The sequence below is a fragment of the Bacillus sp. 22483 genome (assembly GCF_052044605.1).
Lineage (GTDB): Bacteria > Bacillota > Bacilli > Bacillales > Bacillaceae > Bacillus > Bacillus altitudinis.
Map to the genome: position 1 here is coordinate 266,047 of NZ_JBQENU010000001.1, position 56,209 is coordinate 322,255.

Here is a 56,209-nt window from a genome sequence, read left to right on the forward strand (position 1 = left end):
TTCGAGTGCTGGAACGTTTAGACATGAGACGCGAAGGACATTTGCTACAAAATTATATGTCAAAAGGACATTGGGTCGATGAGTATCAATATGCTATTCTTCAATCCGAGTGGGCCGCGAAGCGTCATTAATCATTTATTTCCTATTTAAAATCCCTAAATAGGCGCTCCACGGTCCTACATCGGTTCGATATCGTTCCGCCATGACCCGAACAATTTGGGAGATATGGGTGAAATCATGGACAACCCACGTAGAAAGTAATTCGCTCACTTGCACGACGCCGAATTCTGGATGGACGCCCTTTTTCTCTAGATCAAGACTTGAATGTGTCATACGCTGAATGTATGCCACATTCTCCATCCGCACATGATGAAACTCTGCTAGTGCTTGTTCTATCTGTCTTTCAGTTTGATTCAAATGGGCGTAGCGGTCAAATGCAGGAAATGGGGTATTCTCTCCATCAGCAAGAATGACATTTAATCGTGGAATCCAGTTGAATTTCTCTGCTTCAATCAAATGTTCAATGACTTCAACGGGATTCCACGTTCCCTCCCCTTCACGACTGTGAAGCCAATCCTTCGATAAACCTGACAAAAGACTTTCTAATGTACGAGGAGTTCGACTCAACATATCTAAAGCTTCATCCAAATTGAAATTCATATGGTAGCTCCTTTATCAATTTTTCTTTATTCTAATGTTTTTTGATTAGATTGCAACTCATACTGCAAAACAGATAAAGAAGAAAATAAAAGGTGCTTTTGATCAACCTTCTATATACAAATAGAACTTTTCTATAACACTCACCATCCTTTCTTTTTTTATAATAGAAAAAAATGAAATGTGGTGATATTGATGTCTACAACGATTGGGATTATGGGTGGTATGGGCCCTTTAGCGACGATTGATCTGATGAAAAAAATCATTTCTCATACACCAGCGATAAAAGATCAGGATCATCTCCATGTGATTGCTGATAATGATCCGCAAATCCCTGATAGAACCAATGCCATATTTGGGAAAGGCGAAGATCCTACAGAATATATGATTGCATCAGCTAAAAGATTAGAACGCGCAGGAGCGGACTTTATTCTGATTGCATGCAATACCGCTCACTTCTTTTTAGAAAACGTACAACAATCCACTCATATCCCTATCATGAATATGCCATTAGAAACCGCAAAGCACCTGAACAAACATCACTATACGTCTGTGGGCTTACTATGTACTGATGGCACATTAAAAACCCAGCTCTATCAAAAAGCTTGTGCCCATCACAAGATTGATGTCATGACTCCTAGTGAAAATCTTCAGAAAAGTGTGATGAATGGGATTTATGCCGTGAAAGCAGGGAAATTGAGTAAAGGCGAAAGTGAACTGGCGTTAGCTGCAGAAATTTTAATCAATCAAGGAGCAGAAGCCATCATTGCCGGCTGTACAGAAATTCCTTTAGTTCTAAGGTCAACCAAAGCTGTGAAAGTGATTGACCCTACTGTCATTTTGGCGAAAGAAGCTGTAAAATTAGTGTATGAGCTTGAAAAACTAAACATTTAAAGAAAGTCATATAAGGGGATAACATGAATATTGAGAATATAGAAGCGTTTATTTATGTATGCCAGCTAGGCAGTATCAATAAAGCTGCAGAAGCATTGTATTTAACCCAGCCTTCTGTATCGGCACGTATTCAATCGTTAGAAAAAGAATTAGACCTGAAATTATTTGATAGACAGAGAAATAAACTATCTCTGACGGAAAAAGGTGAACAGTTTTACCCGCATGCCAAAAAGATTCTCCATTCTTATCAAGAAGCAAAGCATAGTCTCAAACAAACGATGCTCCCTTATGAATTGACGATTGGATGCGCATCCTCTATTTCCAATAATCTATTGCCTAACATATTGCCCGCCCTAAAAGAAAAATACGAAAATCTGAAAGTGAAAATTGTAACAGGACATTCAAAGGATGTTGTCCAAAAAGTGATTAACAACCAAGTAGACTTTGGCATTGTCAGGACTGAAACACATCCTCAAATTGAATCAATCCCGATTTTCAGCGATCCAATCGGGCTGTTCGTCCCAACTCATCACCCGCTTGCCAGCCTAGGCAACATCAATATGAATGAACTAGAAGAACAACCTTTTATTTTCTTTGACTATGGGTCATTTGATTGGTTGATGCTCCACCGATTATTTCAAAAAAACAACATCACACCGAACATTTCCATTGAGGTTGATCATATGGAAACTGCAAAAAATTTAGTGCTACAAGGAATGGGACTATCGTTTCTTCCTCATCATTGTGTTAGAAATGAAGTAGAACAAGGAACACTAAAACAAATTTCAATTGAGCCATCTATCAATTTCAACATCAATATTGAGTTCATTTATAAAAAAGGAAAATCCAAATCCGTTTTCATTGATCAACTCAAACAGTTTTTTCATGAATTAGATTAAAAAAAGCCCTTTTTAGGGGCTTTTTTTGGATTTGTTCTGATTGATTAGCTTTCGTTTGCCAACATGTATGCTGCCGTTTCATACATATCTTTCAATCCTGATCTCTGTGCGTACTCGGCCACAGTGATCGCACTTGTCGTCAGAAGTTCTATTATATGTTCATCCATTCCTGACCAAGTTCTCCCGCCTGCTTTTTCATACGCATGGATAAGTTTCGTTAATCCTTCTTTCCCAAAGAGAAGTTGATGCGACAAAAAGTCTGCAGATACATCACCAACCCCCACTTCAGACCAATCAATCACACCGGTAACACATTGATTTTCATCAATCAGAATGTGACCAGGATGCAAATCTCCATGCTTCACTCCCACAAAAGGCGGCCATAAAGAATCTTTAGCTAGCCATTCTTGCCAGCGCTCCCATAAACCGCTGTTAATGGTGTATTGCGATTTGACACGTTCCATTCGCTGTTTCATTGATCCTCTTAATTCATGAGCACTGAGCATGTCCACACCGATCGTTTTAAAAGGCTGTTGATCTAAGGAATGTACATTCGCTAAAACTCTTCCTAATGATTCATAATAAGCTTGCGGTACATTCGTTTGGTCAAATCTCCACTCATAAGATTGCTGTTCCACATCAATACTAGCCGCCGGTACCCCCTCTAATTGTTTATAAGCAATCAGACTTTCTGTAAAGATAGACCACTTAGGAACCTGAAAGTGAACCTGATTACTAATGTAATCTAATGTCTTTTTTTCTTGTAAGGTATGTTTCATTGATTCAGGTCTGCGAGGCATTCTTATTATCCATTGATCACCATGTAAATCTTCGACGTGAGCGACACGGAAATCCACACCTGATTCATTTATTTTGATGGTATTCTCTAAAATCTCTAATCCGTGATGTTTGACTAACTGCTTTAATTCCAGTCTATTCATATCCAATCCTCCAATTGTTCATTTAGTCATGATCAATAGGCATCAAGAATATCATCACAAAACCCACAAACAGGCTACTTTATGTGGTCAGAGTAAACAAAGCTAGACATATGCCTTTCTTTGCATCATAAAAAACATACAAAAAAAGACAGACCGATTAGCTGCCTCTTTTCTAGTGAAATTGCATACTTTCCCGCTGAAGATCATTAAAAATGTGCAGACTACCCCGTTTACTCCGTTTGATGAAAACAGAGCCTTTGAACATATGAAATTACTGATTCAAAGTTTTCTGGCGTAATCTTCCTGCATGCATCATTTTTAACCATCCTCCTCTATATCATATAAATTTACTATACTTTATTTAAATATGACTTTCAATAAGATGACAAAAAGAAAGATTTAAAATCATCAAAAACCCTTTAAATTACATAAAATGAAATAATTTCATTTTTATGTGTTATGATATGGTTATTGATTCTTCTGTCTAATATAATTTATTAAACTCAAAAACCCGATGTACTATGAATTTTGAGTGTAAGAGAGACAATGAGAACAAATCAAATGTAGCTAAGTCATTTAAAAGGAGAATGGATATGACTCATTTAGAATTCGCATTCGGCTTGCTTCCAGTCAGTATGATCATCGCTTCTTTTATCGTCACATTGTTTGTACAAAAGGTTTATTTCATGCCAATTGTGAGCTTTATCATTTTGCTCATTCTGACATTTACACTTTTCAATGTCTCTTTCTTTGGCTGGGCTGTTGTTTACACTTTAGGCTCATTCATTGCTTCATATATAGCATTATTCATTATGAAAATTTTAAATAAAAAGAGATCATAAACTACATTCGAAAAGCCCTAGAAAGGGCTTTTCATCTTTCACTATCGTTTTTTCACTGGATGAATGTCCTCTCCCAAAAAGGCGGTATTCGGATCTTCACTATTTTCTAGAAATTCAGCAATTTCTTGCAGCTCTTGATTAATACGGTCATTCCTTGGCATATCTGGGTTTAACAGAAGGTTGGAGTGAATAGCAGTAGCTGTTTCATACAAGACATGTTGATCTTTTATCTGTTTGATGCACTGTTTCATGCGCAAGAAAAACCATGCGATCTCTTCAATGTCTTCCATCGGATAATGTGCCATTTTGAAGAGATTCTGCTGACGAAGGTCTCCTCTCTCAAAAATGTGTTCAAGCTCTTCTTTACTGATATATAAATCCGAAGCTTCCTCCTCAATCTCTATTACTTCAACCATGGCGTCGTCAGCTGTATATAACCGCTTAACAAATTCATCGAAACTATCTGCCAGCTTAAAATCTACTTCCAGCTCTAAATCGAAATAGTGAATAGGAGGATGTTCCTTCGTTTCTCGATAATCCATGGCAATCCATGTATCTTCTTCCCCGCTGATGAAAACAAATCCCTCTGGTAGCTCCAATTCATCACTTAACTGAACACTATTCATAATTCAATCATCTTTAGCGATTCCTCTTAGATGATCGAATTGAACATGATCCTCTGCCCATGAATTCGGCCGTTCGGTTGGAAAAGCATTACGAACTGTAAAACCACCATTCCATTCTAAAATGAGTTTTTTGTATGTATCGGGTAAAGTGACTCCAAGTGTTCCCTCTGCTTCACGAATTTGTTCCTCATCTATCTTTTCTAACGTAAAAGGACTCTCTTCATCTTTCTCCCAGAATGATTTCAAATTCAAAATGGATGCCTCCCAGTATTTATTGAGATAAGTATATCATTCATATTTTTAAAATGACCACCAGATCCTCCGGCCATTGGCGGTCAAAGTATTAAACACCTTTTTTGTACTCTTAAAGCGTTTCATGGTCATAAATTCGACCATTAAAACAAATGATAAAACATCTTCATATTCCCCTTTACAGTTGACCGTCAGTCATTTATAATTGACCCTAAGTCATATATAATTGACCAAAGGTCATTAAAAGGAGGAAGAACGAATGAGTAAAAAAGTTGCTCTTATCACAGGTGCATCAGCAGGTATTGGAAAGTCCACAGCAATTGAATTAAATAAGAAAGGTTTTATTGTTTATGGTGCTGCTCGTCGAAAAGAAATGATGGAGGATCTCATCTCTCAAGGAATTCACACCATTTCACTTGATGTCACTGATGAAGAGTCTATGGTAAACTGTGTACGTGAGATTTTGGACAAAGAAGGAAGAATCGACGTGCTTGTCAATAATGCCGGCTATGGCTCATATGGTGCGGTGGAGGATGTATCTATGGAAGAAGCTCGAAGACAAGTAGAAGTCAACCTGTTTGGACTGGCCAGAATGACGCAGCTTGTTCTGCCTAATATGAGACAAAACAACTATGGAAAGATCGTCAATATTTCTTCTATGGGTGGTAAAGTGTGGACATCATTTGGCGCATGGTATCACGCTACAAAATTTGCAGTAGAAGGTTTTTCTGATTGCTTACGGTTAGAAGTTGAACCATTTGGTATTGATGTGATTGTTGTGGAACCTGGCGGGATCGCAACCGATTGGGGCGTCATTGCAGCAGAAAAACTTAAAACTGCTTCAGCAAAAGGAGCTTATAAAGAAGCTGCCAACAAATCAGCAGATAATATGGTAAAAACGTATTCAGGAAGTAATTTAACAAAACCAGATGTCATTGCAAATACAATTGTGAAAGCTGTCACTGTAACGAAACCTAAAACGCGCTATTTGGTTGGGTTTGGTGCTAAACCTATGGTGTTTATGAAAAATCTCCTGGGTGATCGTACGTTTGACAAAATCATTAAAAGATTCAGCTAATCACTTGCTCCCCTAAATATCTCTTTGTCTGACTCCAAATCAAAATTACCTTTGAAATGGAGGTTGAAAATAATGAAACGAGCGATGACAGATGAAGCGAAGGCTCTAAGAGCTCAAGCGATTTTAGATAAAGCAGCAGCGCTTTTTGAGACACATGAATATAACCAAATCAAAATGTCAGATATCGCCAAAGAAACGAAGCTATCAAAGGGCATACTATTTGTTTATTTCAAAACAAAAGAAGCTCTTTTCTTCCAACTATTATGCCGGGAATATGTAAAGAGACTAGAACGCTTCATTGAAATTATTTCTGAAACACAGATCAAAAACCTTCAGGATATCAAACAACTTTTTCTGAAAGAATTGGAAGAAATCATTGATAAAAATCCTATGTACATTAGATTAGAAGCCATTCGCACGTCTGTTTTGGAAAGAAACATCGACTCTGATACCATGCTTCAATCAAAACTGTTATTATTTCAAAAGCTAACGGAAATGACAGACTTACTTTGTTCAAATGATGTGATCAATGAGGCGCAAGTGATGGATATTTTTCAAGCTGAAGCAGCGATTATCACTGGATGCAAACTCACTGCCACTTTACCAGATGAAGTCATTACTATTATTGAAAATCATAATTTGCATGAATTTAAACGAGATTTTAAAACAGATGTGATGAATACAATGTCTTTTTATCTTGATGGTTATTTACACAACCTTGAGGCTTGACATAAAATGTTGTGCACAACAAAAGTGCATACAACACTTACATCTTCCTCATGTTCATGATGATTTTGACTGAAGCCAATATGAAAACAGACCTCCTTAAGGTCTGTTTTCATATGTTTTATACATTTTGAGATGCTGTGCGTCGAGCAATCATCGTCGTGTTTCGACATGTTTTTTGTTGTTCTTTGATTGTTGTATTCCGCATTGATTTTGTTTTAATAATTTCAAAATTTTATTTAACCTTTTGTTGGGCTGTTATTTAATTTGTTAATCTTTTTTACGTTGTCATAAACCATAACTTGTTTAATATTTATCAAAATCGAAACCATATTTCCTGTAAACCCTAGCAGCATAATGAATTGCTATGGTTGAATTAACGTTCTATATTCCATTACTACGTAGTTTATCACCTATCTTTAATTGACTTAGAAGCTTAAATATACTCAGAATCATCACAAATCACTTTTCAGGCCTACTCTTGAAAACAGTTTCAAGCTGAAATTTTCTACATCCCCTACTCACAATTCATTAAGTTCCCTTATATTCCATTTATTATCACATGATAGAATTTACAAAACACCGAAAAGAAACCGCAAAAATAAATGAGAAACAAATCTTTATTGCCATTAATAGCTACTTGTCACGTTTAAATTTTCATCAAAAAACAAAAAAGCAGACTCATTTAAGTCTGCTTTAAGCTATCTTTTAAATTCCACGGGAACACCTCTTGCAAATCACTCCTGACATTCAGGACATATCCAATGAATCTAACCACTCTTCACAATGTTCTATAAGCCATCTCAAATATTCAACATATTGACCGACATGATAGCCATCACAAACAGCATGATGTACTTGAATCGCAACGGGCAGAATGATTTTTCCTTCTTCCACCTTAAACTTGCCTATCGTAAATATTGGCAGTAAATAAGTTATATCTGTAGATACATTAAGGTTAAAAGAAGTAAAATCAATCCACGGCAGGCTTGAAATATTGAACATGTTTTCTGGCATATGAGGTTTCGGAAATAGGCTGCTGCTTTTGCTGTAAGTGTCCATGTCCGCTACACAGCTTTTATAAAACCGAGCAAAGTTTTCATCATAAGGCGTCCAAATACTTGAAAACGTCTTTGTTTCTTTATTTAAAATCGTATAACTAGGATGGAGAATCTCCCAGTAACCAAGTTCATCGTTCACTTGATCCATCCGAAATTCCGGTAATTTTTGCACAGCTCTTGCTAACAAATAAATTTGCACAGGATATACTTTTAGCCTTTTTTCTTTTAATATTGCATACAATTTTGTGATGTCTAGATCGATCACCAGACTATATGTGCATCGGGTTACCGTCATATAATGATGAAAGTGCTCTTTTCTCGGATAATTTTCATCTATTTGTTTAAACATTTTTTATCTCCTCCTGAATGTAATTGCTTGTATTCAGGAGGAAGCTTTATCTGTTTTTACCACCACAATCATCCTTTCAAGAGTTATGTCATGTTTCTGTCCATTCAAAGTCTACCATGAGCTTTGTTTATGATAAAGCCTCCAGCAACTCTTCGTAAGTAATCTTCCCTAACGTGAACTGTTCTAGTGATATATATATTTCTCCCCTGCCAATATAGAATTTGTAATTATCAGCGCTATCCTCTATTCACTTCTACCTTTACTATAGAAGCTTTTTAATTGATTTATCGTACCCAGCCAAATCATCAATTTGATAATAACCGACGGTTAACAATAGGCATGAAAAAGTGAAGAATGATGCCTCCGAAACAAATCGTTAATATGGTTCCAACACCGATAGGTCCTTTGCATATAAAAGCTAATATGAAGAAAAATGCATATAATATTGTTCTCGAAAATGCGATCGTTCTTTTTGAAATATCTCGAAGAATGAGTGTTAAATGATCAATTGGTGTTGATGCGAATTTTGTTTGAAGATATACGGCTGTTCCAAGACCAATGAATATCAAACCAGCTCCAAAGCAAGTCAGTTTGCTAAACCACATACTTGTATCAATGACATATTTGATGAGGAGTAACCACAGATCAATACCGATTCCAGTCACGAACGCTGTAATCAAACCTAAAAAAACAGGTTTTTTTCTCACTAATATAGAATTGCAAATTAAGATGATGATAGAAATCAAGACCTCCCAGCTCCCTACGGTAAGACCAAATTCTTTGGAAAGGCCAACTAAAAGGGCATCAAATGGGGAAGCACCTAGTCCTGATTGTATTGTTAATGAAATTCCTAAACTTAATACGAGTACACCTAAACCGTAAGAAACATACTTTTTTTTATTAGACATGATCTCTACTTAAAGATAATTCTTTTATCATTAAAACGTGCAGAATCCCGTCTTCCATAAATTCATCTGAAGCAGTTTGAAAACCAAGTTTTTTATAAAAACCTTCTGCTTGTGTTTGTCCATGCAGCTTTATCTTTGTAATTCCTTTTTCTTGCATGATTTTTTCCAGTTCTCTGATAATCACTTTGCCTAAACCGTACTTACGATAAGGTTTTAGGATGCAAATTCGTTCCAATTTACCTGTACCATCCACAATACGCACCCGACCTGTGCCGACAGGTTCATTCTCATGGCATACCAAGACATGCTGACATTGTTCCTGAAGAGTGTCAAATTGATCAAATTCTTCAGACTCAGGTACTTGCTGTTCATCAATAAAGACCGACTTTCTAATATTAAGAGCAACTTGTAAGTCATTTTCAGTTGTTATTTTTTTTATATGCATTGTTTATCAATCCTTTTCTGATATTAGTCTGAACCAGGTGAAGCATTTATATGGTCTTATACTAGTAAGAATAAAATATTTTTATTGCAATTACAACAAAAATGCAGGTTTTTTTAAGATAGTGGGCATTTTGCAAGAGAAAGAAATTGAGAAAGCTGGTTTTAGTAGTGAATGTCGAAGCGGAATTAATGCGAACTATTACGCCACTTATCAGTTTGGTATCTCTTGGCGTTACACTTCTCACTTTTGGTGCCTTTGTTTTTTTGTGATTAACATTTGAAGAAAGTTCTCAGAAAAAATCCCCTAGCCATAAAAGTCAGGGGTTTTACTTTGTTCTTCCCTGAAAAAGACTGATTTAATAAGGTTCTATGATTAGCCTTTCTGATAAAAAATGTGCATTTCTGAAGAAAACTGAAAAGGTTCGTCCCCAATCTGTCCCAATAAAAAAACAGACCGTGGAGGGTCTGTTTTCATTTTGCCTATACGTTTTCAAATATTGAGTTTGGATCGATCATCGTCGTGTTTCGATCAGTTTTTTGAGGAAATACAGTGGTATTTCGATCAGTTGATTCTTTTGAGTAATTAAGAGAGCCCAGACAAGCAGCACCTACCAATAAAGCGGCGCTAATCAATATCTTCATTTTAATATTCATATAAACACTCCCCTTTTTGGATTTCGGTTTGAGCTTCTATGGCGGTTCTATAATAATCTGCTACCCTCTCCGAATCATTTCTTTTCTCATAGAGATTTGCAAGGCTTAAAGCAAACTCTTCAATATAAGGATACAACTTCTTTTCTTCTAATCCTTTAAACATTTTTCGTACATTTTCAATACCTTCATCGACATAAATTGTCTTTAATGAATTGAGCAATGTTTTATAAAACAGATTGTTTTCTGCTGTTGCACTTTTTATTCCTTTAGCGATATAATCAAGTGCTTCTCTTGTGTTATCACTTTTAAACAAGGTCCAACTTAAACTAAAAAATAATCTTGGTTTAATATCTTCATTGTTTTCACTCATCTTATCTAGTCCTTTTTTATAGAAGGACGCAGCTTTAATATAATCCTGTTGCCTGTCATACGTATTTCCAAGATTCAAATAAGTTTTAGCAATTAATCTTTGATCATTTACTTCTTCAGCAAGATTTAGTGCTTTATGTAAGTGGGGGAGCGACTTCTCATATCGTTTAAAATCATCATAATTTCCTGCGATCACAAATAGACTTTGAATTTTTCTCACCTTATAAAGATCATAACGATCATAAATCTCTAGCGCTTTTATAATATGGTGCATAGAAACATGGGTTTGTTTCATGATGTAATATGCTTCTGCTACTTTAAAATGGAATTCTGCTTGTTCAATTTCATCTACAACAAGCGCCAGCTGTCTCTCAGCAATCTTATAATATTGAATGGCCTGTACATACTCTTTCTGACTGAATTCATGCATACCTCTAAAAAAGGCATTATAGTATTGCAACATTCCAGACAGTTGATGGTTAGCATTCTCTATTTTATCGACTAGAGCGGAAATAGATTGATCGAATGAAGGTTTTATATAATCAAGCATAAGTTGATGTCGAAAACACATTAATTGATAATAGATAAGAAGATCCTGATCTTCTTCCATCCTATCTATTTCCCATTCAACCTCAGCTTTTAAAATCTCTGCATCCGGCACACTAAATTGCCGAATCATTTTATACCATTCATTTATTTTCACACCAACATGTGAAGAAAGAACTTTCTCCATCCCCTTACTCCCCTTCCACAAAATTCCCTTATATTACATTTATTATGACATACAGAAATTTACAAGGCACCGAAAAGAAACCGCAAAAAGAACCAGTGTACATCAATAAACCTTTGGCACATGTCTTTATCCTCACAAAACAAAAAGGCAGACTCATTTCAGTCTGCCTTCATCTTCTAGATTTCCATGAGAATACCTTTTGTCTTCAGGTAATTTGCATTGAATCTAGCCTTTTTTCTTTTAATATTGCATACAATTTCGTGATGTCTAGATCGATCACCTAGCTATATGAGCATCAGGCTACCGTCATATAATGATGAAAGTACTCTTTTCATGGATAACTTTCGACTATTTGTTTAAACATTTTATATCTCCTCCTGAATGTGATTTACTGTATTCAGGAGGAAGCTTTATCTGTTTTTACCACCACAATCATCCTTTCACAAGATATATCATTTTTCTGTTTATTCAAAGACTACCATGACCTTTACCTAAGTTAAAGCCTCCAGCAACTCTTCATAAGTCATCTTGCCCAACGTGAATTTTTCTAGTGCTATATATGTATTCTCCGCTGAGGTATTCATTCTATTATGACAGTCATTCACTAGCTCATGTTCATTTGGTAATGGTTCATGTATATGTTCTGTTTTTCGAAATGCTTCATAGTATCTTATACCAAATATTCTTTGGGACATCGCATTGATGTGAATTCCGTCCGGATTAGGTATAAGGCTTTTCGCAGTAACATAATAACAATTTTCATGATCATGTGCATATTTTTGTAGTTCCTCATTGATCAGTTGATATTCCACACATCCTGCGCCAAATGCTGTCTTTCCTAAGAAATCGCCCAAACCACCTATCACAAGCGGAATGTTAGGTACAGATAATTCAGTTCTCAGTTCATGAAATAATCTTCGTATTTTTTCATCGTATTCTTTGTATTTCCCATCTTGGCTGTCACTTTCTCCTTGATGCCATAATATTCCGGCCAATTCGCTATCTTCCCTTGCAAATTTAGCTTCATTTATTGCATGACGAAATAATGCCCCATCTCGTGACCACTCATCAATGGAACTGCCACCTTCGGCACATGGGATAAGACCAATCTTCTCTCTCTCATGCTCTTTACACCAAGCCTCCGCAAAAGAAGCCGCTAGTCCTACGCCAGCTACCGGTCTATCAAAATGGATGGGTTCAGTCATCATTTGCCATCTACCATTTCGCAACATCATGATTCTTTCATTATAAATTGGTGGCACTTCATGCTTGAAGCCTCGCCCCGCCATATTTGATTGTCCAATTAGTAAAAATGACTTCATATTTTTCTCCCCCTCTCTTCATTTTTCATATTTTGTTGAAAGAACAGTAAACAGTAATTACTTAGGGTAAGATCCTGATGCATCTATCAATCAGGTGGATCGACTATGATCAATCCACTTAAACCATTTTAACAAGAAGAAATCTCTTGTCCATGTTGTCATATGGGCTGACGTTAAACTTGTGAAAAAAACATATTCATGTATAATACAATTGATGTATACTACATGAATTTTAGGAGGGTGACCTTTTTTGAAAAGAGAAGATGCCTTAAAACTAAGATCAGATATTAAGAAAATGATTATAATAACTGGGGTTTTTGAATCTCAAAATTTGCCCAATGGACCATTTGAAAAACCTCTACCAACCTCTCAAATGATGGCGTTAGAGGAACTAGAGATAGAAAAATTAACTGTTTGGCAACTATCCAATAAACTTAGATTAGAGACTTCAACTGTAAGTAGATTGGTAGATAAGTTAGTAAAAAAGGGACTTGTTTATCGTGAAGTAAATGAAAAAAACAGAAGAGAACTTTTTCTGCACCTCACAGAAAAAGGTCACATTACTGTTAATCGCTTAAGAGAACAATCCCTTACATTTTATCAACGTATCCTTAATAATTTATCAGAATCAGAACAAAAAATAGTTGTGGATGGTTTTGAATTATTTATTGATTCTATTTCTAAGTCTTTTGATTAGAGTGAGGTAAATCATACCCTTTGGAGGATAAAATGAGTTTGGATTTTGAACGTCCTATGATTGAACTAAAAGAGAAATTTGATGAATTAAAGAAAATGATGAAAGAACATAATGTAGATTTATCATCAGAAATTCAAGAATTAGAAAAACGTTTAAATAAAATGCAAGATGAAATTTATTCTAATCTTACACCTTTTCAACGAGTTCAAATTGCAAGGCTACGTAACCGGCCCACGACATTGGATTATATACCTTTATTGTTTACAAACTTTTTTGAACTTCATGGTGATCGATTATATGGTGATGATCAAGCAATGATAGGTGGTATTGCAAAATTTAAAGGGATGCCCGTTACGGTTATTGGTCATCAAAGAGGGAGAAGTACAAAGGAAAATATAGAAAGAAATTTTGGAATGTCACACCCAGAAGGATATAGAAAAGCGCTAAGACTGATGAAACAAGCTGATAAATTTAATCGCCCTATTATTACATTTATTGATACAATTGGCGCCTATCCAGGCAAAGGATCTGAAGAACGTGGAATTTCTGAAGCGATAGCTCGAAATCTATTGGAAATGGCTACACTTAAAGTGCCAATTGTTTGTATTGTAATTGGAGAGGCATCAAGTGGTGGAGCTCTTGGCATTAGTGTCGGTAACCATATCCATATGTTAGAGTATTCATGGTACTCGGTCATTTCGCCAGAAGGAGCAGCATCTATCCTATGGAAGGACGCTAAGTATGCTCCAGAAGCTGCTAAACATATGAAAATTTCAGCAAAAGATTTAAAGCATTTAGGAATTATTGATGAAATCATTCCTGAAATTAAGGGTGGAGCACAAAATGATATCAACTCACAGGCAAAATTGATTGAATCTGCAATCGAATCATCTCTTAAAAAATTGATACGATTATCCTCGGAAGAGCTTATACAACAGCGATATGAAAAGTATAGACAAATAGAGAATTATAAATGAAAATATTTAAAACCGTATTACATTTCTGAGGATTCTTACTAAAAAGTTCTAAATATTTTGTAAGTAACCTCTTAAACTGGATATGCTGATACTATTAAAAAATGTGTGATTGGTATGGAAAAGGAATTTTTTGATTCTAAAAATACTGAGAAACAATCTGGTGGATAAAGTTCGTCCCCAACCAAAAGAAACAGAACAAATATTTGTTACCGACAATCAAAAAACCCTTGCTAGGCAAGGGTTTCAACGATGATTCCGACTGGGCTCGAACCAGCGACCTCTACCCTGTCAAGGTAGCGCTCTCCCAGCTGAGCTACGGAATCGGATTATGTATCAGTTCTGGGCTTTCTGTTACTGACAGTCTCTATTATATAACCATCATGATCAGTCGTCAATGGTTTTGTTCAAAAAAGGCGAAAAGCCGGTATACGCACCGGCTTTTTACTGACTTTTATGATTGGTTCACAAGAGCTGGCTTTAGTTGATCTAGTGCTTGTTTGAAGTCCCTTTTGAGGTCTTCTCCGTTTTCTACGCCCACACTTAATCGAAGTAAACCATCCGTGATGCCTCTTTTTTCTCTTTCTTCTTTTGGCATAGCGGCATGGGACATTTTGGCCGGATAGGAAAGAATGGATTCGACTGCTCCGAGGCTGACGGCGAATACAGGTAATGTGACGCCATCGACCAATTCTTTGACAGCCGCTTGGTTTTCTAGTTCAAATGAAAGAACAGCACCTGCACCGCTCGCCTGCTTCCGCTGAATGTCTGCCCCTGGGTGATCATCTAATCCTGGGTAGTATACTTTTTTGACCGCAGGATGTTCTTTTAGGAATGTAGCCAGTTCTAATGCGGTTTGACTGGCTTTTTCTAATCTGACTTGAAGGGTCTTTAATCCTCTAAGCACAAGCCAGCAATCCTGTACGCCAAGTACCGCCCCGAAGGAGTTTTGCAGCGAATAAAGTTCGTCTCCTAGCTTCTCATCTTTCACCACGGCTAAGCCTGAGAGTACATCACTGTGGCCGCTTAAAAATTTCGTTGCGCTGTGCAGCACAACGTCTACACCAAGGTCCAGCGGACGCTGAAGCGCAGGCGTTAAAAACGTATTATCTAAGAAAGTCAGACAGTCATGTTCTTTCGCAATCTGTACGACACCTTCAATATCCGTAATACCGAGTGTAGGGTTTGACGGTGTTTCCATGTAAATGACTTTTGTATTTGATTGAATGCCTTGTTTCACTTCATTCAAATTGGTCATGTCCACAAAGGTATGCTCAATCCCAAATCTTGAAAGAACTTGGGTGATCATTCGGAAAGTCCCGCCGTACACATCTCTTGTGACAAGAACATGATCTCCTTTTGATAATAGAAGAAAAGCGGTTGAAATGGCTGCCATACCTGACGCAAAGGCAAGCCCTCTCGTTCCTCCTTCTAGCGCTGCAATGGTATCCTCTAATGCCTGACGTGTAGGGGTGCCTGATCTGGAGTAGTCATATTGACCAAAGTCATCGAAGCTGCTTTGGTGAAACGTCGATGCATGTTGAATCGGTACACTGACTGCACCTGTTGAGCGGTCTGTTTTAAACGCATTATGAACGAGTTGTGTTTCTAGTGTCCAATCATGTGTGGTCATTTCGTGTGTACCTCCTCTTTCACATTTGATAGTGCCTGTTTTAAGTCTGCTTTTAGGTCCTCCACATGCTCAATCCCAACAGAGAAACGGAGAAGCTTATTACACACACCGTTTGCGATGCGAATCTCTTCTGGAATATCCATGTGCGTTTGCGTTGCAGGATACGTAATGAAGCTTTCGACTCCGCCAAGGCTTTCAGCAAAACAAATCGTTTTCAGCTTCTTTAAAAATGGATTGACCCAGTCCTCTTTGGCTACTCGGAATGACAGCATGCCTCCCTTTCCTGGGTAAAGCACATCTTGAATTTCCGGCTGCTGCTTTAGAAAGTCAGCTAATTCCTTCGCATTAGCTTCGTGCTGGCGCATTCTCAGCGCCAATGTTTTCATTCCTCTCATTAAAAGCCATGAGTCAAATGGAGATAAAACCGCTCCGATGGCGTTTTGATGCTGGAACATGTCTTCCGATAGCTGCTCCCCATTTGTGACGACAAGTCCGGCAAGAACATCGTTATGTCCGCCTAAATATTTGGTTGCACTATGAATGACAATGTCTGCTCCGAGTGTAATCGGTTTTTGCAAGACGGGCGTATAAAAGGTGTTATCCACAATGACCAATGCACCGTGATCTTTTGCGATTTTCGCAACCTTTTGAATATCCGCTTCCTGCATGAGTGGGTTTGTTGGCGTTTCAATAAAGACGGCTTTTGTATTTGGCGTCATTTTAGAGCGTAAACAGTCTTCATCTGAAAAATCATCATAAACAAAGCGCAGTCCGTACTTTTTCCATTCGTTTTCAAATAGACGGTATGTACCGCCATATAAATCTGATGAAACAATGAGTTCATCCCCGCTCTCAAACAGCGCCATGATCGTTTGGATGGCAGCCATTCCCGAACTGAAGGCAAAACCGGCCGTTCCTTCTTCGAGTGAAGCAATCGCATCTTCTACAAGCTGCCTTGTTGGGTTTTTCGTCCGAATATAATCAAATCCTGTTGATTCCCCAATGCCTCTATGTCTGTAAGCTGTTGAAAGATAAACGGGAGGACTGACAGTACCAGTCACCTCTTCGCTGCGGTTTCCAATTTGCGCTAACTTCGTTTCCACATGTTCTGTCATTTGACACCATCCTAAGTAAAAATCTAATTTCAAAACAGAAAAACCCCTTCTTCATAAGAAGAAGGGGTTTAATCGCTTCCTCTTATCTTCCAAGCAAAAAAGCTGCTTGCTGGATTTAGCACCTTGGTACATCACATGAAGTGATGCATACCGGTTGCTGAGGTTTCAAAGGGCCAGTCCCTCCACCTCTCACGATAAGAATGTGTTGTCTGTCTGTTCTAATTCTTAATACTGTAACGCATTAAACCTCATTTTTCAAGGGGAAATGTAACGATTAATTAAAATTTTCTGTATTTTGCAGCAGATTGAATGTCAGCCAATTTGATTGCATGTTAGCATATAGGAACAACGCTGTTTTTCGTGTTACAATGAATGGAAACGTTTCACTTATGATGAATTTGGTTAGCTGGAGGAATGGATTATGGTGAAGAAAACAGGCATCATTCAAGAAGAAACCTTACAGTCAAAAGAACTTGGGGCAGATATGACCATTTTGATTTATTTGCCAGTCAATTACTCCCCCCTTTATACATATCATGTCATCATTGCACAAGATGGTCATGATTATTTCCGTCTAGGTAAAATAGGCAGACAGGCGGAAGAATTAATGCAAAACAAAGAAATGGAACGCTCGATTATCATTGGTGTCCCATATGAAAATGTGACTGAAAGGCGAAATACGTATCATCCAGACGGACCAAAGTTCGAGGCGTATAAACGCTTTTTGGCAAATGAACTAGTTCCGTATATTGATGAACACTACCCAACGTATCAAGTTGGATCAGGTCGTACATTTATTGGTGATTCATTAGGTGCTACGATCTCACTTATGACAGCCATTGATTATCCTTCGTTATTTGGTGGACTGATTTTGCAGTCTCCTTACGTGGATGAGTCGGTTCTGCAAGCAGTCAAACAGTCATCATCCCTTGCTCACTATGCCATTATCCATCAAATCGGGTTAGAAGAAACAGCTGTGAAAACGACAGATGGGCAAGTGCTAGACTTTATTCAGCCAAACGAAGAATTAAAGATTCTTTTGGAGAAATCCGGTGCGGATTATTTATTTGAGACATTCGAAGGCGATCATAAATGGACGTTTTGGCAGCCGCTCATTTCACCTTCGTTAAAAAGAATGCTCCCATATTCGTTAATCAACTGAATTTTGTTATAATAAAAAATAATAAATACTTTCTTAATCAGGAGGGAACATGATGAAATACGGAGTTGTTTTATTTCCATCAAAAAAATTGCAAGACATTGCGAACTCTTATCGGAAACGTTATGATCCGAACTATGCACTCATACCACCTCATTTAACATTAAGAACACCTTTTGAATTAACGGATCTAGAAGCAGCTGAGGTCGTCTCCACCTTGCGAGAGTACGCAAAAAATGCTTCTCCTATTACGTTACGTATTAAAAAATTCAGTTCATTCGCTCCTGTAAACAACGTGATTTATATGAAAGTAGAACCGAACGAAGAATTAATGGCTCTCAATGAGAAGTTGTACACTGATCCGCTTGCTGGTACACCTGAATATGCGTTTGTTCCGCATGTGACAGTGGCTCAAAAGTTATCAGACGATGAGCATTCAGACGTTCTAGGCACATTGAAGCTGAGAAAAATTGACCACGAGGAAACGGTTGACCGCTTCCATCTTTTATATCAATTAGAGAACGGTTCTTGGACCGTTTATGAAACATTTATCTTAGGAGAAGAGGGTTAAAGACATTTGAATACAGTCATCGTAAAAGAACAAACACAACGAGAAGATGCTTATTATGTTCGAAAAGAAGTTTTCGTAAAAGAACAAGAAGTCCCGTTAGAGATCGAAATTGATGAACTTGAGGACGAAGCCATTCACTTTGTCATTTATAATGATGACAATAAACCACAAGCTGCTGCTAGACTGCGCATAATTGAAGGTCATAAGGCAAAGCTTGAACGAATTTGTGTATTAAAAGAGGCGCGCTCTTTCGGTCTTGGCCACCAGCTTTTAGAAGCACTTGAGTCTGAAGCGATGGCAAACGGGGCGAAAGAAGCTGTCATGCATGCACAAGTCCAAGCTCTTCCCTTCTACGAAAAGAAAGGCTACAAAGCCGTTTCAGAACCGTTTGAAGAAGCAGGGATTACACATGTCAAAATGACAAAAACACTATCCGTTTAACGAAAATAAAAAGCCAGGGCATCATGGATGCTCTGGCTTTTTATTGATTCCATCTCGTTCGCTCAGGAAGAAAGCGTAGTCATTTAGACGTAAGTATTGATATGAACGCCCTTACCTTCTTCCATAAACATATCTCGTACAAAGCGTTCCCGCTTTTTTTGCTGTACTTTCGTTTCCGCTTCTGTCACTAAGTCCTCTTTTTTCTCCAGCTCTCTGTATACCTTGTCATGAAAGGTGCGGGTGACCTTCGTCACTTTCGCATAGTCTTCTTTATCCTGAGGAGCAGGACGATTGATATATTGAAAATACAGATCCGGCTGAATCGGGGCTATATATCCCATCAAGAACGCCTCCTTTGCTTCTCTTCTACTCTACTATTCCCTAATTATGACTGTTTGAAACACGCCTCATTTGATATGATTAGATGTGTTTCTTTTTAACATTGATTGACTATTGGAGGACTAGCTTTGAAATGCGCACGACGACATGATCGAACGATCTCATTACATACATATTCGAGAGAACACTATCAATTCCTCCATGATGAGGGAAAAAAAGGGCATTTATCTTGCCCATATTGCGGACAACCCGTCTTTTTTAGATTAAATATACATGAAGTACCTGCCTTTATCCATAAGCAAATATCTCAGCAAGAGATTTGCGAAAAAAGAGAACAACAAGAGGAAAAGAAACCGGCTGAACGAGAGGAAGAGGCATCCTACAAAGAACTTGGCGGCTTTCGCTTTCCAACCGGCAAACAGATCATCTCACAAACAGAAGAATCGGATGACTGGCAGGAACCACGGTCCATTCAATTTGGCGAAACCTTTCATTTAGAAAAGAATGAAGAAGTGCATACCATTGACCTCTTTCCACACATCACCTTTAGCGCACCGCAGCTTCAAGCTGTCACACACAAAGACGGTCCGATGCTTGTGCTGGCTGGCGCCGGCAGCGGGAAAACAAGGGTACTGACAGCAAGAGCTGCTTATCTGATGTCATACCATCAAATCCCTGCTCACCATATCCTGCTCGTGACCTTCACCACAAAAGCAAGCAGTGAAATGAAAGAAAGACTGCGTATGCAGTATCAGCTTCATCCTTCACAGGCGAGCCAAGTTGTGACAGGCACATTCCACAGTCTATTTTATAAAATGCTGCTTCACGATGATCGGGGCAAATGGAACGGACAGCATTTGATTAAATTCGACTGGCAAAAAGAGCAGTATATTCGCAAAGCGATCATGCATGAAGGACTTGATGAAAAAGACTATCCAACCGGTCAAGTGCTGCAATCAATCGGCTATTGGAAAAATGCTTTTTTACCAAACGAACTTCCTGAGCTGAAAGATGAAAAGGAAAAGCAAATGTGGACAATCTATCAGTCATACGAACAGCAAAAGCGTGAAAATCAACAATTTGACTTTGATGACATGGCGATTGCCTGTTTACACATGCTGAATAAGCAGCCTGAATTGCTCAAACAATATCAAGAACGATTCAAGTATATTTTAGTAGATGAATTTCAAGATATTAATCCCGTACAATATCAATTAATCCAGCTTTTAGCTGGAGAATCCGAGCAGCTATTTTGTGTAGGCGATGATGATCAAGCCATCTATGCATTTAGAGGAAGCAATCCTGCTTTTATTCTTGACTTCAAACAGGACTATCCTTCGGCCGAGATCGTCCATTTACATGCAAATTACCGCTCTCATCATACGATTGTCGCAAGTGCTGACGCCATTATTAAGAAGAACCAGCATCGTTACGAGAAAACGTTAAAAGCCGTTCGCGTGGAGAAAATTCCGCCGACTCTTTTTTATCCATATGACGAGGAAGAGGAAGCGACCATGATCGTAGCAGATATTCAGGAGAAAATTAAAAACGGTGCAAAACCGAATGACTTTTGCGTGCTGTTTAGAACGAATACAGGAGGCCGAGCGATTTATGAACGTCTTCATCAATCGGCGATTCCGTATCAAACCGATGCTGGCGTAAAAGCCTTTTATAGCAGAAGAATTGTTCGGGTGCTGCTCGCTTTTCTTTCGCTCAGTCAGGATGCAGATGATGTCGCCGCAATGAAGCTGCTGCTGCCCGTTTTCTTTTTAAAGCAGCAAACACTGAATACCATGAAGGCGCTGACCATTACGGAAGATTGTTCTATGGTAGAGGCACTTGGAAAGCTAACAGACATTCAGCCGTTTCAGCGCAAAAAACTACAATCGATCGTTCCCCTGTTTCGAACGTTAAAATCGTTAAAGCCATCTGAAGCTGTAGCGTTTATTGAACAAAGGATGGGACTTGGTGGTTATTTAAAAAAACGTGTGAATGATACGAATGTGCTTGAAAAAGGAACAGATGATGTACGAGATGTGAAAACAGCGGCGAAACGTTTTGAAACGATTGAAGCCTTCCTCGCTCATGCCGAACATATGAAATCTGCTGAAAAGGAAAAATCAGATGAACCAGGCGTTCAGCTCATGACGATCCACCGTGCGAAGGGACTAGAATTCCAAACAGTGTACATCACGAGCGTGGTTGATGGGGCGCTCCCTCATGACTTTGCACTTGATGAGCTGAGAAGCGGTGATGAAGAAGCCATCGAAGAGGAGCGGCGCTTATTATACGTTGCCATGACGAGAGCAGAACAATCCCTTTATCTATCCGTTCCATCATATAGAAGAGGAAAAACGGCTCACCGCTCCCGCTTTTTGTACCCTCTTTTAAAGAAAAATCGTGAATTATTCACACAAAAACAACAGGCCCCCCTTTAAATGGAGAGCCTGTTGTTTATTTTTTGTTGTTCATCATTTTAGCGATTGTATTAAAATCAAGCTTTTCTTTTCCACTTGTAATCGATTGAACGATTTTGTCTTCCATTTCTTTAGGTACACGTTTGTTTGCAAGCTGCGCCACTTTTTTAATGACACCTCGAACGGTATTCTCATCTTTAAAGTTCGCGTTTTGCAAAGAACCTGCAAGCTTAAAGACATCATTCATATTTACACCTGTTTTATTTTCCACACTTTTAAAGAATTTATTATCCATTCCTTTGCCTCCTCTTTGTGGAGTAATCACCTTACTATATGAAAATAGGCGAGATATGTGCCTATCCTGCTGCCTTGTTAGCAAAGAGAAAGGAAAGCAAAAGGCTTCCCTATTGCTTCCCTCACCTTCTTACTGTTTAGTTAAAGAAAGAAGCACCAACGATGATTAGAAGGATGAAAAGCACGACGACAAGAACAAAAGTTGAACCATAACCGCCGCCGTAGCCGCCACCATAACCTCCGCAATAACCGCCACCGTAACCGTAACAACTCATATTTAAGCACCTCCTCTTCTCCCTTACAAAATATGAAAAATACATGAAATGGTTTGGACGATCACATAAAAAAGTGCGGAATTTTTATTTCTGCTGTTTAAAGACGTAATCTGCCTCTCCATGACGGATCATGAATGCTTCTGTTTCTTTCGCAAAAGTATCCATTTTCTCGCCAAATGCTTTTAAGTGCTCTTCAAGATCCTTCGCTTTATTCGCTAGATCCATTTCAGCTTTTTCGTGCGCTTGCTCTTTCCCATCATGGGGTTTAGTGAACAAGGAACCGATTAATTGTTCGAATGCATCCATTCTGGTCACCCCTTCTCTCTTACATATGCATCACCCAAAAAAAGGGCAACAAAAAAACCGGATAAATCCGGCTTTTGTTTTTCCCTATTGAGGTTTCTTTTTCTTCCCGCAGCCGCAGCCCGTCTTCTTGATTTTCTTCGTATATACAGATTGTTGATTTGACTGCGCTGGATACCCTTGAAGCATATGTGACGGTGTTTCAGTTGGTTTCATCGCAACCCTTCCTTTCCTATTCCATGTTAGTATATGCATTTTCTTTAAGCGTGTCTGATCAGAATGCCTGTTTATTTCACAAGCTTCGACACGACTGCTTCAATCAAGCCTGCTGCGGCGGCAATCGCTAATAGTAAATTAAGCCACATGCTGATGACAGGAAAAAATATGTATATCAGTAGTAAAGCAGCAGTGCACCACATACCCGTACACCAATAACAGCTTAACAGCTCTCCTATCCAAGATCGCAGTCCCTTCCCCTTAATGACGATATAGGTCTCGACTTCACCTTGTTCGTTTACCTCTTCTTGCTCTTCATGAAATAGACGGCGAAAGGGGGCTGTAATCGTATCAAACACGATCAATCTCGTCAGCCTAAAGGATGCGAGGGCAAATATAGCAAATGACAAAGCGCCGCTCATGGAACCTCCACCTCCTTCATTCTTCTTTTTCCGTCCTTTCTTTATATATGCAAAAAGAAAGACCGCCATGATGAATCGAGTGCAAATAAAATTGGGTTGTACTTTTTCATGCTTTCCGATTCCACCTTGAGCCTCTGCTGCATTAAATAATGTATAGATAAGAAAGGAGTGAAAGTATTGTCTATTGAAGAAAGTGCTGATTTATTATACACACAACTGTTAAACGAATTAATCAGCAATTATGATGATTTCATCGAGATCAAGGATTCCGAAAATGTCACGATTCATAAAACAGATGTAACAGCCGCACTCTCCCTTCAAGCGACCGTAACGACAATCATTACTCTTTTAATTCAAATTCTTGTACCAGATGATGAATTGGCTGCAGACATCACAGAACAGCTTTTAGCTGCACAACAAGTGACAGTTCAAAAGAAAACAGTGATTCAAATCATCAATTGTTATAACGTCACGATTACATTATCTGATGCATCCATTATGAATTCCGTACAAATTCTCACTCAAACACTAAATGTACTTTTAGTTGAAGCCGGCATTCTTTGACCCTTTCTTTTTCTAACATCATGTATGAAAGAGGTGAAATAATCGTGGCTGAAGAGAACGAAAAAAAGGAGTTTCAAATCAACACTGATGTTGATCCATTAACAAGCCTTCTTGTGAGTGATATTTTAAACAAAAATAATGTCACAGATGATCAGAAAGCAAACCTTTCAGAAGATCAAAGAAGGATGATTTTGAAGCTGGTTCAGGATTTACAAAAGAAAGCAGATGATTTCGTACAGCAGCAGCAGGAGAAAAAGCGTCAGGCAGAGGCAGCAAAATATGCAGAAGAGGTCGAGCCTGAACCGCAAGTGCGCCCTAAACGAAATTCACTTCGAGATCGTATCCAGCAGCGCCGTCAAGCGCAGCAAAATAACGATTAAATAAAAATGGGTTGCCTGCTAGGATAAATGCCCGAGACAAAACCAATCATTCCAGCATTTAATAAAGTAAACGGAAGGAGGAAAAGAAATGGATTCTAAACCATACTCTTGGGTCGCTCTAGATCGTAACTGTACACACCACGGCGATTACCATCATAACTACGAAAGAAAAGCAGTTTGTGACGGCCACTATTATGATGATGAAGATGTTTTACAAGACTTTGATCAAGTGAGTGTCACAAAGCAGACATCTGAGGAAGTCATTATCGTTAGAGATTCTTGTGACATTAACGTCTCTTCTGTTGATGCACAGGTTGCAGCATCTATCCAAGCAGCTGTTCAAACAGCGATCATCACCATTACAAACATCTCAATCGCTGATGGTGACCTAGCTGACCGCGTCACGCAAGATCTCTTGCAAGCAGCTAGCCACAAACAAACAAATCGCCAGAAACTTGTCATCGAAAACTCTAGAAACGTTACAGTCTCTACAATCGATGCGGACATCTCTATTGCCATCCAAACGCTTACACAGACACTTGTTGCGACGATCGTTGCAATTGGTATCCTCTAATGTACAAAAGCAGAGCGAAAAGCTCTGCTTTTCCTTTTTCTAAAAATACAACAAAGATAAATAGTCATTTACCCACACCAACTAGAGGGCGCATACATATGTTGTTAAGGACTAAAGTCAAATACCTTGTTAAAGGAGCTGAAATCCATGAGCTGCGGAAAACACCATGGCCGACATGATGAAAACTGTGTATGCGATGCGGTTGATAAGATTTTAGCAGAGCAGGAAGCTGTAGAAGATAAATGTCCTACGAGCTGCTACAGTAATTTATTAAGCCCGACAGTTTCTGGAAAAGATACGATTCCGTTTTTACTTTTTGATAAAAAGGGCGGATTGTTCTCTACTTTCGGAAACATTGGAGGATTTGTTGACGATTGCCAATGCTTCGAATCCATTTTCTTCCGGGTTGAAAAATTGCATGACTGCTGTGCCACATTATCTGTGTTAAGACCTGTTGATGTACACGGACATACGCTAAGCGTTTGTCACCCTTGCGATCCTGACTTCTTTGGTTTAGAAAAAGCGGACTTTTGTATCGAAGTTGATTTGAACTGTTTCTGCGCGATCCAATGTTTAAATCCAGAACTTGTCGACAGAGTCATGCCAACAAAAGATAAAAAGCATCATCACCACGGCTAAACCAATCGCCCGCTCATCTAACTTGTCATGAGTCAAAGCATCCCCTTCCTCACGAATGACAACCAATCATGCGGAGCAGTCAGCAAAAGGCGGCCGCTTCCGCATTGATTGACATTAGATGCATCAACCGGCGAGACACTTCATAAAGCTTATAGATGATGATGACAGTGCTCAAACACTCAAACAAATTTCCTTGTATAGGAGGGTTGAATATGAGCCGCAAACATTCATGGAACTGTGTAGCAGAGGCTGTTGAAAACATAAACGACTTACAAAATGCCGTCGAAGAGGATTGCCCGACCAGCTGTTACAGCAATCTCCTTTCTCCATCACATTCATTAGGTGACACTGTCCCGTTTGTTCTATTTACCTCAAAATCAAAACCATTCGTCGCATTCGGAAACGTCGGAGAAGTAGATGCTGGCCCTTGCTTCAGCACTGCATTTTTCAGAGTCGAACACATCTCTGATCACTGCGCAACACTCAGCTTGCTTATTGCATTTGACAAAGATCGTCATATTTTAGATTTTACAGATAAAGATTCCGTATGTGATGTGTTCCGTTTAGAAAAATCAAAATATTGCATTGAAGTAGACCTTGACTGCTTCTGCGCAATCGAGTGCTTAAATCCAAGACTCATCAACCGTAGCTGCTAACAAAAAAAGTCCCGTTATGGGACTTTTTTTATGTTCATTAAAAACCAAGTGGATGAATAGAAGAAATATCACCAATTGCTAATTCCACTGGATTACCGCCGCCTGCCGTGCGAATGACCACCATATTGTCTTTTCTCTCCATGATGATTCCTCTGTATGTTTTTCCATCGGCTTCAATGAGGCAAAGCGCTCTCGGCATATTATGCGGCAGACTTGTAAGAAAATCGACTTTCTCCTCGATATTCATTTGGCTTAACGGCTTCTTCACTCGTTTTCTTCTTGGTTCTTCTTTTGTTTCATGAAATACGCCTTCTGGTTGTTTTTCTTGTTCTTGTACTGGCTCTCGATTTTGTGAATCATCTTTTTCTTGATTGATCTCCTGCTCTTGCTGTAGCGCAGGCGGCTCTTCTTTTTTCTGCTTTACTTCCTGTGATATAGGTTCTTGCACGCTCTCTTCAATGGCATCCTCTTTGGCGCTTTTTTTGGTTTCTGAAGGTTTTTCTGACTTCTTTCGCTTTCTCACAATATTTTGCATGGCCGGCGCTGATTCATCATAGCTCGGCTGAACAATATACATAAGCGGCTTTTGATTCTCATCACCTTTATTTGACATACTGATCCCTCCCGAATGATTCATTCCTTATATATATGAGAGGACACCCCAAATCAGAAGAAAAATAAAAAACAGCATACCAGTGATTGGTATGCTGCAAATCAATTATTCGTTTAGCGGGCAATGATATGGAAGCCAGAATCAACATGAAGATTCTCACCTGTCATGCCGCGGGATAAATCACTGAATAAGAATAGTGCTGTATCGCCAACTTCTTCAGGAGTCGTTGTACGGCGAAGTGGTGCACGCTCTTCAATATCCTTCAGGATCGTATTAAAGCCGCTGATTCCTTTTGCAGATAACGTACGAATTGGACCAGCAGAAATGCTGTTCACACGGATGCCTTCCGCTCCAAGATCAGCTGCTAAGTATTTCACACTTGCTTCAAGGGCTGCTTTTGCTACACCCATGACATTGTAGTTAGAGACAACGCGCTCTCCGCCTAGGTAAGTAAGTGTGACAATGCTTCCGCCTTCTGTCATGAGCGGACGTGCTGCTTTTGCTACAGCTGTTAGTGAATAGGCACTAATGTTGTGCGCTAAAAGGAAACCTTCACGGTTCGTGTTCAAATATTCACCGACAAGCTCTTCTTTGTTCGCAAATGCAATCGCATGTGCAACACCATGGATGACTTGTACTTTTTCTTTAATCGTTGCAAAACATTTTTCGATTTCTTCATCACTTGTCACATCACAAGGAAGAATAATGGAATCATCACGCTCTAGCGTGCTTGCTAGCTCTTTCACTGATTCTGCCAGACGATCTCCAACATAAGTAAAAATCAAACGAGCTCCTGCTTCGTGAAGTGAACGAGCAATTCCCCAAGCGATGCTTCGTTTATTGGCAACACCCATCACCACAATATTACGGCCTTCTAAAGAAAAGTTCATATGTATTAAAGCCTCCTATTTTTTCAAGACATAGTATTAGTACCTGATCATAATCTTATCACAAATCATGAGATATTGACAATTTCCGTTGAAAGAAAGTTTTTATTTCAGTAAAAAGACCGTCCTCACAAGTGAAGACAGTCTTCTTTTTATGCTTTGACTCTGTTTTGCTGATAAGCAAAGTGGTTAGTCGGTCCGTGCCCAGCGCCAATATTCAGAGGAAATTTGATCGCCTCATGGACAAAGGTTTCTGCCGTTTCAAAGGCTTCCTTCATGGAATGACCTTTTGCTATTTCTGCCGTTAATGCCGCTGCAAATGTACAGCCTGTTCCGTGTGTATGTGGTGTATCAATATGTTCATTCGTGAGTTCAAAAAAGCTTTTTCCATCATACAAAAGGTCTGTAATGAGGCCGTCTGAAGGACTATGACCTCCTTTGATCACAACATAGGACGTGCCAAGCTCATAAAGTCGTTCTGCTGCTCTATGGCGATCGTCTTTTGTCTGAATGCGCATGCCTGTCAGCACTTCTGCCTCAGGGAGATTCGGTGTGACTGCATAACTGACAGGTAGTAACTGTGTTTTCATAGCAGAGACCGCATCTTCATTTAATAAAGAAGCGCCTCCTTTGGCAATCATGACTGGATCGACAATTAGTTTCAAGTCATATTGCTTCGTCTTTTCAGCAACGACACTGATCATGTCGGCACTCCACAGCATCCCTGTTTTAGCGGCATCTGGCAACAAGTCTTCTGCTACTGCATCAATTTGACTTTCGAGCGCCTCGATAGACAGTGGATAAATACCGTGAACACCAAGTGTGTTTTGAGCTGTAATGGCGGTAATGGCGGACATTCCGTACACACCAAGCTCCTGAAAGGTTTTCAAATCTGCTTGAATACCTGCTCCACCACCAGAATCAGTACCTGCGATGGTTAATGCTTTTTTAATCGTCATGTCATCTCACCCTCTCATTAGCCAATCCATTGATGATAAATCGTTCTCGCTTTCGCAATATCATTTGTCCCATGTACAAGCGCTCTGCCATCTTTGAATAAAACGAGCTTGTACTCATCCTTCTGACACGAAAGCAAATAAGGATTTTCCAGCACATCCATTCCTGCTTTCTTTAGCTGACGGGCTACTTCATGCAGCGCCGGGGGTGCCCCTAGTGCACTGCGAATTTGTACGGTATTTCGTCCACATAATACATCTGCTTTTGCTCTTTGATCATATGAGAGAAATGGATATGTCTTAAGACCGCAGCTTGGACATTGTTTCTTTTTTAAAGACGTAACGGATCGAATATCAGATCGCTCGTTTGTCCATAAATCAAACGATCTTAATACCGGCGTGATGTGGTGTCCTGTTAAAAGCTTCAGTGCATCCGCCACTTGATAGGCCGCAACCTGCTGCACAACTGGACTAATAATTCCTGCTGTATCACATGTCATGCCTTGTGCAGGTAAATGCTCAAGCAGGCAGTGTAAACATGGTGTTTCACCAGGAATCACTGTGAATTGAATACCGTAGCTTGCTACACAGGCTCCGTAAAGGAACGGAATTTGATGTTTGACGGCTGCATCGTTCGCAATCATTCTCACCTCAAAATTATCCGCTGCATCCACGATGATGGATGCCCCGCTGACGTACTCATCAATATTTTGAGCGGTCACGTCAATGACGATTCCTCTCACATGAACGTCACTGTTCACCTGCTTGAGTCTTTTTTCAGCAGCCACAGCCTTTGGCAGCCGATCAAGAACATCTTGTTCTGTGTATAGCTGCTGACGCTGCAGGTTGCTCCATTCAATATAATCTCTATCCAAAATGGTGACAGATCCTACGCCGGCACGGACGAGCATTTCAGCACTCGCTGTTCCAAGTGCCCCAGCCCCAATAATGACGGCCTTTGAGGCATGTAGCCGTTTTTGCCCTTCCTCTCCAATAGGCCTAAAAAGCTCTTGGCGTGAATAACGTGTGCTCAAAATGCTGGCATTCCTTCCTGCGGACTGCTGGCTGTTCCATAGTTTTTGAGTGGAATACGGCCTGCCTCGAACCCGAGTCTTCCTGATTCAATCGCCAGCTTCATCGCTTTAGCCATTTTCACAGGGTCCTTTGCGCCAGACACGGCTGTATTCAGTAATACAGCATCAGCGCCCAATTCCATCGCATAAGCAGCATCCTTCGGAGAACCTACACCCGCATCAATAATAACTGGCACATTTGCCTGTTCGATAATAAACGATAGATTCAGAGGGTTTAAAAGCCCTTGACCTGAACCGATTGGAGAAGCACCTGGCATAATGGCATGGACACCAAGTTCTTCTAATTTCCTTGCTAGCACCACATCATCTGACGTATATGGCAACACGATAAAACCTTCTTCTAATAGCATTTCAGATGCTTTTAACGTTTCGACTGGATCTGGCAGAAGAGACCTTGAGCAGCCAATGACTTCTACTTTGATCATGTCACACAGTCCAGAAGCTTTCGCTAAACGGGCAATCCGCACCGCTTCTTCCGCTGTACTTGCCCCGGCAGTATTTGGCAGCAATGTATAGGCTGATAAATCGAGCTGCTCTAAAAAATTGGGCTGTGATGGTTCAAATATGTCCATTCTTCGCACAGCAAAGGTCAAAATTTCAGCTTCTGATACGTTGACCGCCTCTTTTTGAACTTCAAATGATGGATACTTTCCTGTCCCTAGTAATAGTCTTGATGTAAATGTTTTTCCGCCAATGCGCAGCATGGTGTCATCCTCCTCCTACAAAGTGAACGATTTCAATCGTGTCATTTGGTTGAATTTTTACCTGTTGAAAGGCTTCTTTATCTATAATTTCTTGATTTTTTTCAACGATCACCACTCGGTTTTCAAGTTGATAGGCTGACAGCAGATCAAAAATCGTGCCATTTTCCTTATCGAAATCAACCATTCTTCCATTCAATTGAATTTTCATACGAACAATGCCTCCTTTCGCCCAATACGAAACGCATGAAGCCATTCCTTGTGAACAGACTCGCCTACTATCAAGCCGCGAATGATTTCCCCCGTAATTGGCGCAAGTAAAATGCCATTTCGGTAATGTCCCGTTGCAAAAAGAATACGCTCGTCTTCTGGATGTTTTCCGATATAGGGGTGCCGGTCGCTTGTCGCTGGCCGAAGACCTGCCCAGCATTGATCAATCGGCATCTCTCGAATAGAAGGCATGAGCTGAGATGCTTTGTGAATAACTGCTTCAATACCGCCAAGTGTCGGAATGGCCTGCCAGTCATTCGGCTTCATCGTTGCACCAATCACTAGCTTACCGCTATCCCTTTGAACGATATAACAATGATCATGATAGATGGTGTGTGCAAGCGCTGGACCGTTATTCCAAACAGACACGCATTCTCCTTTTACGGGATAGAGAGAATGTGATAAACCCAGTTCTTCTAAAAAACGGCCTGACCATACACCACTTGCTACAGTCAGATGATCACATGTGAAGATGCCTTTAGCTGTACTGACTGTCAATGTTTCTTTTCCCCTCTTCACATCGATAACAGGGGTAAACTCCTTCACATCCGCTCCGTGCCGAACAGCCGCCTGCCAAAAAGCCCTGCATACCGCATATGGCTCGACATGTACATCATCTGCTATCAAGCCTGCTCCTACGATGTCATCTGCTATTTGAGGCATACGTTCTTTTACGCTGCTTGCTTCAAGCCATTCAAATGTGGGCAAATGCTGCATCCGGCAAAGCGCACGCTTTTCTTGTTCTGTAAAAGCCACCTTCATAATTCCGCCCACTGATGTCCGAATATCAATGCCCGATTCATGCTGAAGGTCGACTGTTAATTTTTCATATAAAGCCTGACTTTGTCTGCCTACTTGAAAGAAAATATCCTCATCACCTTCTCCTTCAGCATGTGCACCCAGCATGCCAGCAGCCGCACTCGTCGTTTGCTTCCCGATCTCATTTGCCTCAAATAAGACAATCTGCTTTCCTGCTTTTGCAAGGTGATAAGCGATCGACATCCCTATGATTCCACCACCAATGATTGCAACATCATAATGCTTGTTCATAAGGATTCTCCTTTCGCTTTTTAGAAAATATTTGCGCCATTTTGCGCGGCTGAGGATGAGCAAAAATCCCCGACATGACGGCTATTCCCTTTAAATCAACATGCATCAATTCTGGCAGTCGTTCTGGTGTGATTCCACCAATGACAACGACTGGAATGGACAGCGAAGAAGTCATGTCTTCCACAATCTTTATGCCTCTCGCCTGAAGTCCGGGTTTGCATGCGGTATCATACACATGCCCAAACATGACATACTCTGCCCCGTTCTTCTCTGCTGCTTTGGCTTCTTCTATCGAATGAACCGATACCCCCGCATGGAGGTGAGGAAATTTTTGTCTTAATTCCTTTGGCGAAAAGCTGTGTCCTGGAAGATGAACCCGGTGAATATTGGTCAGCAGCGCAACGTCAACTCGGTCATTTATAATCAGCTTTTCTTTCGGAACACCTTCTGCTAGTAGTTGTTTCACGAGGTGAACCAGCTCACCTGCTGCCTTCGATCGTTCACGAATATGAATAAAGTCTACTTCAGACGCAATGTCTTTTATTTGCTTGATGAGCTCCCTGACAGGAAGCGTATCATTTGTCACTGCGTGGAGTTCCATTTGCACCAACCCCATCTAAGCATGCTGTCTGCCACATTTCTTTTTCATACGCCATCTCCCAGAAATGGTATTCGTAATAGCTTGAAATCACGAAATTTTCTTTCATATTAGCCCGCACATGTTCTGGCGCTTTTTCTGCAAGTTCATCAAAACGGTTCACCTGTTCAAAAACAAGCTCTTTAAACCAATCCCCACCATATGTCAAAATCCATTCTTGATAAATCGGATGGTCAGGTGTTGTTTGTTTCAGTTTTTCTCCTACCTCATAATAAAGCCAGTAGCACGGCAATAATGCGGCTAAAATTTCTTCAAAACGACCGCTTTTCACAGATCGGTACATATGCGAGGTATATGCATAAGCAGTTGGAGAAGGTTTAAAGTTTGCCAGCGCTTCATCAGAGATCTGGAGCAGTTCTGTGAACTTTCTATGCAGTGATAGCTCTGCTTCATACGTACCCTGCGCATGATATGCCATTCTGCCTGTCGTATGTAAGTCCTCACTAATGGCGGCTCCATATGACTGTACTTTTGCAAAATGAGTTAAATAGTACGAATCCTGCATCACATAATAAGTGAAACGATCGAGTGAAAGTGTGCCATCACCAATCCCTTTTACAAAAGGGTGTGTAAAGCTCCCATTCCACCATCTAGCTGCTGCTTCTTTACATTCGTTCGAAAATGTCATGTTCCTCTCCTCCTGTTTTTCCATATAAAAAAACCACTTTCCGCGTGGAAAGTGGTTTGGAATTTGTAAAAAGCATAGTCAAACACCGCACCACTTCCCTACGCAGGTATGAACCTGTTCAGGTAATGAGGGTCTAAAAGTCTACACTTTTATCTCAGCCCTTTTAAAGGACTCCCCTAGTGGATCAAACATATATTGTTGTACCTCTATCTTAATCAGGATTTGTTCATCGGTCAAGGGTTCATTGCAACTCTAATTGGGCTCTAAGTCCTGCCACATACTCCCGGGAGCCAGACACAAGCACGCGGTCACCGCTTCTAAGCGTCGTATCCCCATGCGGTACTAAGCTGTCAATTCCTCTAAAAATACGGACAAACACCAAATCGCCGGTAAAAGGAAATTCCCTCAGCATGACATTATGATACCGATGATTGTTCATTTGAATTTGATACAAAGAAGAATCCTCATTTGTTAACAAGCGAATCGCATCAGGTGCTTCAATCAATGCCCTCAGCACCGTTTTAGATGATAAGAAATTAGAAAAGGTATCGATCCCTGCTTCCTTTAAAGTCAGCTCGGCTTCCGCTTTGTTAACACTTGCAATGACTTGTTTAGACCCTTCTTCTTTTGCAAATAAAGCAATTTCCTTATTTTTCGTTTCACTGCCTGTAGCCACAACGAGCACATCCTCTTGCCCAATGCCAGCCTGCCTGAGCGTATCATCGTCATATTGTTCAATCGCTTCAACTTCAAAGATGGAGTCAGCAAGCAAGGCTTCTTTATTTTCCTGAAAGACGTGTAAAATACGGATGTCATATTCATCCTGATGTAAATCAAGCGTCACAGGTAACGTCAGCTGATTCGCTCCAATAAACGTCACACGCTTTTTATGATTGGTTTCACGTTCTTGTTTAAATAACGCCTTAAACCAAACAGGCGTTAAAACACTCGTGAGCACAGCGACTAGAATAAGGGCTCCTGACATTTTATGATCAATGACACCAAGCCGCTCACCAATCGTTGCAGCAGCAATGACAAGGGATAACGTCGAGGTTAATAAAAAACCAGAACCAATGACCTTTTTCATGTCATACCATTTTTTTAAATAAAGAATCGGAACGAGTTTACTAAGCAATAATGCAATAAACAGTAGCGGAATCATGATCATGATGGTTGGATCTTTAAAGAGTGACCATATATTCAGGTCCACACCGACCATCACAAAAAAGATCGGAATTAAAAATCCATAGCCAAATGAGTCCAGCTGCTGTACGAGTTCTTTATTAGGCGAAAGAAGAGACACAAGCACACCTGCTAAAAAAGCCCCCAGAATATTTTCAGCACCGAGTGATTCAGATAAGGCAACTAAGACTATAATGAGAGTAAAGATGGCTCTTGTCCCAATTTGCACCGTTCCTTTTGACATGGACTGAAAAATGGACTTTGTCTTAAATACCCGGCCAAATAAATAAAGAAGAATACCTGCCGCAAATAATAATAAGAGCAACCACATGTTCCCTGTTCCATCGCCATAAATGGAGGAAAACACAGCAAGTAAAATCATTGTCACCAAATCAGCAATGACGGCTACAAGCAAAATGATTTGACCAATATTCGTTTGCATCAACTTTTCCTCTTTTAAGGTAGGAACTACCACACCCAATGAGATGGTGGAAATAATAAGCGTCATTAAAAAGGCATTTTGAATAAATCCTGCAAGGACAAACGCATAAGACAGGATAAAGGACATACAAAATACGCCAACAAAAATAATGGTCGCTGTTTTAAATGTATTCGGTTCTTTTAATCCATTTGGTAGTTCTCGCGCTTTCTTCTTTGATTCAAAAGAAGAAAAATCTATTTCAAGTCCACTTAAAAACATAAGAAAAATAAAACCTAGCATGGATAACGTATCTAGCCATGCGTCGTGTTCAACAACTAGTTGAAGACCGCTTTTTCCAATGATGAGCCCCATGATGATTTCAGCGACAACGACCGGGATGGTCAGCTTAAATCGGTGCAATAAAATGGGGGTGAAAAAGGCTACAATAATAACGACAACGAGTGATGAAACAGATGTATGCTCCATTGGCTAAAGCCTCCTAACATTCATGTTTAATTTTTAAGTTTTACGTTAAAGCATTGATTCTAACAATTGCCCAAATGAAATGAAAGCCATTCGTTATATTTTCTAAAATTCAAACTTCTTTATATCCGATAAATGGATGAAAAAATCAGGAGGAACCTTTATGAAATTCGATATCATCGGCGATATCCACGGCTGCTACGAAGAGCTGCTTACCCTCATACGCAAACTAGGATACGAACTCAAACACGGACTACCTGTCCACCCTGATAAGAGAACACTGGCCCTTGTTGGTGATTTAACAGACCGCGGCCCTCGATCAGTTGCCGTGATGCAATTTGTCATACACGCCTATTCTAAGGGCGCCATCCGCTATGTGCCTGGCAACCACTGTTTTAAGCTGTATCGCTATTTGAAAGGAAATCCCGTAAAATTACTGCACGGCATTGAAACAACGGTAAACGAAATCAAAAAACTGCCGCATGATGAACAAACCATTTTATCACGTGAATTTAAACAATTATTTGAAAAGGCACCGCTTTATGATGTACTCATTCCGAATGAACTGATCATTGCACACGCAGCGATGAAGGAAAAGGATATTGGCAAAAAACCGAACAAACAGATGAGGTCTTATCTATTATTTGGAGCAGTCACCGGAGAAACATGGCCGGATGGTCGACCTGTCAGGAAGGACTGGGCAAAGGAATATCACGGAAAACCATGGATTGTGTACGGGCATACACCCGTAAAAGAACCAAGATTTATCGGTAGAACGGTTAACATTGATACAGGCTGCGTCTTTGGCCACCAGCTCTCTGCTCTTAGATATCCAGAGCTTGAGACCGTATCTGTTCCTTCATCTATGCCATATGATGATTCAAGATTTCAGCATTTCACGCAATAAAAAACCCGGTCCACCATGACAGGTGACCGGGTTTACTTGTTTACTGAAGCAATAATGTCATATCATCCGGCAAAGGAGCCGAAAAGGTCATGGACTCCCCTGTTATCGGATGCGGAAAAACAAGGGTTTCACTATGAAGTGCCTGCCTGCCTATTCTCTCGCTTGTTCCACCATATAGCGTATCTCCAACAAGCGGATGACCAAGGAATTGCATGTGAACACGAATTTGATGAGTTCTTCCCGTTTCAAGGGTGAGGGACACATCAGACATGTCTAAATGAGTATGTACCGACCGCACTGTATAATGTGTTACGGCTTCCTGACCAGACTCATCTACCATTCGTTCAATAATGCTGTCCCCTTTTCGAGCAATTTTTGCTCTAATTGTTCCTTCCTTTTGCGTGATCATGCCATGTGTCATGGCTCTATACGTTCGCTTGACTTCCCCTTTTTTCTGCGCCTTTGATAAAAGGCTGTGTGCAAAGCGATGTTTAGCGACTAACATGACACCAGAAGTATCACGATCAAGACGGTTCACCAAGTGGACAGTCAGCCGGACGGACTGCTCAGCATAATGGTGAAGCACCCCATTTGCAATACTATGCTCAGGGTGCTCTCGAGAAGGAATCGATGGGATATACGGCTTTTTATTCAGCACAAGCACGTGCTCGTCCTCAAATAAAATATCAAGCGGAATGGCCGTAGGTTTTAGCCCTTCACTCACTTTTTCCTCGGGAAATAAAATGGTGAGCCTGTCTCCCTCGCGCAGCTCATATCTCACGGTCACATGCTCTCCATTAATCAGAAGGTCACCGCCATCAAATTTAATATCTGTCAGCATTCGTTTTGAAATGCCAAGATAGATTAAGTAGTCCTTCAGCAGCCTGCCTTCTTCGTTGGCTGATATGGTTTTGTTTATCTTAAAGTATTCCAGCGAGAACAACCTCTTTCTTATTCTCCTTTGCCGATAAAGGAATCTTGCACCCTTTTCCAAAACGGAAATGGTCTAAATCGGGCAAACCGGACATTCTCGTCTGCCACTCGGCATTGAATGGATTTCACATCTTTATGCAGCAGCGACAAATGATCTATCGTCACCTGAAAATCCACATCATTAATCGGTTTGATCACACACGTATGGTGGTCCGGCAAAATGAGCGGCGAACCGACCGTTCTAAACACTCTGTTGTTGATTGAAGCCATTTCTGCCAGCTGGATCGCCCTAATGGATGGGTGAATAATAGCCCCGCCAAGTGCCTTATTATAGGCTGTACTACCAGATGGTGTAGACAAACAAAGACCATCTCCTCTGAATGTTTCAAAAAGCTGACCCCTAATCTCAACATCTGCCACAAGCGTACCTTCCATACTTTTAATCGTACATTCATTCATTGCTAAATATTTTTCTTCCCTGCCCCCATCGTTGTACCTGACGATGACTTCAAGAATCGGATATTCCACAATATGATAAGGCGTTTTGGCAATGGCTAACACAAGCTTTTCAATTTCACTCGGGACCCAGTCCGCATAAAAACCAAGATGGCCTGTATGTACGCCGACAAAAGCGGTTTCGTTCAGACGGTTGCTATACCGGTGAAAAGCGTATAAAAGGGTTCCGTCTCCGCCAACTGTAATGACGAGATCGGGTTCCTCTTCATTTAATTCCATTCCAAAATCCAATAAGTAGGTCTGTATTTTATTTTTAAGTGTGTCAGATACAGAATTCCCTTTCGAAGAAACTGCAAATTTCATGAATTCTTCTCCTTTTCCACCTTGCTGCGACGAGAAAGCAGCATCATATTTGATCAAGCTTAGGCTTAGCTATCGTTTTTCTTTTTCCGGGAAAATGCCACTTGCGCTTCTTGAATTTCCCCTCTGATTTCAGACATCTCATCATCAAGAAGAGATGCTGCTTCAGAAGCTCTTTGAAGGCGCTGCTTGACCTTCTCCGGGATATTCCCGCTATATTTATAATTCAGAGAATGCTCGATGGTCGCCCAAAAGTTCATGGCTAATGTACGGATTTGGATTTCGACGAGGAGCTGCTTCTCTCCATTGATCGTTTGCAGCGGATATAACACAACAAGGTGGTACGAGCGGTATCCGCTTTCTTTATGTTCTGCAATGTAGTCGCGTTTATCTACAACCACGAAATCTTTTCGTGACTGAAGCATTTTCTTGACGACTTGTATATCTTCTACAAATTGGCACATAATGCGAAGCCCTGCAATATCTTGCATTGTTTCAATCTCATGCATCGGGATGTTTTTACGCTTTGCCTTTTCCAATATGCTGGCAACGGGTTTCACTCGGCCAGTGACAAATTCTACTGGTGAATGGTCATCCTCAAATTCATACAGTTTTCGAATGCCTTTTAGTTTCACTTTTAATTCTTCGACTGCTTGCTTATATGGTGCGAGGAATTGATCCCATTGTTTTTTGTCCATGAAACTTCCCCCAATTCCAAATACCTAATTATTTCAGAGGAATGTGCTCTTCACTTTCTCTTCCATATCTCCGTAATTGGCATTGTCTTTAATATTGTCGATTAAATAGTTTAATTCCTGATGAAGTTGAATGAGTTCTAGCGTTTGCTCTTCCGCCGCCAAATAGACAGGGATTTCACGATTCATTGCTTCTTTTAATGGAGCCCATGTATGTTCTCCTAAAATAAGATACGTAAAAGACTCCTCAGTCTCAAGTATGTAAACGAACGCAAAGTGATCAGAATCAACAAGCATTTGTCCTGATGCTTTTGCTTTTTGAATTTGCTCATCTGACTGGACCGTCAAGATCAGCCTGTCTTCTTTTAAAGTTGCTTCTGTGATTTCAATTCTGTTTTGCATCATGATCTCCTTTACAACAAAGTACAGCTTTATTTTATCATATCAAGTTCAATATTGATAAACCGAACTTTTTGAGAAAATTTGATTTCTCCATTTCGTTGTTCATTTTGCCTCATTTAGCATCTATATACGTCTCTTTTTAAGGAATAAATAAGAAAAAATGAAACTTTTCATGTACAATAATCATATTTCCTCTAAATGAAAGGTTGATGTCAAAATGGCACAGGAAATTGAGATAGAACTAAAACAATTATTAATGAAAGAAGAATTTGAACAGTTAAAAGAATATTTTCAATTAAAGGACGAGGACTTCCACACTCAAACCAACTATTATTTTGATACACCTCAATTTGATATAAAATCCAAATTCGCTGCATTACGAATGAGAGAAAAAGGCGGGCAGTGGGTCCTCACATTAAAGGAACCGCATGAGATCGGCCTTTTGGAAACTCACCAAACGATCGATCCTCCCGCAAGTCTTGAACATTTCCACCTGCCAGAAGGTGAAGTGGCAGACAGATTAGTACACCTTCACATTCAAAAGGATCAAATCGTGTATTTTGGTTCACTGGAAACGTCAAGAGCAGAAAAAATGATCAAAGAAGGCTTAATTGTTTTGGATCACAGCCGATATTTAACAGTAGAGGACTATGAACTTGAATTTGAAGTGAGCGATTTAGACATTGGACAAGCCGCTTTCACAGCATTGCTTCAGCAATTTCAGATCCCACCAAGACACACGAAAAACAAAGTCGTACGTTTTTATGAAGAAAAAATGAAAACAAAAGAATAGATGAATTCCTTGAAGGAGGAACATGATGAACGTCAATCAACTTCAATCCTTTATGCAGCTTCAAGCACTCAAAACGTTACAATCTGATAATGGACAAACACAACTCACAGCTGGACAAGAATCAAGCGCTGAGACTTCATTCCAGTCGCTGTTGCAAGATTTTTTAGGCGGATCAGAATTATCTCGTCTCCCGCTTTCCATTTCTGCTTTCATGGGATCGGACCCATCAACGTCTCCGAACACGCAATATGCACGAATGAACCCATATTTATCTGCGATAGCGGGCAGTGAACAGCTTCAATCTCAGTCTCTTTATGCAAATGACAGCCAATTGAATACCGCAAATGGTATTGGAAACGTCTTAAATAACAGCTACACACCACCGCTTCAAAAAGCTGTTTCAGGCTCTTCATCAAAAGAGATTAATCAGATCGTCTCACAAATGGCTCAAAAGCACGGAGTTCCAGAAAAGCTGATCCACGCAGTGATCAAGCAAGAATCCGGTTATCGCACGAATGCTGTCAGCCATGCTGGTGCACTTGGACTGATGCAGCTTATGCCGTCTACTGCTAAATCACTTGGCGTGAACAATGCCTTTGATGCAGCCCAAAACATTGAAGGCGGAACGAAGTATTTAAAACAAATGCTGCAAAAATATAATGGAAATGTCTCACTTGCCTTAGCCGCTTATAACGCAGGCTCAGGGAATGTAGATAAGTACGGAGGCATTCCTCCATTTAAAGAAACACAAAATTATGTAAAGAAAATCACAGCTCAATATTTCGCCTAAACCGAAGAGAATAACCTCTTCGGTTTTTTGTATGTCGCTTTTCACCCTTTTTTGACTGAATGTGTTATGATATGGTCAATTGAACACGGAACCTGTCTCCCTCACTATTCCCAAAGGACCAAAGCGGTTTGTTTGTGGAATTGAGTAGAGGTTGTTAAAATAAGTATACAAGAATAGAAACAACAAAATAGAACAAACTGAATATCACTTTTGAAATACATGAAATTCGCAATAGGGTGAGCCATCCTATTAGCTACGAGTTAAAGGAGTAGTCAACATGGTACAATCGTTTAACGCACCTTACGAAGCGGTTGGAGAGGAACTTCTATCGCAACTTGTTGATACTTTTTATGAAAATGTAAAGTGTCATCCTTTGCTTCATCCTATTTTCCCGGATGACTTAAAAGAAACAGCAAGAAAACAAAAACAGTTCTTAACTCAATATTTAGGCGGACCGCCGCTTTATACTGAGGAGCATGGTCACCCAATGCTACGGGCGAGACATCTCCCTTTTCCGATTACTGAGGAGCGAGCGGACGCATGGCTTGAATGCATGGAGGATGCAATGGATCAAGTAGGACTAACCGGCGATATTCGTGACTTTTTATTTGAGCGACTGTCTTTGACGGCTCGTCACATGGTCAACCAAATACCTGAAAAGGACGGACGATCTTGAGCTGCAATCCGCATGAGCAATATTTCTCACATTGTCACGGACATCCTCAAAAGCCGATTGAAATCTATGTATTCATTGATCCTCTTAGCCCGGACTGCTGGTTATTAGAGCCATCAATTAAAAAGTTGAAAATGAAATATGGCCGTTTCTTCACTTTACGAACGGTTACAAGTTCTAGTATTAATGCTTTAAACCGGAAACGAAAAAAACATTTGCTAACCGAAGCGTGGGGGAAATTTGCCACGAAAACTCAGACCAAAAAAGAACAAATGCTGTCTGAACAAATTGTGACATCACCTTATCTCGCCTCTCTTGCATTAAAAGCAGCTGAACTTCAGGGCAGAAAATGCGGAATGAAATTTTTACGACTCATTCAAGAATCGCTTTTTTGCCATCAGCAGGACGTCACCAGTGAACAAGTCTTGCTAGAAAATGCAAAAACGGCTGGACTGGACATTGAAGAGTTCCAGCGAGATATCCATTCTCAAAGTGCTGTCAAAGCGCTCCAATGTGATATGAAAATCGCAGCTGAAATGGATGTGTCTGAGCTTCCCACTTTCGCCTTTTTTAATACGATCAATGGTGAAGAAGGATTAAAGATTTCAGGTGCATATTCTTATGATATTTACGAGGAAATTCTCTTTGAAATGATTGGCGAAAAACCAACACCTTCAGAACGACCGCCAATTGAATGGTTTATCGCTTACTTTCAATTTGCATCAGCAAAAGAAATTGCCGTTGTATATGACCTGACACTTGAAGAAGTTGAACGCGAGATGAAAAAGCTCGCATTTGCTAAAAAGGTAGAACGTGTACAAGTACATCAAGAAATGTTTTGGCGTTATACAGAAGGAGACAATCATTCAGATCTTGATGTCTACCGCTGTGAGAATGAACATGGGTGCTGACCCATGTTTTTTTCTTCACTCCCAAAGGAACACTTGTTCTATTTATAAGTACGAAGAAACCGCGCCGGGATAAGCGCGGTTTCACTATGTCTTAACGACAACAAAGGGGATGGGAGAAATTTTTCACGGTCAAACAAAGGGGTAATGTTTGTATGTGATTAATTTCACATCTGTAGTATATCAAATTTTGTCGACTTATGACAACCGATATACTATATGTTCATATTTTTGTCACAAAACATAAGAGGACTGTCACTTTCATATAGTGAAAGTAACAAAAAAATGGGGGGATCTGCATGCGCAGCACAACCATTGGACTTGTTGCCATTGGCTTATGTTTCTGTTTAAATATATTAGGCTTAATGAAGATGCTGCCTCTTTACCTGACATCTCCACTCCTATTCGCTTCCATTCTCTTTACACTCTATCGAATGAATTACCGAAAAACCTTCAAAGGTTTTAAATCGTAATCATTGAATGTACAAACCTCGTTCATATAGACGAGGTCTAGCGTGTAGGCAAACCCTCGCATTCGGTGTCAGTCCTCCGTGCAAAGGTTTTCTATCACGCTAAAAAGAAGTCAAAGGGCTAAAATCAAGTTCATTTTAGCCCTTTGTCAACAATCTGGTCTTTTTTATTTCAAGAAAAAACTCCTGCCAAAAGGTGAGTTTGCACTCACACATCTGACAGAAGTCTTCTCGTTACTCACCAGTCTTTGAGATGAGCTCTTCCATTTCCTTTAATTTTTCTTCAAACAATTGACATGCTGCCTCAATTGGTTCTTTTGATGCCATATCTACACCAGCTTTTTTCAGCACGTTAATTGGATAGTCAGAGCTTCCTGCTTTAAGGAAGTCTGTATAGCGCTCCACTGCAGGTTTCCCTTCTTCTAAAATTTGTTTACTTAATGCCTGAGCCGCACTATAGCCTGTCGCATATTGATACACATAATAGTTGTAATAGAAATGCGGAATTCGCGTCCATTCTAATCCGATTTCCTTATCCACAACCATACCGTCGCCAAAATACTTCTTATTCAGGTCGTAATACAGGTTTGTCATAAACTCTGGCGTTAATGCCTCCCCTTCTTGCGCTTTCACATGAATCAGGTGCTCGAACTCTGCAAACATCGTTTGTCTGAATACCGTCCCTCTAAATCCTTCTAACAAGTGATTGAGCACATACAAGCGCTGCTTTTTGTCCTCTAAATGATTGAGTAAGTATTCGCCTAGTAATGCTTCATTTGTTGTAGAAGCTACTTCCGCTACGAAAATGCTGTAGTTTCCGTACGGATATGGCTGATGCTTTCTTGTATAGTAGCTATGAACAGAGTGACCAAATTCATGAGCCAGCGTAAATAAATTATCAATATTATTTTGCCAGTTCATTAAGATATAAGGATTCGTACCATAGCTTCCAGAAGAATACGCGCCGCTTCGTTTCCCTTTATTCTCATAAACGTCTACCCAGCGATTTTCGAGTCCCTCTTTTAATACCGAAACATATTCTTCTCCTAATGGCGCTAACCCTTTCAGCATATAATCCTTTGCTTCATCATAGGTCAGCTTCATGCCAGCATCTTTTACTAATGGTGTATACAAGTCATAATTGTGCACTTCATCAAGCTTTAATACCTTTTTACGCAATTCAATGTAGCGGTGTAATAACGGTAAATATTGATGAACTGTATCAATTAGATTGTCATACACTTCTTCAGGAATACTGTTGCGTGATAACGCTGCTTCTCTTGCAGATTTGTAATGACGTACTTTCGCATAAAAATTATCCTTTTTAATCGAGCCGCTGAGTGTAGACGCCAAAGTATTCTTATATTGATCATACGTTTTATAAACGGCTTTAAAAGCATTCTTTCTCACTTCACGATCATCACTGTTTAAAAAGGTAATGAAGTTGCCATGAGTAATTTTCTTTTCTTCTCCATTTTCATCCTTAACAGAAGGGAACGAAATATCTGCATTATTAAACATACTAAACGTAGTGGATGATGTTGATAAAGGTTCAGAGGCTTCAGCTAATAAAGCTTCTTGCTCCTCACTTAAAATATGCGGACGCTCTTTGTTAATTTCTTCGAGAGCGTGAGAATAAAGTTTTAATTCTTCTTTTTCCAAAATAAATTGCTGCAGCTTATCTTCTTGAATAGATAAAATTTCCGGAACAATATAGGCAGATGTACTAGACAGCTGTGTAAATAAATTGGATGCTTTATCATTTAAAGCCTGAAATGATGAATTTGTTGTATCTTCATCGTATTTCATGTGCGCATATGTATAAAGCTTACCAAGCTTTTCAGAAAGTTGATCCTGAAATGTTAGGGCTTCATACAAGACATCAGCAGAATGGGCCAGCTTGCCTTTAAATTGGGCGAGCTTCGGAATTTCTTTTTTTACAGCTTCGAATTCCTTATTCCAAGAATCGACACTTTCAAAAATATCTTCAAGGCGCCATTTGTTTTCTTCTTTTACTTCGCTTCTGTCTGGTAAATGATTGTTGTTATTTTGTGAAGTCATATGAATCCCCCTTGCATGAGTTGTGTTGAACCAACCTTTCGGAAAGTGAAAGAAATTGGTGTTGTATTTATCTTCTTTGTTTTGAGCTATATTTGTCAAATCATATGCAGAAATAAATACCAAACAAACTAAAAAAATGATAAAAAAGCGTTTCTTTCTATTCAATAGCAGCACCACCTTTTTCTTATCATGATCAAAGTGGGCTTGAAACATGCTAATGAAATAAGAAAGCATCTCGTTTTATCGCTTCATCTGCTGTTCGTATAGGCTTTTGATTCGACGTTACTTGATAATTACCCTCTTTCGTCATGTATAAAAACCCTAGATTCACAAGCGCCCGTACATATGAAATGATCACCCCTTTGATTTCTTCTATTGTGACATTGGCATATCGGAGCTTCACTTCTTTATTCTGGACACATCGCTCAATTTCTTTTAAAAGAAGATGAATGGTCACTTGTTCTTTTCCCTTTCTAACCATCCAATCATAAAGACATCCTTGCCACACATAAACAGGGCTTGAAAAGATATATGCTTCTGTCAGGGGGATAAATAATTCTGTCGGTAGAAATGGCCATGCTGTTTGATGATGCTCATAAAAAATGGTTCTTAAACGCTTGCTTTCATTTGCTAAAATGCGGGGTGGCCGCTCCCTAAATTGCCGAATACACTTGAGCCACTCTTTATACAATTGATGATTGCTCGAGGAAACAGATAAGAGTGCTGGTAGTTGGCGATAAGCTGAAGGCGGTCTAACGGTCATTGAGGCACATATTTTCGTTGGCTGAAACACGAGAAGTTGATCCAGGTGGATGAATCTATTTTGGATCGGACAATAAAAAATGAGTCTCCTATTCTTTGACTGCCTTAAAATTCCCCAATGAATGGAGGAGAATGAAAAGAGCTGGCCAGCCATTCGTTTTAAACGATTCGCCCCTATGATCCATATAGGATAGAGCCCCGCAGCATGGAGACCTTCCGTTCGTTTATGTAGCTCTTTCCACGAAATATTTGCACATTGAAATTCGATGGCATAGCTTTTATTTTCTATAGCAACGGTCACATCAGGGCGCTGCTGAATGTTTGAAACATATTTCTCTAGTAACGGCTCATATCCAAGCTGCGTGAGCCAATCCTTAAGAGCCATTTTCCCTGTCTGATGATAAACTGTTTCACCGGTGGACGCTAATGGACATGCCGAGAGCTGTTTATGTGCAAAATGATGGACACGATGCTCACCTAGCTTTAATAGAACCTCCTGCCTACATTCAGGACAGTAAAATTTGCACGTAGCTCTTACATGCTCTAGCCGCCTTTTAGTCAGATGTTGTGTGATGCGAATCAACTTGCCATTCTCCATGATCGCTGCATTCATATATTTCGCCCCTTGCTCTTTGATGACCGTATTATAGCTTTTTCTCTCATCAGGAAGCGAATATCGAAAATGAACTTTTATCGTATCAAAACACGATTTTAACCTACTTTCCCTTAGTAAAATAAAAAATCCCCCTTTTAGAAAAGGGGGAAAATACAATTTTTATAAAAGGGGTGATAATAATCTCGCTGTTGATTCAAACAGCCTCACCCTCAAAGGTCTCTTCGCAAATTCTTCTGGAACAATTTCATGTGACTGCTCTAAATCACCTAAGAAATCGTTGACCAGCTTCTCTGTGCTTTTTGTTTTATAGAGGAAAGCATTCACTTCAAAGTTCAGATGAAAACTTCTCATATCCATATTTGCTGTACCAATTGATGCTAGCTCACTATCCACAATGATAAACTTACTATGCATAAAGCCTTGATCATATTCGTATACCTTCGCACCTGCTTCTAAAAGTTCGGGGAAGTATGAACGGGACGCATGAAATACGATGCGTTTATCTGGATTTTTCGGCGCAATGATTCGCACATCGACTCCGCTCAACGCAGCAATTTTCAGTGCGGACAAAATATCATCATCAGGTACAAAATATGGTGAAGCAATCCAAATTGATTTTTTTGCGGAGATAATCATGGAGAAAAAAAGATTTTTAATGACTTCCCACTGTTTATCAGGACCACCCGCAATCATTTGTACGCCTTCTGCTCGACTCTCCATATGGCTGAAATCTTTAAAATAATCCACACCCGAGCATCTTTCATTGGTCATGTAATACCAATCCTGCATAAAAATCTGCTGCAAATCACGAACGGCCTCACCTTTAATCATCAGGTGGGTATCACGCCAAAATCCATATTGTCTGCTTCTGCCCATATATTCGTCCCCAATGTTAAGTCCGCCGACAAATCCTACTTCTCCATCAATCACCACGATTTTCCGGTGATTTCGGAAATTGATTTTATTATTTAATAAGGGCAGTCTCACTGGTAAAAACGGAACGATCTGCACGCCAGCCTTTTCTAAGTCAGCAATATATTGACGGGAGAGTTTTAGGCTGCCTACATCATCATATAAAAAGCGGACAATCACACCACTTTTTGCTTTCTCGATTAAAATGTCCTTTAATTCTTGTCCCAGATCATCATGACGGAGAATATAATATTCTAGATGAATGTGATGTGTTGCTTTTTTGATCTCTTCAAAAATATGAGAGAACGTTTCTTCTCCATTGGTCAGAACTTTAGAGGATGTGCGATACGTAATAGGGGTATGTCCAAGTCTGTGGGCCAGCTTAAATAAGAGCTGCTGATGGTCACCCATATGAGTCATTTTTTCAATTGCTTCTCTGTGGATACGTTCATCTTCTTGGACAAGCTGTTCATCCAGTACCGCTTTCTTTTCAAAAAGTCTGCGCTTTTTAATATTGCGTCCAAAGAAAATATAAAACAAAAACCCGAAAAGCGGAAAGCTCCCAAGCAGCACAAGCCACGTAATCGTTTGAGAGGGATTTCTGTTTTCTAAGAAAATGACAAACCCGATGAAGATAATCGATAAAGTGAATAGAACACTGACGGAACTTAATACACTTACCGCTAGATCACCGGCAAAAATTTGGATAATCAAATAAGCACCTATCGTAATGATAAGAAAAAATAGAACTTTGACTACATTTCTCATTTCATTTTCTCCTTGCCGATCACTTTATTTACTTTTTCATTCAGATAAAAAAGTCGATTCCTCTATAGAAATCGACTTTTGGTTGTTACGAGAAGTGCTGTTGAATCGTTTCAAGCGCATTCTCTTTGACAATCAGCTGACCGTATTCTTGCAGTCTGTAGATGCTGACCACTGATTCATGAGCATATTCAAGCAGAATACTAAGCTTATTCTCCACCTGCTCATCTGACAAATCCTCGTGGAAGTCAACATATAGATAATAACGGTTTTCAAACGAATATAAACTTGTCGTAAAATCCTGCATATTTAATTGAGAAAGTGCAATCAAATCTTCAAAGTCATCCATTTTCAATACGAACTGAAGTTGAAGTTTTTTGTCCTTCTCATTATGATCTTCTTGATCTTGCTCTTCTTTATGAAAATCATCAAGCAGAGCATCTAAACTTTCTTCATCTGTTTGATCTTTTTTATCTTCTGGAATCGGCAATTCGAGCTTTTGTCCATCTTTAGAAAGTTGGGCTTTTGTCACGACAATTTCAAGACCTTTATCAAGTGCCTGTACTTGAATCCAAAGTGGTCCCTCTACTGCAAATTCTTCTTCTTCGTGCACTTCGTCCATCACTTCCCAGAACAGCTCTTCACTGCGCTCACGATTATACCAAATCTCTTCACGGTCAAAACCGCGATCTTCAATATCACCGTAGGAAATATAAAATTTGACTGTATGTTCATTTATTCTTTCGATTTCCATTTTGCCAACCTTCCCTTCTATATAAGATGTTGAAGGGACATACAAGCTCCCAATTAATAGTACTTTACTACACTTTACCCGTTCCGTCTACATGTTAACCATTTAAAGAAATGAGGTATTGCTGTGTACTGTCTATTTTATGATAAAACATGAATAAAAGAAATAAAAACGCATTTTTTGCAGAGAAAACTTGCAGAAACATATATTTGAATTGTCCTCATATATTGGTTGTACGAGCTATTTTAGTAAAATGAGGTGAACTGGATGGAAACAGAGTGGATGGTATCCTTACTGATGATTATTGGCATAGACCTCATATTAGGCGGAGATAATGCATTAATCATTGCGATGGCCAGTCGAAGCTTATCAAATGAAAAACGAAACAAAGCCATATGGATCGGCACACTTTTGGCAGTGCTGATGAGAATCACCATGACTGGTGCTGCCGTTTATTTATTGACCATCCCCTATTTGCAATTTATCGGCGGTCTCTTTCTCCTTTATATAGGATACAATTTGTTAATTGAACAAAAGAAAGAATCCATTCGGATTAAAAGCAGCGGCTCCCTTTGGCGTGCTGTTCAGACCATCGTGATTGCAGATCTTTTTATGTCACTTGATAATGTGATTGCTGTTGCAGGGGCAGCTAAAGGGAACATGGTGCTCACTGCCTTTGGCTTAATGATTTCAGTTCCGATTATTATTTGGGGGAGTAAGCTGATTCATGCAGCACTAACCAAGTTTCCGATTCTTTTATACGGAGGGAGTGCCCTTTTAGCTTTTACAGGCGGAGAAATGATTGTCCGTGATGTAAAACTGAATGAATTTATGGCGCAGCATACAACACTTGAATTGTTGCTTCCTTTTTTAACCGTCGCAACCGTTATTTTAGCCAGTCTCTTTTACGAACAAACGGCTGAAAATAAATAAAAAAAGCTGCCAAATGATCGGCAGCTTTTCGTGTTGTCTATTAGTTAGCAAGTCGCTGAGCTTCTCGAAGTTGGAATGTACGAACCGTTCTAGGAAGGAAACGTCTAATTTCATCTTCGTTGTACCCAACTTGCAGTCTTTTTTCATCCAAAATAATTGGACGTCTTAGAAGACCAGGGTGCTCATTGATTAGTTTATACAATTGTTGAAGCGGCATTGTCTCAACATTTACATTTAGTTTTTGGAATACTTTAGAACGTGTTGAGATAATTTCATCTGTACCATCTTCCGTCATACGAAGAATCTCTTTGATTTCATCGATTGAAAGAGGCTCAGAAAAGATATTTCTCTCTTGGTATGGAATATTGTGCTCTTCTAACCACGCTCTTGCTTTTCTACATGATGTACAGCTTGGTGATGTGTATAATGTTACCATAAATCTTCACTCCTCAATTTGTAGAATGAATATTGATCTGTATTCTTAAATTAAAATTGTTCTAAATAAGTAATCTTTATAGTGATTATACTATAAAAAAGTAAGTGTGAACAGATTTTCTTGCAATTTTTGTGACAAAAACTAGACAATTTCATTCTTTTTGTGCAGATGTTTGAAGTCTGAACATTCTCATTTAGTCGAGATGATCGAAAATATTTTTTTGTTTTCTATTTTCAACGAGCTTCAGCACATCATCAACATCCTCATACGATTGTCCATACCATTCTTCGTCTTTATACGTATGGATTCTTTCGTACGTCTTTCTCATGGCCTCCATCATTTCTTCCTCATTATCTGTACGAGGCGACCAATAAAGAATTTCCATGCGGTTCACTTCATTCGTTGCAAGTGACCTGCGTTTATAACCAATTGATTCAGCATGCTTGAAGTGCTCTCTCTGATAAAACTTTAGGCGTTTTGCAGTATCTGCATCATCTTCATCTACAGGCTCGACCTCAAGCAAGATCGGTTTTCTTTTTTCCTTCAGCTTATGAATGAGCTTTGAGCCGAGGCCTTCACCTCTTGCATCCTTGGAAACAAATAAATAATCAATAAAGATGAAAGAATCAAATTCAGCGTACATCATCACATGATGAGGCCCTTCTTCTTTATGATAAATATCACTTCTTTCCTTTAATAAAGCTTCCATATGCTCTTTTGACTTCATTTCTTCTATCGGGAAGTATTCACTGAGCTTTTCATACCAATTCATGGATCCGCTCCTTATGATGTAGTTAAGAACCACTTCCTTATCTATTCCCGATTTCCTGCTATTTAAACGCCTGTACTAGTAAGACGCAGCAATGCCATTGGTGGTTTCACTTTTTTTCAAGAGAAAGCAAAAAAGTTTTATATCGAACGATTCATGAGCATTTGAAAGCAAGCAAACAAAAGAAGTGTCATGGCGATCTGAAACATGATGAAATAAAGGTACTTCATACGCCGGACTTCTTCCTTCTGTTTATTCGTGCGCCGATACACAGCAAATTCAACCGAAAACGAAATAATGCAAATGAGCACTAAAAATGCGATCATCCACTTTCCTCCGTTTGGTTCCGTTAAAAAAGATATTGAAAAAAGCATCGTGACGATAAAAAAGTGAAGACATGAATAGCGAAACGTCTTCCATAACAACATTTGATTTCCTCCTGGTTTACTCACTTTACATAAAAATTACCATCAACTTGTTTTTTTGTAAAATAAAAAAAGAAGCACTGATATCGCAGTGCTTCTTCTCTGTTCTTATTGTTTTGCTTTGATCTCTTTGAATTCTTCTTCAGTACAGCTGACAAAGTGACCTGGCTTCACTTCACGAAATTCCGTATTTGTTCCTTTATGAACAGATGGATCGTATTTAATCCGTTTGCGGTTACGCTCATAATCAGGATCTGGAAGCGGAATCGCAGATAGTAATGATTTTGTATATGGATGAAGCGGGTTTTCATATAATTCATTCGCTGGTGCCAGCTCAACCAATTTCCCAAAATACATCACGCCGATACGATCGCTGATATATTTCACCATGGAAAGGTCATGGGCAATGAATAAATACGTTAAGCCCTTTTCTTCTTGCAGTTCTTTCATTAAGTTGACGACCTGCGCTTGGATCGACACATCTAGTGCAGAGATTGGCTCATCGGCAATGATGAAATCCGGCTCAACAGCTAACGCACGAGCAATCCCAATACGCTGCCTTTGACCGCCTGAGAATTCATGCGGGTATCTATTCGCATGCTCTTTATTCAAGCCAACCGTTTCAAGCAATTGATACACACGGTCTTTACGTGCTTGCTTTGTTTTCGCAAGACCATGAATGTCAATCCCTTCTGCAATGATATCAAGCACTGTCATTCTAGGGTTAAGTGAAGCATATGGGTCTTGGAAAATCATCTGCATTTGACGGTTAAATTCAAGCATTTTTTGTCTTGATTTCTTTCCGTGTACGCTTTCTCCTTTATAGAGAACTTCACCATCTGTCGCATCATAAAGTCTTATGATTGAACGGCCAGTTGTCGACTTTCCACATCCAGATTCACCTACAAGTCCAAGTGTTTCACCTTTATAAATATCAAATGAGACACCATCAACTGCTTTTACAGTCCCTCTTGCTGTATGGAAATGCTGCTTTAAATTTTTAATTTCTAACAGTTTTTCTGCCATGCTATTCACCCTCTTTTACTAATACAGGTTTTTCGTAGCTACCTTCTAGTTCACGCATTCTCGCCTTTACGGAAGCAGGCGGTTCAACTTTAGGGGCATTCGGATGAAGTAGCCATGATTTCACATAATGCGTATCTGATACTTTGAACATTGGTGGTTCTTGTTCAAAGTCAATTTTCATTGCATAATCGCTCCGGAGTGCAAATGCATCTCCTTTCGGCGGGTTTGTTAAATCTGGTGGTGTTCCTGGAATCGCCGTTAGTTTCCCTTCAGCTCCTCCATCAGTGTCTAGGCTTGGCATAGATGCTAAAAGTCCCCATGTATATGGATGTTTCGGATTGTAGAAAATTTCATCAACAGTCCCTGTCTCCACAATCTGTCCAGCATACATAACGGCTACACGATCAGCAACATTGGCCACAACACCTAAATCATGGGTAATAAAGATAATAGATGTTTCGACTTTTTGCTGAATTTCTTTCATTAATTCTAAGATTTGCGCCTGAATGGTTACATCAAGTGCAGTCGTTGGCTCATCAGCAATCAATAGCTTTGGATCGGCTGCAAGTGCCATCGCGATGACAACCCTTTGTCTCATCCCACCACTAAATTCATGCGGATATTGTTTGATTCTTTTTTCAGGCATTGGAATCCCAACAAGCTCTAAAAGTTCAATGGCTCTTTTTTCAGCCGCTTCTTTTGAGATTTGTTCATGCTTGAAAAGTACTTCTGTAATTTGTTTCCCGACCTTCATGGTTGGGTTCAAAGAAGTCATCGGATCTTGGAAGATCATCGAAATGTCTTTTCCTCGAATGGTTTGCATTTGCTTTTCCGTTTTCTTGACAATATCCTGCCCATCAAATAAAATCTCTCCGCGCTTGAAATAACCTGGCGGCATCGGGATTAATCTCATGATGGCCTGGGATGTTACACTTTTACCAGAACCAGATTCACCTACAATAGCAAGTGTCTCGCCTTTATTTAAGTGGAAGTTCACACCACGAATGGCTTGAACCTCTCCACCATATGTTTTAAATGAGATTGCAAGGTCTTTCACCTCTAGAATACGTTCACGTTCCATCCTAATCACTCCTTATTTACGCAACTTCGGATCTAAAGCGTCTCTTAGTCCGTCTCCAACCACGTTAAAACCAAACATTGTAATACAGATAAATGCGGCTGGGAACCATAATCTCCATGGATAATACGTCATGGCCGGAATTCCATCAGAAGCCATTGTTCCCCAGCTAGCTAATGGAGCTGGTACACCAAGCCCTAGATAGCTTAAGAATGCTTCTGTGAAAATAGCAGAAGGAATCGTTAATGTCATTGTGACAAGAATCGGTCCCATTGAGTTTGGAATCAAGTGTTTAAATAAAAGTCTAGATGTTTTTGCACCTAATGTTTGTGCTGCAAGAACGTATTCTTGGCTCTTCAATTGTAAAACTTGCCCTCGAACGATACGTGCCATGTTAATCCAGCCTACGACTGTCATAGCAAGGATAATCGTTAATAATCCTTTTGGCAGAACCACCATCATTAAAATAACCATTAATAGTGTTGGAATTGCCCATAAAACGTCTGCGATACGCATCATGACTTCATCTGTACGGCCGCCTTTGAATGCAGCAATACTTCCCCAGATGATCCCGATGATCACGTCAAGAACTGCTGCAGCAAGACCGATGAAGATCGAAATTCTTGCCCCTACCCATGTACGAACAAACATATCTCGGCCTAGATCATCTGTACCAAACCAATGCTCTTTTGATGGCGGCTGATCTGCATTAAGCAAATCTGTCGTTGAATAATCATATTTCGAGAACACTGGAACGAAAATGGCCAGAATCACAATAATGAAAATAATTGCAAGTCCAACCATTGCAAGTTTATTTGCACGGAAGCGAAGCATGGCATCCTTCCATAAAGATAGACTAGGTTTAGAAATTTTTTCAGATTCTGCTGCGTCAGCTGTCGCAGGCACAAATAAATCTTTTCTCATCTCTTCCATGTGTTAGACCCCTTTCTTCGCCTTCGTCAGTTTAATTCTAGGATCAATAATACCGTAGAGGACGTCAACAACTAGAATACTGACTAATAGAATAATACTGTAGAAGACTGTGACACCCATGATGACTGTGTAATCACGGTTTGTAATGCTTGTAACAAAGTGAGAGCCAAGACCAGGAATACCAAAAATCTTCTCCACGACAAAACTACCTGTTAACACTGAAGCAGCCATTGGTCCCATGTATGTGATAACAGGTAACAATGCGTTTCGAATGGCGTGTTTGATCGTCACAGCTGATTTTGTTAATCCTTTTGCTCTAGCCGTTCTAATGTAGTCACTATTTAATACTTCAAGCATACTTGACCGTGCAAGTCTAGCGATAAATGCCATTGGCATGAAGGAAAGTGCAATAGAAGGTAGTACGGTGCTTGCCCAAGACTCCCATCCTGCAACTGGGAAGATCGCTAAAAAGCTTGCCTCAGATGCAAATACATATTGTAATAGCGCCGCTAAGATGAAACTTGGAACTGAGATTCCAAAGATCGTTAAAATGGCAATCGTATAGTCTTGCCACTTGTTATGATAGAGCGCTGCAAGGACCCCAAACAATACACCAAATGCTAATGCGAGGAGAATTGCCTCAATTCCGAGGGTAAAGGAAACGGGGAATCCAGAACTGATTAAATCATTAACAGTTTGTCCTTTATATTTAAATGAGGGACCAAAATCTAATTTTGCAACTGAACCTAGGTAGCTCACGTATTGAACAAATAAGGGTTTGTCCAACCCGTAGTGCTCGTTTAGGTTTGCTTCAATTTCAGCAGGAAGTTTCTTCTCTCCAGAGAATGGACCACCAGGTGCTGCCTGCATGAGAAAGAAAGTTGCAGTTACAATAACAAACAGTGTGATTAAAATATATATTAATCGCTTACCGATATATTTAAGCAACGGAATTGCACCTCCATGATTTTACAACAATTTCTCTAATCAGCAAGAAAGGTATATGGAGAGACATCCTCCATATACCTTAAGATCCTTGCCGTAGATCTCTTACACTATAACTCTTACTTTTCGAAATGTGCCCATTTGTATTGAACATCACCAAGTCCAGATACAACCACACCTTTAAGTTTTGGATCTTGTACCCAAAGTTGAGTGTAGAAGTAAATAGGCGCTACAGGCATATCGTCGATGATGATTTTTTCTGCTTTTTTCAGCATTTCTTCACGCTTTGTTTTGTCTGTTTCTTTTGCAGAATCATTCAATAATTGTTTGTACTCTTTGCTTTCCCATCCAGTGTCATTGTTTCCACCGTCTTTATCTTTGTAAAGCTCAAGGAAGTTCACTGGATCGTTGAAGTCTCCTAACCAGCCCATACGTCCGATTTGGTAGTCTCCACTGTGGATTTTATCGATGTATACGTTCCACTCAGAGTTATCAAGTTCAACGTTCACACCTAAATCTTTTTTCCACATTTCTTGAATTGCTTGTGCAATCTTTTGGTGGCCTTCATCTGTGTTGTAAGACAATTTCAATGTTGGAAGATCAGAAACTGACTTATAACCTAATTCTTTCGCACCTTTTTCAAGAAGTTCTTTAGCAGTCGCTACATCATGATCTTTGAAGTAACCAGTTTTGTTATCCGTGAATCCTTCCATTGTTGGAGGAACGATTGCCATCGCTGGAACTTGTTCACCTTGCGTAATTTTGTCAACGATTGCTTGACGGTTGATTGAGTAAGCAAGGGCTTTACGGATGTTCGCATTGTTTAAAGGTTTTACTTTTGTATTGAATTTGTAGTTATAGATACCAGCGATCGTTTGAATTTCAAGACCGCCTTCTTTTTTCAACGTTTTTAAAGACTCAGTTGGAAGGCTTCCAGTTGGAGAACCAGCCCAGTCAAGTTCGCCTTTTTTGAACATACTAAGTTCAGTGTTTGTATCTTTGATCATAGACATGTTAATCTTTTTCAATTTCACAGTGTCTTT

The 56,209-nt window shown here is 39.7% G+C and carries 65 protein-coding genes, 1 tRNA gene, 1 pseudogene and 2 riboswitches (2 of these 69 running past the window's edge); of the genes and pseudogenes, 24 read left to right on the forward strand and 43 right to left on the reverse strand.

The features are described 5' to 3' along the window. Positions 1-131, forward strand: partial view of a GNAT family N-acetyltransferase gene (locus tag ACTJJQ_RS01365; RefSeq protein WP_348936672.1) — the 3' portion only. It extends 433 nt beyond the left edge of the window; 131 of the gene's 564 nt are visible here — the last part of the coding sequence; its start codon lies off the left edge, out of view; the stop codon is at positions 129-131. Positions 132-135: 4 nt separating this feature from the next. On the opposite strand, the gene ACTJJQ_RS01370 is transcribed toward ACTJJQ_RS01365, so the two are convergent. Further along, complete coding sequence (locus tag ACTJJQ_RS01370) at positions 136-660, reverse strand: DinB family protein (RefSeq protein WP_144684625.1); 525 nt, start codon at positions 658-660, stop codon at positions 136-138. Positions 661-852: 192 nt separating this feature from the next. On the opposite strand from ACTJJQ_RS01370, the gene ACTJJQ_RS01375 reads away from it, so the two are divergent. Both ACTJJQ_RS01375 and ACTJJQ_RS01380 read left to right on the forward strand, forming a co-directional pair. Next, complete coding sequence (locus ACTJJQ_RS01375) at positions 853-1,551, forward strand: aspartate/glutamate racemase family protein (RefSeq protein ID WP_035392360.1); 699 nt, start codon at positions 853-855, stop codon at positions 1,549-1,551. 23 nt (positions 1,552-1,574) lie between these two features. Continuing rightward, positions 1,575-2,450, forward strand: a complete 876-nt coding sequence (locus tag ACTJJQ_RS01380; RefSeq protein ID WP_046343315.1) for a LysR family transcriptional regulator — start codon at positions 1,575-1,577, stop codon at positions 2,448-2,450. A gap of 44 nt (positions 2,451-2,494) precedes the next feature. Here the strand turns inward: ACTJJQ_RS01380 and ACTJJQ_RS01385 are convergent, their stop codons facing one another. Continuing rightward, on the reverse strand, positions 2,495-3,391 hold the full coding sequence (locus ACTJJQ_RS01385; protein WP_046343313.1) for a macrolide 2'-phosphotransferase: 897 nt from the start codon (positions 3,389-3,391) through the stop codon (positions 2,495-2,497). Positions 3,392-3,984: 593 nt separating this feature from the next. On the opposite strand from ACTJJQ_RS01385, the gene ACTJJQ_RS01390 reads away from it, so the two are divergent. Next, positions 3,985-4,233, forward strand: coding sequence for a DUF2651 family protein (locus tag ACTJJQ_RS01390; protein ID WP_035392368.1), 249 nt, complete (start codon positions 3,985-3,987; stop codon positions 4,231-4,233). 41 nt (positions 4,234-4,274) lie between these two features. Here the strand turns inward: ACTJJQ_RS01390 and ACTJJQ_RS01395 are convergent. Beyond that, a pseudogene (locus ACTJJQ_RS01395) lies at positions 4,275-5,105 on the reverse strand (SMI1/KNR4 family protein). A gap of 265 nt (positions 5,106-5,370) precedes the next feature. On the opposite strand from ACTJJQ_RS01395, the gene ACTJJQ_RS01400 reads away from it, so the two are divergent. Continuing rightward, the gene (locus tag ACTJJQ_RS01400; RefSeq protein ID WP_008348355.1) at positions 5,371-6,189 is read left to right on the forward strand and encodes an oxidoreductase; all 819 of its coding nucleotides are present in this window, start codon (positions 5,371-5,373) and stop codon (positions 6,187-6,189) included. A 72-nt stretch (positions 6,190-6,261) separates the two neighbouring features. Further along, the gene (locus ACTJJQ_RS01405) at positions 6,262-6,918 is read left to right on the forward strand and encodes a TetR/AcrR family transcriptional regulator (RefSeq protein ID WP_060832251.1); all 657 of its coding nucleotides are present in this window, start codon (positions 6,262-6,264) and stop codon (positions 6,916-6,918) included. A gap of 747 nt (positions 6,919-7,665) precedes the next feature. Here the strand turns inward: ACTJJQ_RS01405 and catA are convergent. The 5 genes from catA to ACTJJQ_RS01430 form a co-directional block, all read right to left on the reverse strand. Then, positions 7,666-8,325, reverse strand: a complete 660-nt coding sequence (gene catA, locus ACTJJQ_RS01410; protein ID WP_048001664.1) for a type A chloramphenicol O-acetyltransferase — start codon at positions 8,323-8,325, stop codon at positions 7,666-7,668. Positions 8,326-8,630: 305 nt separating this feature from the next. Further along, complete coding sequence (locus tag ACTJJQ_RS01415) at positions 8,631-9,233, reverse strand: YczE/YyaS/YitT family protein (RefSeq protein WP_056704913.1); 603 nt, start codon at positions 9,231-9,233, stop codon at positions 8,631-8,633. Next, positions 9,226-9,678, reverse strand: coding sequence for a GNAT family N-acetyltransferase (locus tag ACTJJQ_RS01420; RefSeq protein ID WP_017359634.1), 453 nt, complete (start codon positions 9,676-9,678; stop codon positions 9,226-9,228). Before ACTJJQ_RS01420 ends, ACTJJQ_RS01415 begins: the two co-directional genes overlap by 8 nt. Before the next feature lie 642 nt (positions 9,679-10,320). Continuing rightward, on the reverse strand, positions 10,321-11,433 hold the full coding sequence (locus ACTJJQ_RS01425; protein WP_046343302.1) for a Rap family tetratricopeptide repeat protein: 1,113 nt from the start codon (positions 11,431-11,433) through the stop codon (positions 10,321-10,323). Positions 11,434-11,924: 491 nt separating this feature from the next. Further along, on the reverse strand, positions 11,925-12,755 hold the full coding sequence (locus tag ACTJJQ_RS01430; RefSeq protein WP_129548235.1) for a sialate O-acetylesterase: 831 nt from the start codon (positions 12,753-12,755) through the stop codon (positions 11,925-11,927). Positions 12,756-13,005: 250 nt separating this feature from the next. Here ACTJJQ_RS01430 and ACTJJQ_RS01435 point away from each other — a divergent pair, with 250 nt between their 5' ends. Both ACTJJQ_RS01435 and ACTJJQ_RS01440 read left to right on the forward strand, forming a co-directional pair. After that, on the forward strand, positions 13,006-13,452 hold the full coding sequence (locus ACTJJQ_RS01435) for a MarR family winged helix-turn-helix transcriptional regulator (RefSeq protein ID WP_017359641.1): 447 nt from the start codon (positions 13,006-13,008) through the stop codon (positions 13,450-13,452). A 32-nt stretch (positions 13,453-13,484) separates the two neighbouring features. Continuing rightward, entirely contained in the window at positions 13,485-14,429 is a 945-nt protein-coding gene (locus tag ACTJJQ_RS01440; RefSeq protein WP_081114978.1) for an acetyl-CoA carboxylase carboxyltransferase subunit alpha, read from the forward strand. A gap of 250 nt (positions 14,430-14,679) precedes the next feature. On the opposite strand, the gene ACTJJQ_RS01445 is transcribed toward ACTJJQ_RS01440, so the two are convergent. The 3 genes from ACTJJQ_RS01445 to ACTJJQ_RS01455 form a co-directional block, all read right to left on the reverse strand. Beyond that, positions 14,680-14,752 (reverse strand) — tRNA-Val (locus tag ACTJJQ_RS01445). A gap of 128 nt (positions 14,753-14,880) precedes the next feature. Further along, a complete protein-coding gene (gene metC, locus ACTJJQ_RS01450; RefSeq protein WP_125589033.1) occupies positions 14,881-16,059 on the reverse strand; it encodes a cystathionine beta-lyase in 1,179 nt (392 codons plus the stop codon). Continuing rightward, positions 16,056-17,174, reverse strand: coding sequence for a methionine biosynthesis PLP-dependent protein (locus ACTJJQ_RS01455; protein ID WP_035700347.1), 1,119 nt, complete (start codon positions 17,172-17,174; stop codon positions 16,056-16,058). Before ACTJJQ_RS01455 ends, metC begins: the two co-directional genes overlap by 4 nt. 79 nt (positions 17,175-17,253) lie before the next feature. Then, positions 17,254-17,375: riboswitch (SAM riboswitch) on the reverse strand. A 220-nt stretch (positions 17,376-17,595) separates the two neighbouring features. Between ACTJJQ_RS01455 and ACTJJQ_RS01460 the strand changes: the two genes are divergently transcribed. The 3 genes from ACTJJQ_RS01460 to ACTJJQ_RS01470 are packed head-to-tail and all read left to right on the forward strand — an operon-like array spanning position 17,596 to position 19,345. After that, positions 17,596-18,336: an esterase family protein gene (locus tag ACTJJQ_RS01460; protein ID WP_035700344.1), complete on the forward strand. Its 741-nt coding sequence runs from the start codon at positions 17,596-17,598 to the stop codon at positions 18,334-18,336. A gap of 52 nt (positions 18,337-18,388) precedes the next feature. Then, positions 18,389-18,904: a YjcG family protein gene (locus ACTJJQ_RS01465; protein ID WP_017359656.1), complete on the forward strand. Its 516-nt coding sequence runs from the start codon at positions 18,389-18,391 to the stop codon at positions 18,902-18,904. Positions 18,905-18,910: 6 nt separating this feature from the next. Beyond that, a complete protein-coding gene (locus ACTJJQ_RS01470) occupies positions 18,911-19,345 on the forward strand; it encodes a GNAT family N-acetyltransferase (RefSeq protein WP_008348412.1) in 435 nt (144 codons plus the stop codon). Positions 19,346-19,428: 83 nt separating this feature from the next. Here ACTJJQ_RS01470 and ACTJJQ_RS01475 read toward each other — a convergent pair whose 3' ends face one another. Continuing rightward, positions 19,429-19,686: a hypothetical protein gene (locus tag ACTJJQ_RS01475; protein WP_008348414.1), complete on the reverse strand. Its 258-nt coding sequence runs from the start codon at positions 19,684-19,686 to the stop codon at positions 19,429-19,431. A 126-nt stretch (positions 19,687-19,812) separates the two neighbouring features. Between ACTJJQ_RS01475 and ACTJJQ_RS01480 the strand changes: the two genes are divergently transcribed. Further along, positions 19,813-22,122: an ATP-dependent helicase gene (locus ACTJJQ_RS01480; RefSeq protein ID WP_440599890.1), complete on the forward strand. Its 2,310-nt coding sequence runs from the start codon at positions 19,813-19,815 to the stop codon at positions 22,120-22,122. Positions 22,123-22,138: 16 nt separating this feature from the next. Here ACTJJQ_RS01480 and ACTJJQ_RS01485 read toward each other — a convergent pair whose 3' ends face one another. The 5 genes from ACTJJQ_RS01485 to ACTJJQ_RS01505 all read right to left on the reverse strand — a co-directional run bounded on the left by ACTJJQ_RS01485 (position 22,139) and on the right by ACTJJQ_RS01505 (position 23,611). Beyond that, positions 22,139-22,396, reverse strand: a complete 258-nt coding sequence (locus ACTJJQ_RS01485) for a stage VI sporulation protein F (protein ID WP_008348417.1) — start codon at positions 22,394-22,396, stop codon at positions 22,139-22,141. 136 nt (positions 22,397-22,532) lie between these two features. Beyond that, complete coding sequence (locus tag ACTJJQ_RS01490; RefSeq protein ID WP_008348419.1) at positions 22,533-22,670, reverse strand: YjcZ family sporulation protein; 138 nt, start codon at positions 22,668-22,670, stop codon at positions 22,533-22,535. Between the two features lie 84 nt (positions 22,671-22,754). Next, the gene (locus ACTJJQ_RS01495; protein WP_008348420.1) at positions 22,755-22,976 is read right to left on the reverse strand and encodes a hypothetical protein; all 222 of its coding nucleotides are present in this window, start codon (positions 22,974-22,976) and stop codon (positions 22,755-22,757) included. An 84-nt stretch (positions 22,977-23,060) separates the two neighbouring features. Further along, positions 23,061-23,189: a hypothetical protein gene (locus tag ACTJJQ_RS01500; protein WP_008348422.1), complete on the reverse strand. Its 129-nt coding sequence runs from the start codon at positions 23,187-23,189 to the stop codon at positions 23,061-23,063. Positions 23,190-23,260: 71 nt separating this feature from the next. Then, positions 23,261-23,611 carry a DUF1360 domain-containing protein gene (locus ACTJJQ_RS01505; RefSeq protein ID WP_035700339.1) on the reverse strand — a complete coding sequence of 117 codons (351 nt, stop codon included), beginning with the start codon at positions 23,609-23,611 and terminating at the stop codon, positions 23,261-23,263. 177 nt (positions 23,612-23,788) lie between these two features. Here ACTJJQ_RS01505 and ACTJJQ_RS01510 point away from each other — a divergent pair, with 177 nt between their 5' ends. The 5 genes from ACTJJQ_RS01510 (at position 23,789) to ACTJJQ_RS01530 (ending at position 26,424) form a co-directional block, all read left to right on the forward strand. Further along, a complete protein-coding gene (locus ACTJJQ_RS01510; RefSeq protein ID WP_007498962.1) occupies positions 23,789-24,175 on the forward strand; it encodes a spore coat protein in 387 nt (128 codons plus the stop codon). A 44-nt stretch (positions 24,176-24,219) separates the two neighbouring features. Beyond that, positions 24,220-24,555 (forward strand): hypothetical protein, encoded by a 336-nt coding sequence (locus tag ACTJJQ_RS01515; RefSeq protein WP_017359658.1) that lies wholly within the window; start codon positions 24,220-24,222, stop codon positions 24,553-24,555. An 88-nt stretch (positions 24,556-24,643) separates the two neighbouring features. After that, a complete protein-coding gene (locus ACTJJQ_RS01520; protein WP_008348431.1) occupies positions 24,644-25,129 on the forward strand; it encodes a spore coat protein in 486 nt (161 codons plus the stop codon). 147 nt (positions 25,130-25,276) lie between these two features. After that, positions 25,277-25,768, forward strand: coding sequence for a CotY/CotZ family spore coat protein (locus ACTJJQ_RS01525; RefSeq protein WP_008348432.1), 492 nt, complete (start codon positions 25,277-25,279; stop codon positions 25,766-25,768). A gap of 212 nt (positions 25,769-25,980) precedes the next feature. Continuing rightward, positions 25,981-26,424, forward strand: a complete 444-nt coding sequence (locus ACTJJQ_RS01530) for a CotY/CotZ family spore coat protein (RefSeq protein WP_008348434.1) — start codon at positions 25,981-25,983, stop codon at positions 26,422-26,424. A gap of 37 nt (positions 26,425-26,461) precedes the next feature. Here the strand turns inward: ACTJJQ_RS01530 and ACTJJQ_RS01535 are convergent, their stop codons facing one another. The 10 genes from ACTJJQ_RS01535 to ACTJJQ_RS01580 all read right to left on the reverse strand — a co-directional run bounded on the left by ACTJJQ_RS01535 (position 26,462) and on the right by ACTJJQ_RS01580 (position 35,370). Then, on the reverse strand, positions 26,462-27,037 hold the full coding sequence (locus tag ACTJJQ_RS01535) for a CotO family spore coat protein (RefSeq protein WP_079919100.1): 576 nt from the start codon (positions 27,035-27,037) through the stop codon (positions 26,462-26,464). A 113-nt stretch (positions 27,038-27,150) separates the two neighbouring features. Beyond that, positions 27,151-27,927, reverse strand: a complete 777-nt coding sequence (gene fabI, locus ACTJJQ_RS01540; RefSeq protein ID WP_003211867.1) for an enoyl-ACP reductase FabI — start codon at positions 27,925-27,927, stop codon at positions 27,151-27,153. 149 nt (positions 27,928-28,076) lie between these two features. Then, complete coding sequence (gene thiD, locus ACTJJQ_RS01545) at positions 28,077-28,883, reverse strand: bifunctional hydroxymethylpyrimidine kinase/phosphomethylpyrimidine kinase (RefSeq protein ID WP_079919101.1); 807 nt, start codon at positions 28,881-28,883, stop codon at positions 28,077-28,079. Positions 28,884-28,900: 17 nt separating this feature from the next. Next, a complete protein-coding gene (locus ACTJJQ_RS01550; protein WP_024720132.1) occupies positions 28,901-29,914 on the reverse strand; it encodes a thiazole biosynthesis adenylyltransferase ThiF in 1,014 nt (337 codons plus the stop codon). Further along, a complete protein-coding gene (locus ACTJJQ_RS01555) occupies positions 29,911-30,678 on the reverse strand; it encodes a thiazole synthase (RefSeq protein ID WP_074042098.1) in 768 nt (255 codons plus the stop codon). The genes ACTJJQ_RS01550 and ACTJJQ_RS01555 overlap by 4 nt, the downstream gene beginning before the upstream one ends. Positions 30,679-30,682: 4 nt before the next feature. Further along, positions 30,683-30,886, reverse strand: coding sequence for a sulfur carrier protein ThiS (thiS, locus tag ACTJJQ_RS01560; RefSeq protein WP_017367025.1), 204 nt, complete (start codon positions 30,884-30,886; stop codon positions 30,683-30,685). Beyond that, complete coding sequence (gene thiO / locus ACTJJQ_RS01565; protein WP_035392410.1) at positions 30,883-31,995, reverse strand: glycine oxidase ThiO; 1,113 nt, start codon at positions 31,993-31,995, stop codon at positions 30,883-30,885. Before thiO ends, thiS begins: the two co-directional genes overlap by 4 nt. Continuing rightward, complete coding sequence (gene tenI, locus ACTJJQ_RS01570) at positions 31,979-32,596, reverse strand: thiazole tautomerase TenI (protein WP_035392414.1); 618 nt, start codon at positions 32,594-32,596, stop codon at positions 31,979-31,981. The genes thiO and tenI overlap by 17 nt, the downstream gene beginning before the upstream one ends. Beyond that, positions 32,571-33,281, reverse strand: coding sequence for a thiaminase II (tenA, locus tag ACTJJQ_RS01575; protein WP_035392416.1), 711 nt, complete (start codon positions 33,279-33,281; stop codon positions 32,571-32,573). Before tenA ends, tenI begins: the two co-directional genes overlap by 26 nt. Before the next feature lie 78 nt (positions 33,282-33,359). Further along, positions 33,360-33,469, reverse strand: a riboswitch (TPP riboswitch). A 53-nt stretch (positions 33,470-33,522) separates the two neighbouring features. After that, positions 33,523-35,370, reverse strand: coding sequence for a monovalent cation:proton antiporter family protein (locus ACTJJQ_RS01580; protein ID WP_007498989.1), 1,848 nt, complete (start codon positions 35,368-35,370; stop codon positions 33,523-33,525). A 160-nt stretch (positions 35,371-35,530) separates the two neighbouring features. Between ACTJJQ_RS01580 and prpE the strand changes: the two genes are divergently transcribed. Beyond that, positions 35,531-36,274: a bis(5'-nucleosyl)-tetraphosphatase PrpE gene (gene prpE, locus ACTJJQ_RS01585; RefSeq protein ID WP_440599891.1), complete on the forward strand. Its 744-nt coding sequence runs from the start codon at positions 35,531-35,533 to the stop codon at positions 36,272-36,274. A gap of 40 nt (positions 36,275-36,314) precedes the next feature. Here the strand turns inward: prpE and ACTJJQ_RS01590 are convergent, their stop codons facing one another. From ACTJJQ_RS01590 to ACTJJQ_RS01605, 4 genes are all read right to left on the reverse strand, one after another. Beyond that, the gene (locus ACTJJQ_RS01590) at positions 36,315-37,208 is read right to left on the reverse strand and encodes an RluA family pseudouridine synthase (RefSeq protein WP_440599939.1); all 894 of its coding nucleotides are present in this window, start codon (positions 37,206-37,208) and stop codon (positions 36,315-36,317) included. 17 nt (positions 37,209-37,225) lie between these two features. Further along, complete coding sequence (locus tag ACTJJQ_RS01595; RefSeq protein WP_008355343.1) at positions 37,226-38,026, reverse strand: NAD kinase; 801 nt, start codon at positions 38,024-38,026, stop codon at positions 37,226-37,228. Positions 38,027-38,091: 65 nt separating this feature from the next. Continuing rightward, complete coding sequence (locus tag ACTJJQ_RS01600; RefSeq protein ID WP_008348457.1) at positions 38,092-38,721, reverse strand: GTP pyrophosphokinase; 630 nt, start codon at positions 38,719-38,721, stop codon at positions 38,092-38,094. 33 nt (positions 38,722-38,754) lie between these two features. Next, complete coding sequence (locus ACTJJQ_RS01605; protein WP_008348459.1) at positions 38,755-39,120, reverse strand: hypothetical protein; 366 nt, start codon at positions 39,118-39,120, stop codon at positions 38,755-38,757. Positions 39,121-39,337: 217 nt separating this feature from the next. Between ACTJJQ_RS01605 and ACTJJQ_RS01610 the strand changes: the two genes are divergently transcribed. The 5 genes from ACTJJQ_RS01610 to ACTJJQ_RS01630 all read left to right on the forward strand — a co-directional run bounded on the left by ACTJJQ_RS01610 (position 39,338) and on the right by ACTJJQ_RS01630 (position 42,757). Continuing rightward, entirely contained in the window at positions 39,338-39,913 is a 576-nt protein-coding gene (locus ACTJJQ_RS01610) for a CYTH domain-containing protein (RefSeq protein ID WP_007498999.1), read from the forward strand. 25 nt (positions 39,914-39,938) lie between these two features. Further along, a complete protein-coding gene (locus ACTJJQ_RS01615; RefSeq protein ID WP_008348461.1) occupies positions 39,939-40,703 on the forward strand; it encodes a lytic transglycosylase domain-containing protein in 765 nt (254 codons plus the stop codon). Positions 40,704-40,980: 277 nt separating this feature from the next. After that, the gene (locus tag ACTJJQ_RS01620; RefSeq protein ID WP_007499001.1) at positions 40,981-41,379 is read left to right on the forward strand and encodes a globin domain-containing protein; all 399 of its coding nucleotides are present in this window, start codon (positions 40,981-40,983) and stop codon (positions 41,377-41,379) included. Beyond that, a complete protein-coding gene (locus tag ACTJJQ_RS01625; protein WP_007499002.1) occupies positions 41,376-42,287 on the forward strand; it encodes a ClpXP adapter SpxH family protein in 912 nt (303 codons plus the stop codon). The genes ACTJJQ_RS01620 and ACTJJQ_RS01625 overlap by 4 nt, the downstream gene beginning before the upstream one ends. A gap of 296 nt (positions 42,288-42,583) precedes the next feature. Beyond that, positions 42,584-42,757, forward strand: a complete 174-nt coding sequence (locus ACTJJQ_RS01630) for a hypothetical protein (protein WP_035392421.1) — start codon at positions 42,584-42,586, stop codon at positions 42,755-42,757. A 231-nt stretch (positions 42,758-42,988) separates the two neighbouring features. Here the strand turns inward: ACTJJQ_RS01630 and pepF are convergent, their stop codons facing one another. The 4 genes from pepF to mecA form a co-directional block, all read right to left on the reverse strand. Then, positions 42,989-44,815 carry an oligoendopeptidase F gene (gene pepF, locus ACTJJQ_RS01635; RefSeq protein ID WP_282706805.1) on the reverse strand — a complete coding sequence of 609 codons (1,827 nt, stop codon included), beginning with the start codon at positions 44,813-44,815 and terminating at the stop codon, positions 42,989-42,991. Between the two features lie 214 nt (positions 44,816-45,029). Beyond that, complete coding sequence (locus ACTJJQ_RS01640; protein WP_440599892.1) at positions 45,030-46,190, reverse strand: competence protein CoiA; 1,161 nt, start codon at positions 46,188-46,190, stop codon at positions 45,030-45,032. A gap of 162 nt (positions 46,191-46,352) precedes the next feature. Continuing rightward, positions 46,353-47,873, reverse strand: coding sequence for a cardiolipin synthase (gene cls / locus ACTJJQ_RS01645; protein ID WP_008348473.1), 1,521 nt, complete (start codon positions 47,871-47,873; stop codon positions 46,353-46,355). Between the two features lie 85 nt (positions 47,874-47,958). After that, entirely contained in the window at positions 47,959-48,624 is a 666-nt protein-coding gene (gene mecA / locus ACTJJQ_RS01650) for an adaptor protein MecA (RefSeq protein WP_008348474.1), read from the reverse strand. 264 nt (positions 48,625-48,888) lie between these two features. Here mecA and ACTJJQ_RS01655 point away from each other — a divergent pair, with 264 nt between their 5' ends. After that, positions 48,889-49,554, forward strand: coding sequence for a TerC family protein (locus ACTJJQ_RS01655; protein WP_178930035.1), 666 nt, complete (start codon positions 48,889-48,891; stop codon positions 49,552-49,554). Between the two features lie 40 nt (positions 49,555-49,594). On the opposite strand, the gene spxA is transcribed toward ACTJJQ_RS01655, so the two are convergent. From spxA to ACTJJQ_RS01695, 8 genes are all read right to left on the reverse strand, one after another. After that, positions 49,595-49,990: a transcriptional regulator SpxA gene (spxA, locus tag ACTJJQ_RS01660; protein WP_003211421.1), complete on the reverse strand. Its 396-nt coding sequence runs from the start codon at positions 49,988-49,990 to the stop codon at positions 49,595-49,597. A 193-nt stretch (positions 49,991-50,183) separates the two neighbouring features. After that, the gene (locus ACTJJQ_RS01665; RefSeq protein ID WP_024720065.1) at positions 50,184-50,762 is read right to left on the reverse strand and encodes a GNAT family N-acetyltransferase; all 579 of its coding nucleotides are present in this window, start codon (positions 50,760-50,762) and stop codon (positions 50,184-50,186) included. A 137-nt stretch (positions 50,763-50,899) separates the two neighbouring features. Beyond that, positions 50,900-51,187 carry a hypothetical protein gene (locus ACTJJQ_RS01670; protein ID WP_025207152.1) on the reverse strand — a complete coding sequence of 96 codons (288 nt, stop codon included), beginning with the start codon at positions 51,185-51,187 and terminating at the stop codon, positions 50,900-50,902. Positions 51,188-51,292: 105 nt separating this feature from the next. Continuing rightward, positions 51,293-52,210, reverse strand: coding sequence for an ABC transporter ATP-binding protein (locus ACTJJQ_RS01675; RefSeq protein ID WP_024720064.1), 918 nt, complete (start codon positions 52,208-52,210; stop codon positions 51,293-51,295). A 1-nt stretch (position 52,211) separates the two neighbouring features. After that, positions 52,212-53,291, reverse strand: coding sequence for an ABC transporter ATP-binding protein (locus ACTJJQ_RS01680; protein WP_007499018.1), 1,080 nt, complete (start codon positions 53,289-53,291; stop codon positions 52,212-52,214). 12 nt (positions 53,292-53,303) lie between these two features. Beyond that, positions 53,304-54,221, reverse strand: a complete 918-nt coding sequence (locus tag ACTJJQ_RS01685) for an ABC transporter permease (protein WP_017360167.1) — start codon at positions 54,219-54,221, stop codon at positions 53,304-53,306. Positions 54,222-54,224: 3 nt separating this feature from the next. Then, positions 54,225-55,169 carry an ABC transporter permease gene (locus ACTJJQ_RS01690; RefSeq protein WP_007499022.1) on the reverse strand — a complete coding sequence of 315 codons (945 nt, stop codon included), beginning with the start codon at positions 55,167-55,169 and terminating at the stop codon, positions 54,225-54,227. Between the two features lie 116 nt (positions 55,170-55,285). Next, positions 55,286-56,209, reverse strand: the 3' portion of a protein-coding gene (locus tag ACTJJQ_RS01695; protein WP_007499024.1) for a peptide ABC transporter substrate-binding protein. It continues 714 nt past the right edge of the window; 924 of the gene's 1,638 nt are visible here — the last part of the coding sequence; its start codon lies off the right edge, out of view; the stop codon is at positions 55,286-55,288.

Bases quoted from the DNA above. Each gene is read 5' to 3' on its own strand.
- thiO (WP_035392410.1), bottom strand. From the start codon at position 31,995: ATGAACAAGCATTATGATGTTGCAATCATTGGTGGTGGAATCATAGGG.
- ACTJJQ_RS01385 (WP_046343313.1), bottom strand. From the start codon at position 3,391: ATGAATAGACTGGAATTAAAGCAGTTAGTCAAACATCACGGATTAGAG.
- ACTJJQ_RS01495 (WP_008348420.1), bottom strand. From the start codon at position 22,976: ATGGATGCATTCGAACAATTAATCGGTTCCTTGTTCACTAAACCCCAT.
- fabI (WP_003211867.1), bottom strand. From the start codon at position 27,927: ATGAACTTTTCTTTAGAAGGCCGTAATATTGTGGTGATGGGTGTTGCC.
- ACTJJQ_RS01505 (WP_035700339.1), bottom strand. From the start codon at position 23,611: ATGAGCGGCGCTTTGTCATTTGCTATATTTGCCCTCGCATCCTTTAGG.
- ACTJJQ_RS01630 (WP_035392421.1), top strand. From the start codon at position 42,584: ATGCGCAGCACAACCATTGGACTTGTTGCCATTGGCTTATGTTTCTGT.
- ACTJJQ_RS01685 (WP_017360167.1), bottom strand. From the start codon at position 54,221: ATGGAAGAGATGAGAAAAGATTTATTTGTGCCTGCGACAGCTGACGCA.
- ACTJJQ_RS01430 (WP_129548235.1), bottom strand. From the start codon at position 12,755: ATGAAGTCATTTTTACTAATTGGACAATCAAATATGGCGGGGCGAGGC.
- ACTJJQ_RS01535 (WP_079919100.1), bottom strand. From the start codon at position 27,037: ATGTCAAATAAAGGTGATGAGAATCAAAAGCCGCTTATGTATATTGTT.
- spxA (WP_003211421.1), bottom strand. From the start codon at position 49,990: ATGGTAACATTATACACATCACCAAGCTGTACATCATGTAGAAAAGCA.
- ACTJJQ_RS01465 (WP_017359656.1), top strand. From the start codon at position 18,389: ATGAAATACGGAGTTGTTTTATTTCCATCAAAAAAATTGCAAGACATT.
- metC (WP_125589033.1), bottom strand. From the start codon at position 16,059: ATGACCACACATGATTGGACACTAGAAACACAACTCGTTCATAATGCG.
- mecA (WP_008348474.1), bottom strand. From the start codon at position 48,624: ATGGAAATCGAAAGAATAAATGAACATACAGTCAAATTTTATATTTCC.
- ACTJJQ_RS01615 (WP_008348461.1), top strand. From the start codon at position 39,939: ATGAACGTCAATCAACTTCAATCCTTTATGCAGCTTCAAGCACTCAAA.
- ACTJJQ_RS01420 (WP_017359634.1), bottom strand. From the start codon at position 9,678: ATGCATATAAAAAAAATAACAACTGAAAATGACTTACAAGTTGCTCTT.
- ACTJJQ_RS01605 (WP_008348459.1), bottom strand. From the start codon at position 39,120: ATGCAAAACAGAATTGAAATCACAGAAGCAACTTTAAAAGAAGACAGG.
- thiD (WP_079919101.1), bottom strand. From the start codon at position 28,883: ATGACGATTAAAAAAGCATTAACCATCGCAGGTACTGATTCTGGTGGT.
- ACTJJQ_RS01620 (WP_007499001.1), top strand. From the start codon at position 40,981: ATGGTACAATCGTTTAACGCACCTTACGAAGCGGTTGGAGAGGAACTT.
- pepF (WP_282706805.1), bottom strand. From the start codon at position 44,815: ATGACTTCACAAAATAACAACAATCATTTACCAGACAGAAGCGAAGTA.
- ACTJJQ_RS01490 (WP_008348419.1), bottom strand. From the start codon at position 22,670: ATGAGTTGTTACGGTTACGGTGGCGGTTATTGCGGAGGTTATGGTGGC.
- ACTJJQ_RS01405 (WP_060832251.1), top strand. From the start codon at position 6,262: ATGAAACGAGCGATGACAGATGAAGCGAAGGCTCTAAGAGCTCAAGCG.
- ACTJJQ_RS01380 (WP_046343315.1), top strand. From the start codon at position 1,575: ATGAATATTGAGAATATAGAAGCGTTTATTTATGTATGCCAGCTAGGC.
- tenI (WP_035392414.1), bottom strand. From the start codon at position 32,596: ATGGAACTCCACGCAGTGACAAATGATACGCTTCCTGTCAGGGAGCTC.
- ACTJJQ_RS01500 (WP_008348422.1), bottom strand. From the start codon at position 23,189: ATGAAACCAACTGAAACACCGTCACATATGCTTCAAGGGTATCCAGCG.
- ACTJJQ_RS01555 (WP_074042098.1), bottom strand. From the start codon at position 30,678: ATGCTGCGCATTGGCGGAAAAACATTTACATCAAGACTATTACTAGGG.
- ACTJJQ_RS01600 (WP_008348457.1), bottom strand. From the start codon at position 38,721: ATGGACAAAAAACAATGGGATCAATTCCTCGCACCATATAAGCAAGCA.
- ACTJJQ_RS01670 (WP_025207152.1), bottom strand. From the start codon at position 51,187: ATGTTGTTATGGAAGACGTTTCGCTATTCATGTCTTCACTTTTTTATC.
- ACTJJQ_RS01680 (WP_007499018.1), bottom strand. From the start codon at position 53,291: ATGGAACGTGAACGTATTCTAGAGGTGAAAGACCTTGCAATCTCATTT.
- ACTJJQ_RS01475 (WP_008348414.1), bottom strand. From the start codon at position 19,686: ATGGGATATATAGCCCCGATTCAGCCGGATCTGTATTTTCAATATATC.
- ACTJJQ_RS01665 (WP_024720065.1), bottom strand. From the start codon at position 50,762: ATGAATTGGTATGAAAAGCTCAGTGAATACTTCCCGATAGAAGAAATG.
- ACTJJQ_RS01425 (WP_046343302.1), bottom strand. From the start codon at position 11,433: ATGGAGAAAGTTCTTTCTTCACATGTTGGTGTGAAAATAAATGAATGG.
- ACTJJQ_RS01460 (WP_035700344.1), top strand. From the start codon at position 17,596: ATGGTGAAGAAAACAGGCATCATTCAAGAAGAAACCTTACAGTCAAAA.
- ACTJJQ_RS01400 (WP_008348355.1), top strand. From the start codon at position 5,371: ATGAGTAAAAAAGTTGCTCTTATCACAGGTGCATCAGCAGGTATTGGA.
- ACTJJQ_RS01640 (WP_440599892.1), bottom strand. From the start codon at position 46,190: ATGAATGCAGCGATCATGGAGAATGGCAAGTTGATTCGCATCACACAA.
- ACTJJQ_RS01485 (WP_008348417.1), bottom strand. From the start codon at position 22,396: ATGGATAATAAATTCTTTAAAAGTGTGGAAAATAAAACAGGTGTAAAT.
- ACTJJQ_RS01530 (WP_008348434.1), top strand. From the start codon at position 25,981: ATGAGCCGCAAACATTCATGGAACTGTGTAGCAGAGGCTGTTGAAAAC.
- ACTJJQ_RS01675 (WP_024720064.1), bottom strand. From the start codon at position 52,210: ATGGCAGAAAAACTGTTAGAAATTAAAAATTTAAAGCAGCATTTCCAT.
- ACTJJQ_RS01580 (WP_007498989.1), bottom strand. From the start codon at position 35,370: ATGGAGCATACATCTGTTTCATCACTCGTTGTCGTTATTATTGTAGCC.
- ACTJJQ_RS01520 (WP_008348431.1), top strand. From the start codon at position 24,644: ATGGATTCTAAACCATACTCTTGGGTCGCTCTAGATCGTAACTGTACA.
- ACTJJQ_RS01655 (WP_178930035.1), top strand. From the start codon at position 48,889: ATGGAAACAGAGTGGATGGTATCCTTACTGATGATTATTGGCATAGAC.
- ACTJJQ_RS01390 (WP_035392368.1), top strand. From the start codon at position 3,985: ATGACTCATTTAGAATTCGCATTCGGCTTGCTTCCAGTCAGTATGATC.
- prpE (WP_440599891.1), top strand. From the start codon at position 35,531: ATGAAATTCGATATCATCGGCGATATCCACGGCTGCTACGAAGAGCTG.
- ACTJJQ_RS01525 (WP_008348432.1), top strand. From the start codon at position 25,277: ATGAGCTGCGGAAAACACCATGGCCGACATGATGAAAACTGTGTATGC.
- ACTJJQ_RS01595 (WP_008355343.1), bottom strand. From the start codon at position 38,026: ATGAAATTTGCAGTTTCTTCGAAAGGGAATTCTGTATCTGACACACTT.
- ACTJJQ_RS01370 (WP_144684625.1), bottom strand. From the start codon at position 660: ATGAATTTCAATTTGGATGAAGCTTTAGATATGTTGAGTCGAACTCCT.
- tenA (WP_035392416.1), bottom strand. From the start codon at position 33,281: ATGACATTTTCGAACGAATGTAAAGAAGCAGCAGCTAGATGGTGGAAT.
- ACTJJQ_RS01415 (WP_056704913.1), bottom strand. From the start codon at position 9,233: ATGTCTAATAAAAAAAAGTATGTTTCTTACGGTTTAGGTGTACTCGTA.
- thiS (WP_017367025.1), bottom strand. From the start codon at position 30,886: ATGAAAATTCAATTGAATGGAAGAATGGTTGATTTCGATAAGGAAAAT.
- ACTJJQ_RS01610 (WP_007498999.1), top strand. From the start codon at position 39,338: ATGGCACAGGAAATTGAGATAGAACTAAAACAATTATTAATGAAAGAA.
- catA (WP_048001664.1), bottom strand. From the start codon at position 8,325: ATGTTTAAACAAATAGATGAAAATTATCCGAGAAAAGAGCACTTTCAT.
- ACTJJQ_RS01455 (WP_035700347.1), bottom strand. From the start codon at position 17,174: ATGACAGAACATGTGGAAACGAAGTTAGCGCAAATTGGAAACCGCAGC.
- cls (WP_008348473.1), bottom strand. From the start codon at position 47,873: ATGAGAAATGTAGTCAAAGTTCTATTTTTTCTTATCATTACGATAGGT.
- ACTJJQ_RS01375 (WP_035392360.1), top strand. From the start codon at position 853: ATGTCTACAACGATTGGGATTATGGGTGGTATGGGCCCTTTAGCGACG.
- ACTJJQ_RS01440 (WP_081114978.1), top strand. From the start codon at position 13,485: ATGAGTTTGGATTTTGAACGTCCTATGATTGAACTAAAAGAGAAATTT.